General features: G+C 71.5%; 56 protein-coding genes and 3 pseudogenes (1 of these 59 running past the window's edge). 30 read left to right on the top strand and 29 right to left on the bottom strand.

Translation table 11 applies throughout. The features are described 5' to 3' along the window. Together JF597_RS20805 and JF597_RS20800 are read right to left on the bottom strand one after the other, a co-directional pair. A protein-coding gene (locus JF597_RS20805; protein ID WP_293996800.1) for an alpha-2,8-polysialyltransferase family protein crosses the window boundary here: on the bottom strand, window positions 1-191 show its beginning. It extends 1144 nt beyond the left edge of the window; the window shows 191 of its 1335 coding nt (coding positions 1-191); it begins with the start codon at window positions 189-191; its stop codon lies off the left edge, out of view. Next, window positions 188-1165: a glycosyltransferase family 2 protein gene (locus JF597_RS20800; protein ID WP_293996798.1), complete on the bottom strand. Its 978-nt coding sequence runs from the start codon at window positions 1163-1165 to the stop codon at window positions 188-190. Before JF597_RS20800 ends, JF597_RS20805 begins: the two co-directional genes overlap by 4 nt. A 198-nt stretch (window positions 1166-1363) precedes the next feature. Between JF597_RS20800 and JF597_RS20795 the strand changes: the two genes are divergently transcribed. The 4 genes from JF597_RS20795 to JF597_RS20780 are packed head-to-tail and all read left to right on the top strand — an operon-like array spanning window position 1364 to window position 6122. After that, window positions 1364-2686 carry a DUF6716 putative glycosyltransferase gene (locus JF597_RS20795; protein ID WP_293996796.1) on the top strand — a complete coding sequence of 441 codons (1323 nt, stop codon included), beginning with the start codon at window positions 1364-1366 and terminating at the stop codon, window positions 2684-2686. A 47-nt stretch (window positions 2687-2733) separates the two neighbouring features. After that, window positions 2734-3984, top strand: coding sequence for an acylneuraminate cytidylyltransferase (locus JF597_RS20790; RefSeq protein ID WP_293996794.1), 1251 nt, complete (start codon window positions 2734-2736; stop codon window positions 3982-3984). A 15-nt stretch (window positions 3985-3999) separates the two neighbouring features. Then, a complete protein-coding gene (locus JF597_RS20785; RefSeq protein WP_293996792.1) occupies window positions 4000-4935 on the top strand; it encodes an N-acetylneuraminate synthase family protein in 936 nt (311 codons plus the stop codon). 47 nt (window positions 4936-4982) lie between these two features. After that, window positions 4983-6122: a hypothetical protein gene (locus JF597_RS20780; RefSeq protein ID WP_293996790.1), complete on the top strand. Its 1140-nt coding sequence runs from the start codon at window positions 4983-4985 to the stop codon at window positions 6120-6122. Between the two features lie 43 nt (window positions 6123-6165). Here JF597_RS20780 and JF597_RS20775 read toward each other — a convergent pair whose 3' ends face one another. After that, window positions 6166-7179, bottom strand: a complete 1014-nt coding sequence (locus tag JF597_RS20775) for an aldo/keto reductase (protein WP_293996788.1) — start codon at window positions 7177-7179, stop codon at window positions 6166-6168. A gap of 87 nt (window positions 7180-7266) precedes the next feature. Between JF597_RS20775 and JF597_RS20770 the strand changes: the two genes are divergently transcribed. Continuing rightward, a complete protein-coding gene (locus JF597_RS20770; protein ID WP_293996786.1) occupies window positions 7267-8154 on the top strand; it encodes an AraC family transcriptional regulator in 888 nt (295 codons plus the stop codon). A gap of 59 nt (window positions 8155-8213) precedes the next feature. Here JF597_RS20770 and JF597_RS20765 read toward each other — a convergent pair whose 3' ends face one another. Further along, the gene (locus JF597_RS20765) at window positions 8214-8312 is read right to left on the bottom strand and encodes a zinc-binding dehydrogenase (protein ID WP_366916429.1); all 99 of its coding nucleotides are present in this window, start codon (window positions 8310-8312) and stop codon (window positions 8214-8216) included. A 48-nt stretch (window positions 8313-8360) separates the two neighbouring features. On the opposite strand from JF597_RS20765, the gene JF597_RS55610 reads away from it, so the two are divergent. Continuing rightward, the gene (locus JF597_RS55610; RefSeq protein ID WP_366916428.1) at window positions 8361-8483 is read left to right on the top strand and encodes a hypothetical protein; all 123 of its coding nucleotides are present in this window, start codon (window positions 8361-8363) and stop codon (window positions 8481-8483) included. 705 nt (window positions 8484-9188) lie between these two features. After that, complete coding sequence (locus JF597_RS20760) at window positions 9189-10277, top strand: glutamate--cysteine ligase (protein WP_293996784.1); 1089 nt, start codon at window positions 9189-9191, stop codon at window positions 10275-10277. 72 nt (window positions 10278-10349) lie between these two features. On the opposite strand, the gene JF597_RS20755 is transcribed toward JF597_RS20760, so the two are convergent. Beyond that, complete coding sequence (locus tag JF597_RS20755; RefSeq protein ID WP_293996782.1) at window positions 10350-11006, bottom strand: class I SAM-dependent methyltransferase; 657 nt, start codon at window positions 11004-11006, stop codon at window positions 10350-10352. 260 nt (window positions 11007-11266) lie between these two features. Between JF597_RS20755 and JF597_RS20750 the strand changes: the two genes are divergently transcribed. From JF597_RS20750 to JF597_RS20710, 9 genes are all read left to right on the top strand, one after another. Then, window positions 11267-12484: a M20 family metallopeptidase gene (locus tag JF597_RS20750; RefSeq protein ID WP_293996780.1), complete on the top strand. Its 1218-nt coding sequence runs from the start codon at window positions 11267-11269 to the stop codon at window positions 12482-12484. A 345-nt stretch (window positions 12485-12829) separates the two neighbouring features. Further along, window positions 12830-13861 (top strand): BMP family ABC transporter substrate-binding protein, encoded by a 1032-nt coding sequence (locus JF597_RS20745; protein WP_293996778.1) that lies wholly within the window; start codon window positions 12830-12832, stop codon window positions 13859-13861. Between the two features lie 244 nt (window positions 13862-14105). Beyond that, window positions 14106-15164, top strand: a complete 1059-nt coding sequence (locus JF597_RS20740) for a BMP family ABC transporter substrate-binding protein (RefSeq protein WP_293996776.1) — start codon at window positions 14106-14108, stop codon at window positions 15162-15164. A 521-nt stretch (window positions 15165-15685) separates the two neighbouring features. Continuing rightward, the gene (locus JF597_RS20735; RefSeq protein ID WP_293996836.1) at window positions 15686-17398 is read left to right on the top strand and encodes an ABC transporter ATP-binding protein; all 1713 of its coding nucleotides are present in this window, start codon (window positions 15686-15688) and stop codon (window positions 17396-17398) included. After that, window positions 17395-18516: an ABC transporter permease gene (locus tag JF597_RS20730; RefSeq protein WP_293996774.1), complete on the top strand. Its 1122-nt coding sequence runs from the start codon at window positions 17395-17397 to the stop codon at window positions 18514-18516. The genes JF597_RS20735 and JF597_RS20730 overlap by 4 nt, the downstream gene beginning before the upstream one ends. After that, window positions 18516-19778 (top strand): ABC transporter permease, encoded by a 1263-nt coding sequence (locus JF597_RS20725; protein WP_293996772.1) that lies wholly within the window; start codon window positions 18516-18518, stop codon window positions 19776-19778. The genes JF597_RS20730 and JF597_RS20725 overlap by 1 nt, the downstream gene beginning before the upstream one ends. Then, window positions 19775-20179 (top strand): cytidine deaminase, encoded by a 405-nt coding sequence (locus tag JF597_RS20720; RefSeq protein WP_293996770.1) that lies wholly within the window; start codon window positions 19775-19777, stop codon window positions 20177-20179. The genes JF597_RS20725 and JF597_RS20720 overlap by 4 nt, the downstream gene beginning before the upstream one ends. Window positions 20180-20251: 72 nt before the next feature. Continuing rightward, window positions 20252-21529 (top strand): thymidine phosphorylase, encoded by a 1278-nt coding sequence (locus tag JF597_RS20715; RefSeq protein ID WP_293996834.1) that lies wholly within the window; start codon window positions 20252-20254, stop codon window positions 21527-21529. 95 nt (window positions 21530-21624) lie between these two features. Next, window positions 21625-22209: a Uma2 family endonuclease gene (locus JF597_RS20710; protein WP_293996768.1), complete on the top strand. Its 585-nt coding sequence runs from the start codon at window positions 21625-21627 to the stop codon at window positions 22207-22209. An 8-nt stretch (window positions 22210-22217) separates the two neighbouring features. Here the strand turns inward: JF597_RS20710 and JF597_RS20705 are convergent, their stop codons facing one another. Beyond that, complete coding sequence (locus JF597_RS20705; RefSeq protein ID WP_293996766.1) at window positions 22218-23138, bottom strand: AEC family transporter; 921 nt, start codon at window positions 23136-23138, stop codon at window positions 22218-22220. Between the two features lie 161 nt (window positions 23139-23299). On the opposite strand from JF597_RS20705, the gene JF597_RS20700 reads away from it, so the two are divergent. Next, window positions 23300-23686 carry an STAS domain-containing protein gene (locus JF597_RS20700; protein WP_293996764.1) on the top strand — a complete coding sequence of 129 codons (387 nt, stop codon included), beginning with the start codon at window positions 23300-23302 and terminating at the stop codon, window positions 23684-23686. On the opposite strand, the gene JF597_RS20695 is transcribed toward JF597_RS20700, so the two are convergent. Together JF597_RS20695 and JF597_RS20690 are read right to left on the bottom strand one after the other, a co-directional pair. Further along, the gene (locus JF597_RS20695) at window positions 23570-24583 is read right to left on the bottom strand and encodes a sigma-70 family RNA polymerase sigma factor (protein WP_293996762.1); all 1014 of its coding nucleotides are present in this window, start codon (window positions 24581-24583) and stop codon (window positions 23570-23572) included. The genes JF597_RS20700 and JF597_RS20695 overlap by 117 nt on opposite strands. A 237-nt stretch (window positions 24584-24820) precedes the next feature. Next, window positions 24821-26095, bottom strand: coding sequence for an MFS transporter (locus JF597_RS20690; protein WP_293996760.1), 1275 nt, complete (start codon window positions 26093-26095; stop codon window positions 24821-24823). 62 nt (window positions 26096-26157) lie between these two features. Between JF597_RS20690 and JF597_RS20685 the strand changes: the two genes are divergently transcribed. After that, window positions 26158-27111, top strand: coding sequence for a LysR family transcriptional regulator (locus JF597_RS20685; RefSeq protein ID WP_293996758.1), 954 nt, complete (start codon window positions 26158-26160; stop codon window positions 27109-27111). A 114-nt stretch (window positions 27112-27225) separates the two neighbouring features. Here JF597_RS20685 and JF597_RS20680 read toward each other — a convergent pair whose 3' ends face one another. Beyond that, window positions 27226-27987: an alpha/beta hydrolase gene (locus tag JF597_RS20680; RefSeq protein WP_293996757.1), complete on the bottom strand. Its 762-nt coding sequence runs from the start codon at window positions 27985-27987 to the stop codon at window positions 27226-27228. Window positions 27988-28110: 123 nt separating this feature from the next. Here JF597_RS20680 and JF597_RS20675 point away from each other — a divergent pair, with 123 nt between their 5' ends. Beyond that, window positions 28111-29268: an adenosine deaminase gene (locus tag JF597_RS20675; protein ID WP_293996755.1), complete on the top strand. Its 1158-nt coding sequence runs from the start codon at window positions 28111-28113 to the stop codon at window positions 29266-29268. 151 nt (window positions 29269-29419) lie between these two features. Further along, entirely contained in the window at window positions 29420-29773 is a 354-nt protein-coding gene (locus tag JF597_RS20670) for an ATP-binding protein (RefSeq protein ID WP_293996753.1), read from the top strand. Window positions 29774-29855: 82 nt separating this feature from the next. Here the strand turns inward: JF597_RS20670 and JF597_RS20665 are convergent, their stop codons facing one another. From JF597_RS20665 to afsQ1, 5 genes are all read right to left on the bottom strand, one after another. Further along, window positions 29856-30056: a PspC domain-containing protein gene (locus tag JF597_RS20665; protein WP_293996751.1), complete on the bottom strand. Its 201-nt coding sequence runs from the start codon at window positions 30054-30056 to the stop codon at window positions 29856-29858. A gap of 95 nt (window positions 30057-30151) precedes the next feature. After that, window positions 30152-30703 carry a VanZ family protein gene (locus JF597_RS20660; protein ID WP_293996749.1) on the bottom strand — a complete coding sequence of 184 codons (552 nt, stop codon included), beginning with the start codon at window positions 30701-30703 and terminating at the stop codon, window positions 30152-30154. Between the two features lie 230 nt (window positions 30704-30933). After that, the gene (locus JF597_RS20655; protein ID WP_293996747.1) at window positions 30934-31563 is read right to left on the bottom strand and encodes a hypothetical protein; all 630 of its coding nucleotides are present in this window, start codon (window positions 31561-31563) and stop codon (window positions 30934-30936) included. Next, on the bottom strand, window positions 31563-33110 hold the full coding sequence (locus tag JF597_RS20650) for a HAMP domain-containing sensor histidine kinase (protein WP_293996745.1): 1548 nt from the start codon (window positions 33108-33110) through the stop codon (window positions 31563-31565). The genes JF597_RS20655 and JF597_RS20650 overlap by 1 nt, the downstream gene beginning before the upstream one ends. Before the next feature lie 50 nt (window positions 33111-33160). Beyond that, window positions 33161-33838: a two-component system response regulator AfsQ1 gene (afsQ1, locus tag JF597_RS20645; protein WP_293996743.1), complete on the bottom strand. Its 678-nt coding sequence runs from the start codon at window positions 33836-33838 to the stop codon at window positions 33161-33163. 253 nt (window positions 33839-34091) lie between these two features. Between afsQ1 and JF597_RS20640 the strand changes: the two genes are divergently transcribed. Next, window positions 34092-34829: a SigE family RNA polymerase sigma factor gene (locus JF597_RS20640; protein WP_293996741.1), complete on the top strand. Its 738-nt coding sequence runs from the start codon at window positions 34092-34094 to the stop codon at window positions 34827-34829. A gap of 224 nt (window positions 34830-35053) precedes the next feature. On the opposite strand, the gene JF597_RS20635 is transcribed toward JF597_RS20640, so the two are convergent. Beyond that, window positions 35054-35695: a uridine kinase gene (locus JF597_RS20635; RefSeq protein WP_293996739.1), complete on the bottom strand. Its 642-nt coding sequence runs from the start codon at window positions 35693-35695 to the stop codon at window positions 35054-35056. Between the two features lie 127 nt (window positions 35696-35822). Between JF597_RS20635 and JF597_RS20630 the strand changes: the two genes are divergently transcribed. Then, on the top strand, window positions 35823-36227 hold the full coding sequence (locus tag JF597_RS20630) for a hypothetical protein (RefSeq protein ID WP_293996737.1): 405 nt from the start codon (window positions 35823-35825) through the stop codon (window positions 36225-36227). A gap of 80 nt (window positions 36228-36307) precedes the next feature. Here JF597_RS20630 and JF597_RS20625 read toward each other — a convergent pair whose 3' ends face one another. Genes JF597_RS20625 through deoC form a run of 3 tightly spaced genes read right to left on the bottom strand, consistent with a single transcriptional unit; the run spans window position 36308 to window position 39587 of the window. Continuing rightward, window positions 36308-37204 carry an aldehyde dehydrogenase family protein gene (locus JF597_RS20625; protein ID WP_293996735.1) on the bottom strand — a complete coding sequence of 299 codons (897 nt, stop codon included), beginning with the start codon at window positions 37202-37204 and terminating at the stop codon, window positions 36308-36310. After that, the gene (locus JF597_RS20620; RefSeq protein WP_293996733.1) at window positions 37197-38627 is read right to left on the bottom strand and encodes an aldehyde dehydrogenase family protein; all 1431 of its coding nucleotides are present in this window, start codon (window positions 38625-38627) and stop codon (window positions 37197-37199) included. The genes JF597_RS20625 and JF597_RS20620 overlap by 8 nt, the downstream gene beginning before the upstream one ends. Window positions 38628-38633: 6 nt before the next feature. Beyond that, window positions 38634-39587 carry a deoxyribose-phosphate aldolase gene (deoC, locus tag JF597_RS20615; RefSeq protein ID WP_293996832.1) on the bottom strand — a complete coding sequence of 318 codons (954 nt, stop codon included), beginning with the start codon at window positions 39585-39587 and terminating at the stop codon, window positions 38634-38636. A gap of 190 nt (window positions 39588-39777) precedes the next feature. Here deoC and JF597_RS20610 point away from each other — a divergent pair, with 190 nt between their 5' ends. The 3 genes from JF597_RS20610 to JF597_RS20600 all read left to right on the top strand — a co-directional run bounded on the left by JF597_RS20610 (window position 39778) and on the right by JF597_RS20600 (window position 41787). Further along, on the top strand, window positions 39778-40470 hold the full coding sequence (locus tag JF597_RS20610; RefSeq protein ID WP_293996731.1) for a PH domain-containing protein: 693 nt from the start codon (window positions 39778-39780) through the stop codon (window positions 40468-40470). A gap of 192 nt (window positions 40471-40662) precedes the next feature. Further along, on the top strand, window positions 40663-41118 hold the full coding sequence (locus tag JF597_RS20605; RefSeq protein WP_293996830.1) for an AzlD domain-containing protein: 456 nt from the start codon (window positions 40663-40665) through the stop codon (window positions 41116-41118). A gap of 42 nt (window positions 41119-41160) precedes the next feature. Continuing rightward, window positions 41161-41787: a TetR/AcrR family transcriptional regulator gene (locus JF597_RS20600; RefSeq protein ID WP_293996729.1), complete on the top strand. Its 627-nt coding sequence runs from the start codon at window positions 41161-41163 to the stop codon at window positions 41785-41787. Here JF597_RS20600 and JF597_RS20595 read toward each other — a convergent pair. From JF597_RS20595 to JF597_RS20585, 3 genes are all read right to left on the bottom strand, one after another. After that, on the bottom strand, window positions 41774-42538 hold the full coding sequence (locus JF597_RS20595) for an SDR family oxidoreductase (RefSeq protein ID WP_293996727.1): 765 nt from the start codon (window positions 42536-42538) through the stop codon (window positions 41774-41776). The genes JF597_RS20600 and JF597_RS20595 overlap by 14 nt on opposite strands. Before the next feature lie 104 nt (window positions 42539-42642). Further along, on the bottom strand, window positions 42643-42846 hold the full coding sequence (locus JF597_RS20590; RefSeq protein WP_293996724.1) for a hypothetical protein: 204 nt from the start codon (window positions 42844-42846) through the stop codon (window positions 42643-42645). Continuing rightward, a complete protein-coding gene (locus tag JF597_RS20585) occupies window positions 42843-43322 on the bottom strand; it encodes a hypothetical protein (RefSeq protein WP_293996722.1) in 480 nt (159 codons plus the stop codon). Before JF597_RS20585 ends, JF597_RS20590 begins: the two co-directional genes overlap by 4 nt. 75 nt (window positions 43323-43397) lie before the next feature. Here JF597_RS20585 and JF597_RS20580 point away from each other — a divergent pair, with 75 nt between their 5' ends. Further along, entirely contained in the window at window positions 43398-44039 is a 642-nt protein-coding gene (locus JF597_RS20580; RefSeq protein WP_293996720.1) for a hypothetical protein, read from the top strand. Window positions 44040-44066: 27 nt separating this feature from the next. On the opposite strand, the gene JF597_RS20575 is transcribed toward JF597_RS20580, so the two are convergent. Continuing rightward, entirely contained in the window at window positions 44067-44408 is a 342-nt protein-coding gene (locus JF597_RS20575; protein WP_293996718.1) for a helix-turn-helix transcriptional regulator, read from the bottom strand. A gap of 103 nt (window positions 44409-44511) precedes the next feature. Between JF597_RS20575 and JF597_RS20570 the strand changes: the two genes are divergently transcribed. Continuing rightward, window positions 44512-45486: a zinc-binding dehydrogenase gene (locus tag JF597_RS20570; RefSeq protein ID WP_293996716.1), complete on the top strand. Its 975-nt coding sequence runs from the start codon at window positions 44512-44514 to the stop codon at window positions 45484-45486. Window positions 45487-45638: 152 nt separating this feature from the next. Further along, a pseudogene (locus JF597_RS20565) lies at window positions 45639-46088 on the top strand (ATP-binding cassette domain-containing protein); the annotation flags it as partial. A 116-nt stretch (window positions 46089-46204) separates the two neighbouring features. On the opposite strand, the gene JF597_RS20560 reads toward JF597_RS20565, so the two are convergent. The 5 genes from JF597_RS20560 to JF597_RS20540 all read right to left on the bottom strand — a co-directional run bounded on the left by JF597_RS20560 (window position 46205) and on the right by JF597_RS20540 (window position 51264). Continuing rightward, window positions 46205-47389, bottom strand: a complete 1185-nt coding sequence (locus JF597_RS20560) for a hypothetical protein (RefSeq protein WP_293996714.1) — start codon at window positions 47387-47389, stop codon at window positions 46205-46207. 170 nt (window positions 47390-47559) lie between these two features. Further along, on the bottom strand, window positions 47560-49197 hold the full coding sequence (locus tag JF597_RS20555; RefSeq protein ID WP_293996712.1) for a phospho-sugar mutase: 1638 nt from the start codon (window positions 49195-49197) through the stop codon (window positions 47560-47562). Between the two features lie 325 nt (window positions 49198-49522). Then, window positions 49523-50347: a purine-nucleoside phosphorylase gene (locus JF597_RS20550; RefSeq protein WP_293996710.1), complete on the bottom strand. Its 825-nt coding sequence runs from the start codon at window positions 50345-50347 to the stop codon at window positions 49523-49525. A gap of 148 nt (window positions 50348-50495) precedes the next feature. Next, window positions 50496-50774, bottom strand: a complete 279-nt coding sequence (locus tag JF597_RS20545) for a hypothetical protein (RefSeq protein WP_293996708.1) — start codon at window positions 50772-50774, stop codon at window positions 50496-50498. A gap of 49 nt (window positions 50775-50823) precedes the next feature. After that, the gene (locus JF597_RS20540; protein WP_293996706.1) at window positions 50824-51264 is read right to left on the bottom strand and encodes a gamma-glutamylcyclotransferase; all 441 of its coding nucleotides are present in this window, start codon (window positions 51262-51264) and stop codon (window positions 50824-50826) included. A gap of 96 nt (window positions 51265-51360) precedes the next feature. On the opposite strand from JF597_RS20540, the gene JF597_RS20535 reads away from it, so the two are divergent. Next, entirely contained in the window at window positions 51361-52809 is a 1449-nt protein-coding gene (locus JF597_RS20535; protein WP_293996704.1) for an NAD(P)H-quinone dehydrogenase, read from the top strand. A 166-nt stretch (window positions 52810-52975) separates the two neighbouring features. Further along, window positions 52976-53944 (top strand): DeoR/GlpR family DNA-binding transcription regulator, encoded by a 969-nt coding sequence (locus JF597_RS20530; RefSeq protein WP_293996702.1) that lies wholly within the window; start codon window positions 52976-52978, stop codon window positions 53942-53944. Window positions 53945-54060: 116 nt separating this feature from the next. Here JF597_RS20530 and JF597_RS20525 read toward each other — a convergent pair. Continuing rightward, a pseudogene (locus JF597_RS20525) lies at window positions 54061-54337 on the bottom strand (TetR/AcrR family transcriptional regulator); the annotation flags it as partial. 40 nt (window positions 54338-54377) lie between these two features. Then, window positions 54378-55739: pseudogene (locus tag JF597_RS20520) on the bottom strand (biotin/lipoyl-containing protein); the annotation flags it as partial.

Raw genomic sequence — 55739 nt, 5'->3', positions numbered from 1 at the left:
TCGTCGAAGCGGTCGCGCAGCCGCTCGAAGCCGGGCGCCTCGTCCAGGCCCGGGGTGGTCTCGGGGGTCGCCGCGTTGTTGCAGACCAGCAGGATGCGCCGGTCGGCCGGGCGGAAGGCGCCGGAGTCCAGGGCGGCGGCGAGGGTGGCCGTGCCGTAGAGGGTGGACGCCTGGAAGATCTGGGTGGTCACGCGGCGGCTCCCGCGGGGGCGGGACGGCGGCGCAGCCGGCGCAGCTTGGTGGCGCGCTGGAGGTCCATGGAGTCCAGGGCCTCGTCCAGCACGTCCTGCGGCATGCGCCGCAGTGCGGCCGCACTCATGGATTTCAGCTTCTTCGCCACCGCGGGCTCGAACCTTTCGATGGATCCCAGGTGATGGGAAATGATGGCGCAATACGTGCGGACGGCCTTCGGCAGGAGTTCCTTCGCGTCGGCGTCCTGTGCCGTTTCCTCGATCACCTGGTCGAACGCGCGAATGAAATCGAGCTGACGGACGTCGCCGATCTGTGTGAGTGAAGAGGCTACGCCACGCCGGTAGAAGACGCCGAGCAGGTTCACCGCCGCGAAGGACCCGGCTTCCCGGTGCAGCTTCCAGATCCACGGCCGGTCCTCGGCCGTGCGCAGTCCGTCCGTGAAATGCACGAGCCCCTTGTCCACCAGACGGCGGTGGTAGACGCCCGCCCATGCGTACGCGTAGTCGACGGATGTGGACCGGTCGGCGGGCAGGATGGCGTCCCGCGGGTTCATCACGACGTTCCGGCGGCCGACCGGCACCCGCGTCACGATCCGGGCGCGCGCGGTGCACTGGACATGGTCGGTACGGACGAAGTCGCAGCCCAGCGACTCGATCGCGTCCACCAGTTGCGGGTAGTAGCCCGGCGCCAGCCAGTCGTCGCCGTCCAGGAAGGTCACGTACTCGCCGCGCGCTCTGTCGATGCCGGTGTTGCGCGCGGTGGCCAGCCCTCCGTTCAGCTCGTGTCTGACATGGACCGCACCGGGGAGCTCGCGCTCGGCCCGCGCGAGAATCTCTGGTGTCCCGTCGGTCGAGCAGTCGTCGACGAGAATGAATTCGAAGTCCTCACGCGCGTTCGCGCGCAGGCTCCTCAGGGTGTCGGGCGCGTATTGCTGCACGTTGTAGAACGGCACGATGACGGAGAGCTTGACCACGTGGAGGACGTTAGGCGGACGCCCGTCATCCGTCTTGACTGTCGCCTTGAATCGAGGTGAACGACACGTGGCGAAGCTGTGAACCGGCCGATTTTGAGGGCTTATCCCGAGCTGATTCCCCATCCGGAGACGTGTTGTTAACCTTTTGTTGGATTCGGGTTCGGGAGTTCCTCGGAATGGCTTCCTAGCGTCTTCGATGTGCCAGCAAGTGCAACGAAGTCCCTGCGGGTGGCCGTCCTGGCGGATTCCGACACCCGGTGGAAGTGGGGGGCGCTCACCGCGAAGCGCCTGATTCCCAACGAAACCGACAGTTCGGACGTCCGGCTCGACGGCTACCTCCTGCGCGGCCGTGCCACCCCGACCGCCCGCCAGCTCCAGGAGGTCGGCGTCCACGCGGACTCGCTCCGCGAGGTCACGGCCGTCGAGTTCCTGAGAGAGATGGACCAGCAGTCGTACGACATACTCGTCCTCTCCCTCGTCGGCGGCGGCACGCAGGCCATGCTGCACGGGCTGCGCAGCGCCTGGGCCGGCCGGGAGAAGCGGCCCGTGGTCGTCACCGGCTATGTCGGGGTCGTCTACGAGAAGCTCGCCGACGGTCTGCTGCTGCGGCACGGCGCGGACCTCGTCCTCGCCAACTCCCGCCAGGACGCCGAGCGGTTCCGGGCCGTGTACGACGGGGTCGGCGCCGACTCCTCGTCGGTGACCGAGGTCGCGCTGCCCTTCCTCGGCGGTGAGCCGTACGAAGGTGAACACGACCCCTACACCGTCGTGTTCGCCGCCCAGCCCTCGGTCCCGGACAGCCGCAAGGACCGTACCTACCTGCTCAACCGGCTGATCGAGCACGCCCGCCGGCACCCCGAGCGGGAGGTGCTGCTCAAGCTGCGCTCCAAGCCCGGCGAGCACACCACCCACATCGAGGAACTGCCGTACCAGAAGCTGGTCCAGGGCAAGGACGTGCCCGCCAACTTCCGCCTCGTCTACGGGCACATGGGCGAGGTGCTCGACCGCACCGACCTCCTGGTCACGATGAGCTCGACGGCCGCCCTGGAGTCCCTGCACCGCCGGATCCCCACCGTGGTCCTCACCGACCTCGGCATCCGCGAGGCGCTCGGCAACCACCACTTCGTCGGCTCCGGCTGCCTCGCCTCCTGGGACCAACTCGACGCCGGACACCGCCCGGTGCCCGACGCCGAGTGGGTCTCACGGCAGGGCGTAGCTGCCGACGGCAGCTACGCCACCGCCTTCGACGCGGCCCGCGAGCGCATCGCGAAGCTGCTGGCACGGCCGGGCGGCCTGCCGCCGCTGAACCCGTACTACACACCCGAGACCGCGTCCGGTTACCTGCCCGGCATCCTCGCCCGCCACCACCTCGGCCCCGACGGCGTCCCGCTCCCGGGCGCGCCCGCCGCCGACAGGGCCCCGGGCCCCGTCCGCCAGATCGTGCGCCGGGCCGCACGCGGCGCCTACCGCCACGGCGTCCAGCGGGTGGCCCCCGTGATCCGACGAATGGGAGAGCTGTGAGCGACCGGATCCCGCGCCAAGCTTCAGTTGCCGAAGGAACAGAGCCGATGTCTCACCCCGAAGGGGCCGTAGTGCCCCGCGTCCTCGCCGTGATCCCCGCCCGGGGCGGCTCCAAGGGCGTGCCCGCGAAGAACCTCGCCCCGGTCGGCGGTGTCCCGCTGGTCGCCCGCGCGGTCCGCGAGTGCGTCGCCTCCCGCCTGGTCACCGACGTGGTCGTCTCCACCGACGACCAGGCGATCGCCGCCGCCGCCCGCTCCGCCGGCGCCGAGGTCGTGCTGCGCCCCGCCGCCATCGCCGGTGACACCGCCACCTCCGAGGCCGCCGTCCTGCACGCCATGGACGCCCACGAGGCGCTGCACGGCGCCCCGGTCGACGTCGTCCTCCTCGTGCAGTGCACCAGCCCGTTCATCGTCCGCGAGGACATCGACGGGGTGGCCGGCGCGATCGTCGACAACGGCGCCGACACGGCCCTGACCGTCGCCCCCTTCCACGGCTTCGTCTGGCGCGACGAGGTGCACGCCCCGGTGCCGGTGGGCGCCGACGAGGCCTCGGCCAGCGGCGGCTTCGGCGTCAACCACGACAAGTCGTTCCGCCCGCGCCGCCAGGACCGCCCCCAGGACTTCCTGGAGACCGGCGCCGCCTACGCGATGCGCGCCGACGGCTTCCGAGAGCACCAGCACCGCTTCTTCGGCCACACCGAACTGGTGCGGACCGACCCCGCGCGCGTCCTGGAGATCGACGACCCGCACGAGCTCGCGCGCGCCCGCGCCCTGGCCCCGCTCTTCGACGCGGACCGCCCCGGCGCGCTGCCGACCGCCGACGACGTCGACGCGGTCGTACTGGACTTCGACGGCACCCAGACCGACGACCGGGTGCTGATCGACGCCGATGGAAAGGAGTTCGTCTCCGTGCACCGCGGCGACGGACTCGGCATCGCCGCCCTGCGCAAGAGCGGGCTGAAGATGCTGATCCTCTCCACGGAGCAGAACCCGGTCGTCGCCGCCCGGGCCCGGAAGCTACAGATTCCGGTCCTGCACGGCATCGACCGCAAGGACCTCGCACTCAAGCAGTGGTGCGAGGAGCAGGGCATCGCCCCCGAGCGCGTGCTCTACGTCGGCAACGACGTCAATGACCTCCCGTGCTTCGCCGTAGCCGGCTGGCCCGTGGCGGTCGCGAGCGCCCACGACGTCGTACGCGGCGCCGCACGCGCGGTCACCACCCTCCCCGGCGGTGACGGCGCGATCCGAGAGATCGCCAGCTGGATCCTCGGCCCCTCTCTCGATTCCCTCCCGAAGTAAGGACACCCCACAGTCATGAGCAACTCCCGCCTGCGCACGTTCGGTTCCCGTGAGGTCGGTCCGGGCAAGCCCGTCTACATCTGCGGCGAGATCGGCATCAACCACAACGGTGAGCTGGAGAACGCCTTCAAGCTGATCGACGTCGCCGCCGAGGCCGGCTGTGACGCCGTCAAGTTCCAGAAGCGCACCCCGGAGATCTGCACCCCGCGCGACCAGTGGGACATCGAGCGCGACACCCCCTGGGGCCGCATGACCTACATCGACTACCGCCACCGCGTGGAGTTCGGTGAGGACGAGTACCGTCAGATCGACGAGTACTGCAGGACCAAGGGCATCGACTGGTTCGCCTCCCCGTGGGACACCGAGGCCGTCGCCTTCCTGGAGAAGTTCGACGTCCCCGCCCACAAGGTGGCCTCCGCCTCCCTCACGGACGACGAGCTGCTGAAGGCGCTGCGCGCGACCGGCCGTTCGATCATCCTCTCCACGGGCATGTCGACGCCGAAGCAGATCCGCCACGCGGTCGAGGTCCTCGGCTCCGAGAACATCCTCATGTGCCACGCCACCTCCACCTACCCGGCGAAGGCCGAGGAGCTGAACCTCCGCGTGATCAACACGCTGGAGAAGGAGTACCCGAACGTGCCGATCGGCTACTCCGGCCACGAGACGGGCCTGCAGACCACCCTCGCCGCGGTCGCGCTCGGCGCCACCTTCGTCGAGCGTCACATCACCCTCGACCGCGCCATGTGGGGCTCCGACCAGGCCGCCTCCGTGGAGCCGCAGGGCCTCGTCCGCCTGGTCCGCGACATCCGCACCATCTCGGCCTCCCTCGGTGACGGCGTCAAGAAGGTCTACGACTCCGAGCTCGGCCCGATGAAGAAGCTGCGCCGCGTCACCGGTGTCGTCGCCGAGGCGGAGATCGCCGCGGCCGCCGGCGAGCCGGTCCAGGTCTGAGTCCGAGCCTGATTGATGTGTTACGACGACGGGACGGTCGTACGTCGATGAGCCCCCGCGCCGGGAAGCCCGGCCCCCACACCCTCGCCTTCGTCGAGAGTCCGGTGCAGCTGCTGAACGTGCTGGAGTGGGCGCATGTCCACGCCCTGCGCGGGGCGGCGGACCCCGGGCCGGCCGTACCCAGCCAGGTACGGCGCCCGGCGTCCGGCATATCTGCACCCGGCGCGGAACTCACGATCGTCGTCCTGTCCCCGACGGACCCCATGACCCGGGGCCAGCTGCGCCGCATGGCGGACCTGGCCCGGGACGAGGGACACCGGGTCCGCTGGGAGGAAGCGCGGGGCGGCACCGCCGCCCCCTTCCAGACGATCGGCGGCCTGGCGGGCTCCCTCCGCCGGGCCGACCGCATCGTCATGGGAGACCCGTTCTCCCGCTACGTACAACTGCTGCTGACCATCACCCGCGCCCGTGACCTGGTCGTGGTCGACGACGGCACGGCCACGATGGAGTTCGTCGCCCAGCTGGCGCGCGGCGAACGCCTGGTCCGCTGGCACCGCAAGGGCGGCCGGCCCGGCGCCCGGGACCTGCTCTTCGCCCCGGTCTCCTCCTCCGCCCGCCGCCGCCTCACCCCGAGCGCCCACCGCCGGGTGGAGGTCTTCTCCTCCATGCCGATGACGGAGACGCCGGCCGGCGTGACGGTCACCGCGAACGACTTCGGCTGGACCCGCGCCCGCTTCGGCCCGCCGCGCATCACCAAGGGCGCCGACATGGTCGGCACCTCCCTGGTGGAGACGGGCGTCGTGGACGGCGACCGCTACCTGGAGGCCGTCCAGACCCTCGCCAAGGCGCACGGCGCGACCCGCTACTTCGCGCACCGCCGCGAGAGCACCGAGAAACTCCACCGCCTGGCCGCCGAGACCGGCCTGGAGATAGTCCGCCCGGACCTCCCCCTGGAGCTCATCGCCCGCCGCGGCCCCATCGGCCGGACGATCCTCAGCTTCCCCTCGACGGTCGTGCACACCCTCCCCCTCGCCCTGGTCGGCACGGGCGTCCGCGTGGCCGTCTGCGACATCGACCCCGCCTGGCTGACGGCGAACGCCTCCCCGCGCGCCCAGGGCTTCCTCTCCGGGGTCACCGGGACGGCGAAGGACGTCCACCGGCTGGCGGCGGTGACGAGCCCCGCCTAGGACTCCGGGCGCGCCGGGCTCTCGCGCCCCGACGGCTGCGGGACTACTGCCAGGTCGGCATGACCGCCGCGGGATAGCGGGAGCCGGCCGCCCCGTGCGGGAGGATCTCCTGGACGCGGGCGAGGTCCTCGGGCGTGAGGGCGACCTGGGCTGCCGCCACGTTCTCCGCCAGGCGGCGCGGGCTGCGCGTGCCCGGGATGGGCACGATGTCCTCGCCCTGCGCGAGCAGCCAGGCCAGCGCGAGCTGGGTGACCGTGCAGCCCCTGCCCTCGGCGAGGGCGGTCAGCTCGCGCACCGCGGCGACGTTCTTCTCGTAGTTGCCCGGCTTCCAGCGCTCGTCCATGGTGTGCCGCATGTCGTCCGCCTCGTACTCGGCGGCGGGCTTGACCGCTCCGGTGAGGAAGCCGCGCCCCAGCGGGGAGTACGGCACGAAGCCGATGCCCAGTTCCCGGAGCACGGGCAGGATCTCGGCCTCCACGGCCCGTTCGAACACCGAGTACTCGGTCTGGAGCACCGACACCGGGTGCACGGCGTGGGCGCGGCGGATGGTCTCCGGTCCGGCCTCGCTCAGCCCGAGGAACCGGACCTTGCCTTCGGCGATCAGCTCGCCGACCGTACCCGCGACCTCCTCGATGGGCACGTCGGGGTCCACGCGGTGCTGGTACAGCACGTCGATGCGGTCGGTGCCGAGGTGGCGCAGGCTGTTCTCGGTGACCTCGCGGATGTGCTCGGGCCGGCTGTCCAGGCCCTGCCCGATCCGGGTGGGGTCGGAGAGGTCGAAGCCGAACTTCGTCGCGATCAGGATGTCGTCCCGGAAGCCCTTCACGGCCCGCCCGAGGAGCTGCTCGTTGCTGCCGGTGCCCAGGCCGTACAGCTCGGCCGTGTCGAAGAGGGTGACCCCGAGCTCGTGGGCCCGGTGGAGGGTCTCGATGCTGCTCCGTTCGTCCGGGGCGCCGTACGCCATCGTCATGCCCATGGTGCCCAGGCCGATCGCGCCGGCCGTGAGGCCCTGGGTGCCGAGGGTGCGCTGCGGGAGGTGTGTGGTGTGCTCTGCCATGCCGTCAACGCTAGGGAGACGGCGCCCGGCAGGCATGGGCCGCCGCCCGCATAGAATTGCCTGATCCTCTCAGGGACGGAGTGCGCTGTGCTGGACCGACTCGTCGCGGCCGTCGACCGGCACTGCGTGGGACAGGGCACGGACACCGCGGTTCCCCGGCTCTCCCTGGCCTCGGTGGACGAGCCGGTCGAGCCCGCCCACCTGCTGTACGAACCGATGATCTGTTTCGTCGGCAGCGGCACGAAACGCACCACCGCGGGTGAGCTGATCCGGGTCGCCCGCCCCGGCGAGATGCTCCTCACCACCATCGACCTGCCCGTCACCGCCGACCTGGAGCAGGTGCCGTACCGGTCCGCCTCCCTGCATCTCGACGGTGAGCCGCTCACGGAACTGCTGCTGGAGCTGGACGAGACCGGCCAGGGCGCCCCGTCGACCCCGGCCGCGCACGTCGCCGCGCCGATGCCGCCCGAACTCGCCGACGCGGTCACCCGCTGGGTCGAACTCCTCGACGCCCCCGAGGACATCCGCCCGCTCGCCGCCCGCATCGAGGGCGAGATCCTCTACCGGCTGCTGCGCAGTTCCCTCGGCCCCGTCCTGCGCCAGTGGTCGCTGGCCGACTCGACCGCGACCCGGGTGCGCGAGGTGGCCCGCTGGATCCGTGCCCGCTTCACCGAGCCGCTCGGCATCGACGAGATCGCGGCGGTGGCGCACATGAGCCCGGCCGGCCTGCACCGGCACTTCAAGTCGGCCACCGGCATGAGCCCGCTGCGCTACCAGAAGCACCTGCGGCTCCAGGAGGCCCGGCGCCGCCTGCTCGCCGGCGACGCCTCGGCGGCCCAGATCGCCCAGGCCGTCGGCTACGTCAGCGCCACCCAGTTCAACCGCGAGTACCGCGCCGCCTACGGCCTCCCACCCGTCCAGGACGCCGCCCGCCTCCGCGCCCGCCTCACCCGGACGGCGACCACCGGGCCGTGACCGCGGCCGCGGGCGGAGACGGGCGCGCCCGGCCGCACCGGTTCCGGGACCACCTCGGATCACGCGACGGAGACCACGGCCTTGCCGCGGGCGTGCCCCTGCTCCATGTGCCGGACGCCCGCGGCCGCGTCGGCCAGCGGGTACGCCCGGTCGACCACCGGAGCGAGCCGGCCGGCCCCGACGAGCTGTACGCGCAGGCGGCCGAGGTGTACGAGCTGAAGGCCCTCGCCACCCTGATGTTCGTGATCGGCCAGGTCAGCTTCTTCGTCCCGATCGCCCTGATCGCCAAGCCGGTACCGGGGCGGGCGTTCAACGCGCCGTGGAAGTGAGGCCGCTTCGGGCGGCGGTCATCCGGGCCGGAGCGACCAGACGCTCGGCCGTGTCCGGCTAGGCGTCGAGGTAGTGGTAGTCCCCATCCGGGCGGCCGATCACCAGACCGCCGTTGTGGACCCTCGCTCATGCCGTCGACGTCATGGCTGACCAGAAACAGCCCCCGGGGCCTCTCGTCGTACTCGTCATCAGGGTGGGAGGCCGGGATCCGGGCGATCTGACGCAACCTCTCCTCGAACCAGCCGAGGGACACCGCGCGGATGTCGCCCCCGTAGAAGGCCCACCTGATGCAGTTGTACTGCCGAGCGGGGAAGGCCCAGCCCCCGCTGTAGGTGCGCTCCGGATCGTCTGCTTCCACGATCTCCTTGATCCGGGCCAGCTGCTCGTCGTCACACTCCAGCCAGCCCCTCACCGAGACCATGGTCCCCATGGCGACTGCTCCTCGTCCGTGTGGCACGCCGCCCTGGCGCACGGTTCCTGGGCACTTGCACGCTAGGGGCGATCTGCTCGGTGGTGCAAAGGGATTGAACGTGGTCTGAGGGAGATCGAGCCGGTCGGGCGCCGCGTGGACACGTTGTCGCGGACGGAGACGGAATCGCGGGGGCGGGGCGCGTGCAGTGGCAGGTGTCCCCTCGCTCCGCCTGGGAAGTCGGGGGGTACAGCCTGCCGCGTACGGGCGCGGCGCGGATGGAGGGCGGCCTCACGTGCGTACCGTCGGAGTGGAGGAAGAGCTCCTTCTCGTGGACCCGGAGACGGGTGAGCCCAAGGCGTCGGCCGCGGCCGTGCTGGCGCGGGCCTCGCTGGTGGATCCGGGGCAGGACGTGTTCGAGAAGGAGCTCTACGGGCAGATGCTGGAGTTCGCCACCCATCCGCAGTCGGACATGGCGGAGCTGGGGGAGGAGATCAGCCGGTGTCGCAAGGAGGCCGCCCGGCTCGCCGGGGACCTCGGGTGTGCCGTGGTCGCGCTCGCCACTTCGCCGCTGCCCGTCAGCCCCTCCATCAGTGTGAACCCGCGCTACCAGTGGCTGGCCGAGCAGTACGGCATCGCCACCCGGGAGCAGCTGGTGTGCGGATGCCACGTGCACGTTGCCGTGGAGTCCGACGAGGAGGGGGTGGAGGTGCTCGACCGGGTACGGCCGTGGCTGCCGGTGCTCGTCGCGATCAGCGGGAACTCACCCTTCTGGCAGGGCACCGACACCGGCTACGCCAGCTACCGCAGCCGGGTGTGGGCGCGCTGGCCGTCCTCCGGTCCCACCGAGCTGTTCCGCTCCGCCGAGCGCTACCACCGGCTGGTGGCGGACATGGTCGCCACCGGCGTCATCCTCGACGAGGGGATGGTCTACTTCGACGCCCGGCTGGCCCGGCGCTATCCGACCGTGGAGATCCGGGTCGCGGACGTCTGCCTGCGCGCCGAGATCGCCGTACTCGTGGCCACCCTCGCCCGCGCGCTGGTGGAGACGGCCGCGCGGGAGTGGCGGGCCGGGCGGGAACCCGTCGACCACGGGGTGGGGCTGCAGCGGCTGGCCGGCTGGCGGGCCGCACGGTCGGGGCTCGGCGGTGAACTGCTCGACCCCGCCACCCTGCGGCCCCGGGCGGCCCCCGCCGTACTGGAGGCACTGCTCGCGCACACCCGGGACGCCCTCGTCGACAGCGGCGACCTGACGGCGGTGGAAGAGGCCGTCGGGCTGCTGCTGCGGCGCGGCAACGGTGCCGACGAGCAGCGGGAGCTCCTGGAGGGCAGCGGGAACCTGCGGGACGTCGTCACCGGGTGCGTGCAACGTACCCAGGAGTGACGCCCCGCGCGCCCGTCCCGGCGCCCCGCGTCCCCGTGCGTTCGTCCTCGCGCCCCGCGCCGCGGTGCCCGCTCAGCCCGGCTTGCGGGCCAGGACGAACGCCCGGGGCATCTTCTCCGACCCCACCGGCTCCCGGATCAGGGTCGCCGCCACGTCCAGGCCCGCCTTGGCGAGCATGTCGCCCACGGCGTACGCGGGGCGCCAGTAGTAGCGCAGGTCGATCTCGTGGCCGAAGCGCTCCGTGAGGTGCAGACCGGGCGTCTCGCCCTTCTGGAAGCCCAGCAGGACGTGGCCGCCGGGGACCAGGACGCGGTGGAAGCCGGCGAAGGTCGCCGGGAGGTGGTCGTCGGGGATGTGGATGATCGAGTACAGGGCGAGGATCCCGCCGAGGGTCTCGTCGGGCAGGTCCAGGGAGGTCATGGAGCCCCGGTGGAAGCGCACGGCGGGGTGGGCCTCGCGGGCCAGGGTGACCATGGCGGGCGAGAGGTCGATGCCGAAGGTCTGGACACCCAGGTCGTTCAGGTGGGCCGTGATGTCGCCGGGGCCGCTGCCCAGGTCGGCCACGGGGGCGGTGCCGTTCGCCTTCACCAGCGCGGCGAAGGCGGCGATCATGGACATGTCTACAGGGAGGTCGGGTACCCCGGGGAAGGCGGCGGAGTAGTCCTTGGCGATCGTGTCGTAGGACGTACGGGTGGTCTGTATGAAGTCGGTCGTGTCCGAGTCCGTCACGGTCGCGCACGCTACCGGGCGGGCGCGGCCCGCGTGGCGAAGTCGCGGTTGCGGCTCGATCCCGTTTCGGTGGGTGGACAGGACGGGCGTGATCGTCGCCAGGCGTGGTATGCGTGGAAGAGGAAACATACGTGTTACCCAGCCACGTCCGAGGTCATGCGTCCGCGGTCAGATATTCTTCCCCTAACGGGCTGAACTTTTGTTGATCTCGGGTCAGTTGACCCTTCGGGCGTCCTACCCTTCAGAGGGTGAACCATTTGATGTCCCTAGAGACCGAGGCCGACCTCCCCGGGGATGTGCTCCCCGGCGTGCTCAGCGAGGAACTGCACGCCGAACTCGTCGCCTTCCGCCGCGACCTGCACATGCACCCCGAGCTAGGAAACCAGGAGTTCCGCACCACGGCCGCCATCAAGGAGCGGCTGGAGAAGGCCGGTCTCCGGCCGCGCGTCCTCCCGGCGGGGACCGGACTCGTCTGTGACATCGGGCCGGTCGGGGACGGGCTTCCGGTGCTCGCCCTGCGGGCCGACATCGACGCCCTGCCCATCCCGGACATGAAGACCGAGTGCTCGTACCGGTCCACCGTGCCGGACCGGGCGCACGCCTGCGGGCACGACGTGCACACGGCAGTGGTGCTGGGCGCCGGACTGGTTCTCGCCGAGCTGCACGAGCGGGGGCAGCTGCCGCGGCCGGTGCGGCTGCTCTTCCAGCCCGCCGAGGAGGTGCTGCCCGGCGGCGCCGCCGACGCCATCGAGGCCGGGGTGCTGGACGGGGTGGGGCGGATCATCGCCGTGCACTGCGACCCGCGGGTGGACGTGGGGCGGATCGGGCTCAGGACCGGCGCCATCACCAGCGCCTGCGACCGGGTCGAGGTGGCGCTGGACGGCCCCGGCGGGCACACCGCACGGCCGCACCTGACGACCGACCTGGTCACCGCCGCCGCCCGGGTGGCCGTCGACGTGCCGGCGCTCATCGGGCGGCGCGTGGACAGCCGGAGCGGGCTCGCCGTGACCTGGGGCCGGATCGAGTGCGGGCACGCGCCCAACGTGATCCCGCAGCACGCCGAGCTGTCCGGGACCGTGCGCTGCCTGGACCTGGAGGGCTGGCGGCAGGCTCCGGACGTCGTGCACGCGGCGATCGACGAGGTCGCCACCATGCACCGCGCCAAGTCCGAGATCAACTACGTACGCGGGGTGCCGCCGGTCGTCAACGACCCGGTGATCACCGAACTGCTGCGGGACGCCATGACCGCCCGGCGCGGCACCGACTCCATCGAGACCACCGAGCAGAGCCTCGGCGGCGAGGACTTCTCCTGGTACCTGGAGCACGTGCCGGGCGCCCTGGCGCGGCTCGGGGTGCGCACGCCGGGCGAGCGGACCGTGCGCGACCTGCACCAGGGTGACTTCGACGCCGACGAGCGGGCCATCACCGTCGGGGTCGAGCTGTTCACGGCCGCCGCCCTGATCGACGCGACCATGTAGTAGTACCGACGGCGATCGTATGAGACGGCGGGAGAAACGGTCAGCTTCCCCGCACGTCACGCAAGTCCCCCAGGGGGCGAGAGGGTGCCCGTTCGATACCCCTTCGCCCCCTTGTGTCACCCCGCCGTAACCGGCGGCCGCCGGTTGTAACCCGGAGTCGGCACGGTTCGATAACGGCCCGGAGAAACCCCGTTCCCCTCCCCTTCTACGCGCGTTACTGTGCGCCGAAATCGCCACCGAGGGTGGACGGTTGGGGAAGCGGGCCGGGGACGGTGCCGTGGGGACGAAGGGGTGCTTGCTGTGCGTACTATCTCGGGTCGGAGGACTCGGTTCTCCCAAGCTGCGGTGACCGTTGCCGTCATCGCCCTCGCGGCCGCCGGGTGCGGCAAGTCCAGCTCGGACAGCGGTGCCTCCGGCGCCAGCCCGTCCGGCAAGTACAACGGCAAGGGCATCGGCCTCGCCTACGACATCGGCGGCAAGGGCGACCAGTCCTTCAACGACGCCGCGTACGCCGGCTTCCAGAAGGCCGAGAAGGATTTCGGCATCGGCGGCCGGGACGTCGAGCCCGCCGACAACGAGACCGACGCCGACAAGGTGCAGCGGCTCGACCAGCTGGCCAAGGCCGGCTACAACCCGATCATCGGTGTCGGCTTCGTGTACGCGCCGGCGGTCAAGGAGGTCGCGGCCAAGTACCCCAAGATCACCTTTGGCATCATCGACGACAACGAAGTGACGGCCAAGAACGTCGTCGACATGGTCTTCGCGGCGGAGCAGTCGTCGTACCTCGCGGGTGTGGCCGCGGCCTCGGCCACCAAGAAGGACCACATCGGCTTCATCGGCGGCGTGGACATCCCGCTGATCCACACCTTCGAGGCGGGCTTCGACCAGGGTGCCAAGTCGGTCAACCCGAAGATCAAGATCGAGTCGCAGTACCTGACCCAGACGCCCGCTGAGGGCGGCTTCTCCAGCCCCGACAAGGGCAAGGCCGCGGCGCAGGGCCAGATCGACGCCGGTGCCGACGTCATCTACCACGCGGCCGGTCTCTCCGGGCAGGGTGTGATCCAGGCCGCCGCCACCGCCAAGATCTGGGCGATCGGTGTCGACTCCGACCAGTACGGCCAGAGCGCTCTCGCCAAGTACAAGGACTACATCCTGGGCTCCGCCCTGAAGAACGTCGGCGGCGCGGTGTACGACCTCGTGAAGTCCGTCTACCAGGGCAAGCCGGAGAGCGGTGTCATCGAGGGCACCCTCAAGACCGACGGCGTCGGCTTCGCCGACTCCAACCCGAAGTACAAGGCCATGACCAAGGTCGTCGCCGCGGTCGACAAGGCCAAGCAGGACATCATCGACGGCAAGGTCACCGTCAACACGAAGTAATGCGACATATATGAGTCGCCGGGTGAGCGGCCGTACCGATGTGTACGGCCGCTCGCACGTCGTTGCAGCACGTACGCCCCTTGCCTCCTGCAAGGGGCGTATTGCTGTCCGTAGCCTTGGCCGTGACTGTGGCCACAGGTAGATAACGGACCGGACATTGGGGGTTTTCCGTCTGGTCTACGCGCGTTACGCTGCCGCGGAACCAGCGCCTGGTTTGGGCGCTTGCACGAAGGAGTCTCGTTCCATGCGCCGGGTGTCCCGAATCGCCGTTGCGGGCGTTGCAACCGCAGCTCTTGCCGTCACCGTCTCAGCGTGCGGCAGCTCGTCCAGCTCGTCCAGCTCTTCCACCGGTAAGTCCGGGGCGTCCAAGGGTGTCGGTCTCGCGTACGACGTCGGCGGCAAGGGCGACCAGTCCTTCAACGACGCCGCGTACGCCGGCTTCCAGAAGGCCAACCAGGAGTTCGGCGTCACCGGCCGGGACATCGAGCCGCAGGACGGCGAGTCGGACGCGGACAAGGTCCAGCGGCTGGAGACCCTGGCCAAGTCCGGCTACAACCCCGTGATCGGCGTCGGCTTCGCCTACGCGCCCGCGGTCAAGGAAGCCGCCGCGAAGTTCCCGAAGGTCACCTTCGGCATCATCGACGACAACCAGGACCAGGCGAGCAACATCGCCGACATGGTCTTCCACGAGGAGCAGTCCTCGTACCTGGCCGGTGTCACCGCCGCGCTGACCACCAAGTCGAACACCGTCGGCTTCATCGGCGGCGTGGACGTCCCGCTGATCCACAAGTTCGAGGCGGGCTTCGAGCAGGGCGTCAAGGCCACCAAGAAGAACGTCACGGTCAAGGCCCAGTACCTGACCCAGACCGCCCAGGAGGGCGGCTTCTCCAGCCCCGACAAGGGCGAGGCCGCCGCCGAGGGCCAGATCGGCGCGGGCGCCGACGTGGTCTACGCCGCCGCCGGCCTCTCCGGCCAGGGCGTCATCAAGGCCGCCGCCGCGCACAAGGTGTGGGCGATCGGCGTCGACTCCGACCAGTACAACCAGGCCGCGCTGTCGAAGTACAAGAACTACATCCTGACCTCGGCCCTCAAGAACGTCGAGGGTGCGGTCTACGACCTCGCCAAGTCGGTCATCAAGGACAAGAAGCCGCTGTCCGGCGAGATCCGCGGCTCCCTGACCAACGGTGGCGTCGGCCTGGCCGACTCGAACCCGGTCTTCAAGAACAACGCCGCCCTGCAGGCCGCGCTCAAGAAGGCCGAGGCCGGCATCAAGGACGGTTCGATCACGGTCAAGACCTCCTGACCCAGGGGGCATGACCTTGTCGTAGGCATGGTCAAAAGAACGCTGTAATGGCAGCGTTACGGCCACGGAACGGGGTGCGGGAAGGATGTCCTTCCCGTGCCTCTGCCGTAGGCCCAGGACTCCGGGGATCCGGGCGGGATCCCGGGCGCGGGTCCGGGGGATCGGTCGGTGGTCCCGGGTGTGAGCCCGGGGTGTCGGCCGGTGGACCCGGGCGCGGGTCCGGGAGGCCGGCCGGTGGTTCCGGGCCGTGGTGCAGGGGGATCCGGCGGGATCCCGGACGCGGGTCCGAGAGTTCGGTCAGGAATCTCGGGTGCGGGTCGGGGAGACCGGTCGGTGAGCCAGGTGCGCGGGCCGGGAGATCCTCGGGAGATCCCGGGGATCGGCGGCGGGGGCAACCCTCGTTCGCGCGGCAGAATGCTCGGAACGGATCGAGAGTCGAAAAAGCTCGGTCAGGTCCGGGCACTATTTAAAGCAGGGGCGCTACGCGCGTAGAGCGACCCCTTTTCCGAGGAGAGTGCGCCATCGACGCGTCCAGCAGCCCTCCGCTCACCGCAGAGACGACAGCCGCGGTCGAGCTGGCGGGGATCACCAAGCGATTCCCCGGTGTCGTAGCCAACCACGACATCCACCTGTCCGTCCGCAAGGGCACCGTGCATGCCCTGGTGGGCGAGAACGGGGCCGGCAAGTCGACCCTGATGAAGATTCTCTACGGCATGCAGAAGCCGGACGAGGGCACCATCGCGATCGACGGCGAGCAGGTCTCCTTCTCGTCCCCCGCCGACGCCATCGCGCGCGGCATCGGCATGGTCCACCAGCACTTCATGCTGGCGGACAACCTGACGGTCCTCGAGAACGTCGTGCTCGGCAGCGAGAAGCTGTACGGCATCGGCGGCAGCGCCCGGAAGAAGATCAAGGAGATCTCCGACCGGTACGGCCTCGGCATCCGCCCGGACGCCCTCGTCGAGGACCTCGGCGTCGCCGACCGGCAGCGCGTGGAGATCCTCAAGGTCCTCTTCCGCGGCGCCAGGACCCTGATCCTCGACGAGCCCACCGCGGTCCTCGTCCCGCAGGAGGTCGACGCGCTCTTCGACAACCTGCGCGAGCTGAAGTCCGAGGGCCTCTCGGTCATCTTCATCTCCCACAAGCTCGGCGAGGTGCTCTCCGTCGCCGACGACATCACCGTCATCCGGCGCGGCACCACGGTCGGCACCGCGATCCCGTCCGAGACCACCCCGCGCCAGCTCGCCGAGCTGATGGTCGGCAGCGAGCTGCCCACCCCGGAGACCGCCGAGTCCACCGTCACCGACCAGGCCGTCGTCACGGTGCAGAACCTCACCGTCTACGCCAGCGGCCCCTCCCTCGGAGAGACCGGCGCGCAGCCCGAGACCGCCACGGTGGGCTCTTCCGGCGCCACCGCCCGCGGCGACGTCCTCGACGAGGCGACCACCCCCGGCGCCGCCAAGCGCGTCCTCGACGACGTCACCTTCACCATCCACGCCGGCGAGGTCATGGGCATCGCCGGCGTCGAGGGCAACGGCCAGACCGAGCTGATCGACGCGCTCATCGGCACCCGGCACGCCGACTCCGGCACGATCGAGTTCCTCGGCGAGGACATCACCGGCTGGCAGACCCGCAAGCGGCGCGAGTCCGGCGTCGGCTACATCCCCGAGGACCGCCACCGCCAGGGCCTGCTCCTGGAGTCCCCGCTCTGGGAGAACCGCATCCTCGGCCACGTCACCGAGAAGCCCAACGCCAAGGGCTTCTGGCTGGACATCAAGGGCGCCCAGGCCGACACCCGCCGGATCGTCGAGGAGTACGACGTCCGCACCCCCGGCATCGACGTCACCGCCGCCTCCCTCTCCGGCGGCAACCAGCAGAAGCTGATCGTCGGCCGCGAGATGAGCCACCACCCGAAGTTCCTGATCGCCGCCCACCCCACCCGCGGTGTGGACGTCGGCGCCCAGGCGCAGATCTGGGACCGCATCCGGGAGGCCCGCCGCGAGGGCCTGGCCGTGCTGCTGATCTCCGCCGACCTGGACGAGCTGATCGGCCTGTCGGACACCCTGCGGGTGATCTTCGACGGAAGGCTGGTCGCGGACGCCGACCCGGCCACCATCACCCCGGAGGAGCTGGGCTCCGCCATGACGGGTGCCGCGTCCGGCCACCTGGAACACGTAGACACCGCCCCAGAAGGACACGAAGGCGCCGACGGTCCGGAGGACGAGGCCCGATGAAGAAGTTCGACAAGGAGCGGGTGCTCCTCGCGCTGGCCGGCCCGGCCATCGCGCTCGTCCTGGCGATCGCCCTCACCTCGATCGTGCTGCTCGCCTCGAACCGCAACCCGTTCGAGCCGTACGTGCTGATGCTCCAGCAGCTGCCGTACTCCGACATCCAGGTCCTGATCATCAACCAGGCGGCGATGTACTACATCGCGGCCATCGCGGTCGCCCTCGGCTTCCGGATGAACCTGTTCAACATCGGCGTCGACGGCCAGTACCGCCTCGCCGCCGTGATGACGGCCGTGGTCGGCGCCAACGTCGGCCTGCCCGCCTTCCTCCAGATCCCGATGCTGCTCCTGGTCGCCATGCTCACCGGCGCCTTCTGGGCCGGTATCGCGGGCGTCCTCAAGGTCACCCGGGGAGTCAGCGAGGTCGTCGCCACGATCATGCTGAACGCCATCGCCACCAGCGTCATCGGCTACGTCACCCTCTCCGATGTGTGGGGCGTCCAGGTCGGCAACAACATGACGACCGGCGTGATGAAGAAGTCCGGCTGGTTCCCCGGCATCAACCTGGGCGCCGACGTCGGCGAGATCTACGGCATGGTCTTCGTCGCCATCGCCCTCGGCATCGGCTACTGGATCGTCCTCAACCGCACCCGCTTCGGCTTCGACCTGCGCGCCACCGGCGCCTCCGAGTCCGCCGCGGCCGCCTCCGGCGTCGACGCCAAGCGCATGGTCCTGATCTCCATGCTGATCTCCGGCGCCGTCTCCGGCCTCGCGGGCCTCCCGCTGCTGCTCGGCGACAGCCACACCTACAGCCTGGACTTCCCGGCCGGACTCGGCTTCACCGCCATCGGCATCGCCCTGCTCGGCCGCAACAACCCCGGCGGCATCGCCTTCGCCGCCCTGCTGTGGGCCTTCCTCGACAAGGCCTCGCCCGCCCTCGACTACGCGACCCCGGTGGCGTACGAGAAGGAGATCGCCACGATCATGCAGGGCCTGATCGTCTTCTCCGTCGTCATCTCCTACGAAGCCGTACGCCAGTGGGGTCTGCGCCGCCAGCAGCGCCAGGTCGGCGCGGAGCTCGCCGCGGCCGCCGCCAAGAACACCAAGAAGGAGGTGGCGGCCTGATGTCCACCGCGACCATCGCCAAGCCGCAGGCGAAGCAGCCCGGCAAGGGCGGCCGCCGAATGTCGCTCCCGGTACTCCTGCTGGTCATCGCCGGCGTACTGGTCCTCACCTCGGCCGTGCGCATCATCACCGGCGCCGAGGGCATCACCTCGACCGGCCAGATGTCCACCGCGCTGCGCCTCGCCGTCCCGATCGGCCTCGCCGGCCTCGGCGGTCTGTGGGCCGAGCGCGCGGGCGTCGTCAACATCGGCCTCGAAGGCATGATGATCCTCGGCACCTGGTTCGGCGCCTGGGCCGGCTACCAGTGGGGCCCCTGGGTCGGCGTCGTCTTCGGCATCGTCGGCGGCGCGCTCGGCGCCCTGCTGCACGCCGTCGCCACCGTCACCTTCAACGTCAACCACATCGTCTCCGGTGTGGCCCTCAACATCCTCGCCCTGGGCGCCACCCGCTACCTCTCGAAGTTCACCTTCGAGAACGCCGAGGGCGGCTCCTCCAAGCAGTCCCCGCCGATCGACTCGCTCGGCACGTTCAGCGTCCCGGGCCTGTCCGACTGGCTGGACACGCTCAACCAGAAGCACTGGTTCTTCATCTCCGACGTCGCGGGCCTGGTCGGCGGTCTGCTCACCGACCTCTCGCCGCTGACGGTGATCGCGGTGGCCCTCGTACCGATCACGTGGTGGGTCCTGTGGCGCACCGCGTTCGGCCTGCGCCTGCGCTCCTGCGGCGAGAACCCGGTCGCGGCCGAGTCCCTCGGTGTCAACGTCTACAAGTACAAGTACATCGCCGTGATCATCAGCGGCGGCTTCGCGGGCCTCGGCGGTGCGTTCCTGTCCATCGTCGCCTCGAACGTCTACCTGGACGGCCAGACCGCCGGCCGCGGTTACATCGGTCTCGCCGCGATGATCTTCGGCAACTGGATGCCGGGCGGCCTCGCCCTCGGCGCCGGCCTGTTCGGCTACACCGACAGCCTGAACCTGCGCGGCGGCACGGTGAACGTCCACGCGCTGATCCTGCTGCTCGCGATCCTGCTGGTCTTCGGCGCCGCCTACCTGGCCTGGAAGAAGAAGTACGTCGCCGCGGTGATCACCATCGTGATCTCGGTCCTGATGTTCGTCTGGTACGCCTCCACCGACGACGTCCCGCGCCAGCTCGTGACCGCGACCCCGTACATCGTCACCCTGCTGGTGCTCTCGCTGTCCGCGCAGTCCCTGCGGATGCCGAAGGCGGACGGCCTGCCGTACCGGAAGGGGCAGGGCAAGTGAGCACCGAGGCCGCCGGCTTCGACTGGGAGGCCCTGCGGGCCGAGGCACGGGAGGCCATGTCCCACGCCTACGCCCCGTACTCCGGCTTCCCGGTCGGGGTCGCCGCCCTGGTGGACGACGGCCGTACGGTCTCCGGCTGCAACGTGGAGAACGCGTCGTACGGCCTCGGCCTGTGCGCCGAGTGCGGACTGGTCTCCGAGCTCCAGCGCACGGGCGGCGGCCGCCTCACGCACTTCACCTGCGTGGACGGCACGGGCGGCCTTCTCGTCCCGTGCGGCCGCTGCCGCCAGCTGCTCTACGAGTTCGGCGGCCCGGACCTCCTCCTGGACACGCCGGAGGGCGTCCTGCCCCTCTCCGAGATGCTGCCCCAGGCCTTCGGCCCGGCCCATCTCACCAAGTAATCCCGTACGGCCCCTTCCGGTTGGGAGGGGCCGTACGCATCGCACTTCTCCGAAGGGAACGCCATGGCCACCATGGACGCCGTCTCCGTCATCCGCACCAAGCGCGACCGCGGTGAGCTCAGCGACCAGCAGATCGACTGGGTCATCGACGCGTACACGCGCGGCGAGGTCGCCGACGAGCAGATGTCGTCGCTCGCGATGGCCGTCCTCCTCAACGGCATGAACCGCCGCGAGATCGCCCGCTGGACCGCCGCGATGATCGCGTCCGGTGAGCGCATGGACTTCTCCTCCCTGTCCCGTCCGACGGCCGACAAGCACTCGACCGGCGGTGTCGGCGACAAGATCACCCTCCCGCTGGCCCCCCTCGTGGCGGCCTGCGGCGCGGCCGTCCCCCAGCTCTCCGGCCGGGGCCTCGGCCACACCGGCGGCACCCTGGACAAGCTGGAGTCGATCCCCGGCTGGCGCGCCCTGCTCTCCAACGAGGAGATGCTGTCGGTGCTGGACGGCACCGGCGCGGTGATCTGCGCGGCGGGCGACGGCCTGGCCCCCGCCGACAAGAAGCTGTACGCGCTGCGCGACGTCACCGGCACGGTCGAGGCGATCCCGCTGATCGCCTCCTCGATCATGTCGAAGAAGATCGCCGAGGGCACCGGCTCCCTGGTCCTGGACGTGAAGGTCGGCACCGGCGCCTTTATGAAGACCATCGAGGACGCCCGCGAGCTGGCCTCGACCATGGTCGGCCTCGGCACCGACCACGGCGTGAAGACGGTCGCGCTCCTCACCGACATGTCCACCCCGCTGGGCCTGACGGCCGGCAACGCCCTGGAGGTCCGCGAGTCGGTGGAGGTGCTGGCCGGCGGCGGCCCCGCCGACGTCGTCGAACTGACCCTCGCGCTCGCCCGCGAGATGCTCGACGCGGCCGGCGTCCGCGACGCCGACCCGGCCAAGGCACTGGCCGACGGCTCGGCGATGGACGTCTGGCGCCGGATGATCGCGGCCCAGGGCGGCGACCCGGACGCGGCGCTCCCGGTGGCCCGCGAGCAGCACGTGATCACGGCCCCGTCGTCCGGTGTCCTGACCCGCCTCGACGCCTACGACATCGGCGTCGCCGCCTGGCGCCTGGGCGCCGGCCGGGCCCGCAAGGAGGACCCGGTGCAGGCGGGCGCGGGCGTCGAACTCCACGCCAAGCCCGGCGACACCGTCACCGCCGGCCAGCCCCTCCTCACCCTCCACACGGACACCCCGGAACGCTTCGAGTACGCGCTCCAGGCAATCGAGGGTTCGTACGACATCGCGACGGCCGGTACGGCCTTCACGGCGTCGCCCGTCGTGCTGGAACGTATCGCCTGACCAGGTGTTTCTTCTTTCGGGTGAACGGGACCGGTGGACCTCCGCCGGTCCCGTTCGGCATGCTGGGATCGGTGACGCAACCGAAGGAGACCGCCATGAGCGCACTCACCGTGGGCCAGGACCCCGACCAGAGCTGGGACGAACTCGTCCGGTACTGGGAGGAGATGGAATGGCCCGAGGGCAGCAAGGTGGAGATCATCGAGGGGATCATCACCGTGTCACCTGCTCCCGCCTCCCGCCACAACGTGATCGCGGAGCGCGTCCAGCGCCGCCTCTACAGCGTGGTTCCCGACGACTTGGGGATCTACCAGACACTGGCCATCGCGGTGCCGTCGCGTCTGGGCATGCTCATCCCGGACCTGGTGGTGGCTCCTGTGCAGGACTGCATGGAGGCGGACTCCCACATCCCCGCCGCCCTCGCCGAACTCGTCGTCGAAGTGACCTCCAAGTCCAACGCCCGGCACGACCGCGTCAGCAAGCCCGCTGCGTACGCCACCGCGGGCATCCCCCTCTACCTCCTGATCGACCGCTGGGCCCCCGGCGGTCCCACCGCAACGCTCTACGGTGAGCCCAAGGGCGATGTCTACCGGGTGCTCAGCGCCGTCAAGTTCGGCGACCCCATCAGGCTGCCGGAGCCCTTCGACCTCACCATCGACACCGGCGAGTTCCCCGTCGACTGACCGGCACGTCACCCCAGCAGCGCCGCCACCACCACCAGCACCGGCACCGACAGCACCGTCGACAGCAGGATCGAGTCCCGGGCGAGTTCCTCGCCGACCCGGTAGGTGCTCGCGTACGTGTACAGGTTCTGCGCCGCCGGTAGTGCCGAGGTCACCGTCACGTCCAGCAGCGGCGCGCCGTGCAGGTCGAAGACGGCCGACGCCAGGGCCCAGGCGGCCAGCGGCTGGCCCACCGACTTCAGGGCGACGGACAGGAGAACCGGGTGGCGTTCGCGGCCCCGGCCGGGGAGTCTGCTGCCGCGCAGGGAGATGCCGAAGGCCAGCAGCACCGCCGGGACGGACATGTTGCCGATCAGGGTCAGGGGGTCCATGACCGGGCCGGGGACGTGGATCCCGAGACCCGAGACCGCGACGCCGGACAGGGAGCCCACGGCTATCGGGTTGCGGAGCGGGGTCAGCAGACGGCGCCACCAGGGGCCCTTCTCGCCCGCGCCCGACAGGTCGAGGACCGTCAGGGCGACCGGGGTGAGGAGCACCACCTGGAACAGCAGCACCGGCGCCACCAGGGACGCGTCGCCCAGCACGTACACCGCGATCGGGATGCCGAGGTTGCCCGAGTTGACGTAGCTGGAGCACAGCGCGCCGATGGTCGTACGGCCCACGCCCCAGCCCCGTGCGGCACCCACCGCCACGAACACGCCCGCCGCCGCGGCCGTGCTCAGGGCCGTCACCAGGAGACGGCTGGAGAAGATCACCGCCAGGTCGGCCTGCGCGAGGGTGGTGAAGAGCAGGGCGGGGGACGCCACGTGGAAGGCGAGCTTGGTGAGGACCTCGCGGCCGTTCTCCCCCAGGTGTCCGCCGCGGCCGAGGGCGTAGCCGACGGCGATGACGATCGCGATCACCGCGAAACCGCTCAGCACCCCTTGCACGGGACCCCCATGGCGCGCGCGGAGCCGTCGAGGCCGTCGGGTATCCGGGAGGGCGCTGGTCTGTGGGGCATACACCCAACCCTCTGGTGCGGGTCAGGTGCAGGTCAACTTTGTGATCCTTGTGATCTGCGCGGCGGCGCGGGGGCGCACCGCGCCTACCGATGAGTTGTCAGGCCCGGTCCGGTCTACCGCTCGTGGATGCCGTGACCCCCGCCGTGCTCGTGCTGTCGGGCCCCGTCGCCAGGGACGAGGTGCCGGGGCTCTGCGACGACGTGCGGGCACGGCTGCCTACCGGTGGGGCCGGGGTCGTCGTCTGCGACGTCGGCGGCCTCGGGCCGCCGGGCCTCGCCGCCGTCGACCTGCTGGCACGGCTGGAGCTGACGGCCCGGCGGGCCGGAGGGCGGATCCGGCTCCGCGACCCCGACCCGGCCCTACGCGCCCTCCTCCGATTCGTCGGCCTTCGCCTCCAGATGGAGGGGGAGGCCGAAGAGCGGGAACCAGCGCTTGGTGTCGAGGAAGAAGTGGAACCCGGTCAGCCGGCCGTCTGAGATCTCCAGGACCTGGATGGACCAGGGGCTCCAGCCGCCGGTGTCCGGGTCGGGCTTGTACTGGGCGAAGCCGGGCAGGCCGTTGACCCGGACCGGGAACAGCCGCGAGCCCTCGCAGGCGGAGCCGAGGGTGGTCATGAAGCCGGTGATGTCGTCGTGGCCGGTGAGCCACAGGTCGAACGGCGGCATCGTCATGATGGCGTCCTCGTGGAGGAGGGCCGTCAGCGCCGTCATGTCGTAGCCCTCGAAGGCCGCGACGTAGCGCTCCAGGAGCTTCTGCTGCTCCTCGTCGAGCGGGTCGGAGACCTCGGCGGCGGCGCCCGACTGCCGCTGCTCGGCCAGGGTGGCCCGAGCCCGCTGCAATGCGCTGTTGACCGACGCGACGGTGGTGCCGAGCAGCTCGGCCACCTCGGTGGCCCGCCAGGCCAGCACCTCGCGCAGGATCAGCACCGCCCGCTGCTTGGGCGGCAGTTGCTGGAGCGCGGCCATGAAGGCCAGCCGGATCGACTCCTTGGCCACGGCCGCCTCCGCCGGGTCGTCCACGGTCGGCAGCACGCGCGCGTCCGGCACCGGCTCCAGCCAGGTGTTGTCGGGCCGGGGCGAGAGCGCCGCCTGCGCCAGCGGCGTCGACTCGCTGAGATCCATCGGCCGGGCCCGCTTGTTGCCCGCGTTGAGCATGTCCAGGCACACGTTCGTCGCGATCCGGTACAGCCACGACCGCAGGCTGGAGCGGCCCTCGAACTTCTCGTAGCTCCGCCAGGCCCGCACCAGGGTGTCCTGCACCGCGTCCTCGGCCTCGAACGACGAGCCGAGCATGCGGTAGCAGTAGCCGGTCAGCTCGGTCCGGTGCTTCTCCAGTGCGACGTCCAGCTCCGCCGTCGCCGTGCCGTCGGTCATCTTCCGTCCACCCACCCCTGTGGCCGTTCCTGTTCGCGCGACGTTGCGCTCCAGCACTTGAAGCTAGCGCAGGGGACTGACAATGGCCCCCGGAGTGGGGAAACGTGCAGGTGAGATGGGGTGCGCCCAAGGGGGGCGGTGATGCGCGGCCGCGTGCGGGTGCGGCGCCGTCGTGGCTTGTCGCGCAGTTCCTCCCCCAGCCTTCGGCCGGGGGTACCCCCAGTGCCCCTGGGGAATTCAGTGAGCGTTGGCCAGGATCTGGCGGTGGGCGGCCACGGAGCCCAGGACCGTGATGGTCACGACGCCGAGGATCGCGAGGAGGCCCACGCCGACCGTTCCTGCCCAGCCGCTCGTGTGGAAGGCCAGCGCGCCCACCGTGCTGCCGGCGCTGGAGCCGACGTAGTACGCGGACTGGTAGAGGGCCGAGGCCTGGGCCCTGCCGTGGGTGGCCGTCTTGCTGACCGCGGAGGAGGCGACCGCGTGGCCCGCGAAGAAGCCCGCGGTGATCAGGACCAGGCCCAGCAGGACCAGGGGGAGCGAGCCGGCCAGGGAGAGCAGGAGACCGCCGGCCGTCGTGCCGCCGGCCAGGTAGAGGGCCCCGCGGCGGCCCAGGCGGCCGACCAGGCGGCCCGCCGTCGACGCGGACACCGTACCGACCAGGTACACCAGGAAGATCGAGCCGATGATGCCCTGGGGGAGCGAGAACGGCTCCTGGGTCAGGCGGTAGCCGATCACCGTGTAGACGCCGCCGAAGACGGTCATGAAGAGCGCGCCGATCGCGTACAGGCGGCGCAGCAGCGGGTCGGCCAGGTGGTCGCGGACCGTGCCGAGCAGCCGGCGCGGGTGCAGAGAGCCCGCCGTGAAGTGCCGCGGTGCGGGGAGCAGCAGCCGGAAGGCGACGGCGCAGCCGACCGCGATCACGCCGATCGTGCCCACGGCCACCCGCCAGCCCCACTCCTGCGCGACCCAGCCGGTGATGACCCGGCCGCTCATCCCGCCGACGCTGTTCCCCGCGACGAACAGGCCGATGGCCGTGACCAGCGCCTTCGGCCGGACCTCCTCGGCCAGATAGGCCTGCGCGGACGCCGGCAGACCCGCCAGCGCCGCGCCCTGGACGCCACGGAGCACGATCAGCGCGCCCAGGGAGGGCGCGAAGGGCACCAGCAGCCCTACGGTCACCGCGACCGCCAGCGAGGCCGTCATGACCGTACGGCGCCCGAACCGCTCGGAGAGGGCGCTCATCGGGATGACGAACAGCGCCAGACCGCCGGTCGCCGCCGCCACCGTCCAGCTCGCGTCGCTCGCGGAGACGCCGTAGCCGTCCGAGATCAGCGGGAGCAGGGCCTGCGTGGAGTAGAGGAGGGCGAAGGTCGCGACACCGGCGAGGAAGAGCGCGAAGCTCATCCGGCGGTAGCCGGGACCGCCCGGGGTCAGACGGGAGTCGGAGACGGCGGCGGGGACGGACGGGACGGCGCCCACGGTGATGGACGCCCCGGTACTGGCGGGAGACATGCTTCGAACGTACGGAGCCCTCGTTCATCCGTCCAATGCACGGAATCGCCATAATCGTTCCCATGGAGCATCAGCAGAGGTCAGCGAAGCGGCTGTCACCGGACAGTGACACAGGAGACATGACGATGTTGCTGGCACCACGCCTCGCGTACTTCGCCGGCGTGGCCCGCACGGAGCATGTCACCAGGGCTGCCCAGGAGCTGAACGTCCCCCAGTCCACCCTCTCCCGCGCGATGGCCCGCCTGGAACAGGACCTCGGCGTCGACCTGTTCACCCGGCACGGCCGCACCGTCTCCCTCACCCCCGCCGGCCGCACCTTCCTCACCTCGGTCGAGCGCGCCCTCGCGGAGGTCCGGCGCGCCGCCGACGAGGTGCGCGCCGACGCCGACCCCACGACGGGCAAGGTCGCCTTCGGATTCCTGCACACCATGGGCGCGGAGACCGTCCCCGGCCTCCTCCAGGCCTTCCGTGCCGACCATCCCCGCATCCGCTTCAGCCTCGTCCAGAACTACGGCGAGGCGATGATCGAGAAGCTGCGCGCGGGCGAGCTGGACCTGTGCCTGACCTCCCCGGTCCCGGATGCGCCCGACCTGGTCGGCCGCCGCCTGGACGAACAGAAACTCCGGCTGGTCGTGCCTGCCGACCACCCGCTGGCCACCCGCAAGCGCATCCGCCTCGCCGAAGCGGCCGACGAGACCTTCGTGACCCTGGAACCGGGCTACGGCCTCCGCCGCATCACCGACGACCTCTGCAAGGAGGCGGGCTTCAAGCCGAGGACCGCCTTCGAGGGCGAGGAGGCGGAGACCCTGAGGGGCCTGGTGGCCGCCGGGTTGGGGGTGGCGCTCCTCCCCCCACCCGCCTTCCCCCGCCCGGGAGTCGTCGAACTGACGGTCACGGCCCCGAGAGCGGCGAGAGAGATCGGGGTGGCCTGGCTGGAGGGCCACCCGGACACCCCGCCGGTGGCGGCTTTCAAGAAGTTCCTGCTGTCGAGAAGGGGCAACCTGCTGCCGACCTGAGGAACAGCGCCCCGTAAGGGGCGCTGGGGGTACCCCCGGCCGAAGGCTGGGGGAGGAACTGTGCGATCAACCACAATGTGCCCGCACCCCGAACACGACCGAACCTCCCAACCCCTACCGTCTCAACGACTTACCGAACCCCGCAGCCAACGGCATCCGCAACCCGATCGGCGGCGGCGCAGCAAGGGCGTCCTCCACCGGCCGCGACACCGCATGCCCGTACAGCGCCCCCATCACGAAGTCCGAAGCGAGAGCGAGGACTTCGTCCCGGTGCTGATGCAACCCGTGGCCGTCCGAGTGCACCTCGAACCGGCACACCTCCCGGTTCGCCTTCTTCGCCCGCGCCGAGAGCCGGAACGACAGCTCCGGATCGCTCTGTTCGTCGTTCGTGCCGTGCACGATCAGCACCCGCCGCCCCACCAGCTGCCGAACCGGTTCCTCGGGCACCGCCACGTCCGTCTCCGGCAGCCAGGGGGCGATGGAGACCACGGAGTTGACGGCCTCGTGCCCGCCGGCGTGCAGTGCGGCCCGGCCGCCCATCCCCACGCCCAGCAGGCACACCGGGACGTCGCCGTACCGCCGTACCACCTCGTCGGCCGCCCAGCCGGCGTCCCCGGCGAGATGCGCCTCGCTGCCGTTCCACCCGCGATAGCGGTAGTGGACGACGTGCGCGGCCAGCCCCTCGTCCCGGCCGTCCCGGGCGAGCCGGCGGCCGAGCGCGCGCACGAAGGCCGTCGCCCATACGAGGGACGGCCGTCGCGCGGAGACCTCCTCCCCGTCGGGGAGGAGCAGGACCGCGCCGCTCACCGTCGTCGGCTCCTGGCCGACTGCCCTGCTCAGGCTGGCCGTTCGCACCGGCGTCGCTTGCTGTGCCATGACAGAACAGTGTCAGAAGAGGCGGTGTACGCGACCCGTCCGTGCGGTCACCATTGCGTATCGACGGAATCGGAATTCTCCGAGTACCGAGCGATCTACGCGCGTAGGAGTTACAGTGCGGAAATGACGAGCCAGAGCACCGCGAACACCCCGACGCCGGAGCAGATCCGCCGGGCGCCGAAGGTTCTGCTGCACGACCACCTCGACGGCGGCCTGCGTCCGGGCACCGTCGCCGACCTCGCCCAGGAGGCCGGGTACCCGGGCCTCCCCGAGACCGACCCGGACAAGCTCGGCATCTGGTTCCGCGAGGCCGCCGACTCCGGTTCGCTGGAGCGGTACCTGGAGACGTTCTCGCACACCGTCGGCGTCATGCAGACCCGCGACGCCCTGGTCCGGGTCGCCCGCGAGTGCGCCGAGGACCTCGCCGAGGACGGCGTCGTCTACGCCGAGGTGCGGTACGCCCCCGAGCAGCACCTGGAGCAGGGGCTCTCCCTCGAAGAGGTCGTCGAGGCCGTCAACGAGGGGTTCCGGCAGGGCGAGGCCCTCGCCCGCGAGAACGGCCGGCGGATCCGGGTCGGCGCCCTGCTCACCGCCATGCGGCACGCGGCCCGCTCCCTGGAGATCGCCGAGCTCGCCAACCGCTACCGGGACCTGGGCGTCGTCGGCTTCGACATCGCCGGCGCCGAGGCCGGCTACCCGCCCACCCGGCACCTCGACGCCTTCGAGTACCTCAAGCGCGAGAACAACCACTTCACCATCCACGCCGGCGAGGCCTTCGGACTGCCGTCCATCTGGCAGGCGTTGCAGTGGTGCGGCGCCGACCGGCTCGGGCACGGGGTGCGGATCATCGACGACATCCAGGTCCACGAGGACTGCACGGTCAAGCTCGGCCGGCTGGCGTCGTACGTCCGCGACAAGCGGATCCCGCTGGAGCTGTGCCCCAGCTCCAACCTCCAGACCGGCGCCGCCGACTCCTACACCGGGCACCCGATCGGGCTGCTGCGCCGGCTCCACTTCCGGGCCACCGTGAACACCGACAACCGGCTGATGTCCGGGACCAGCATGAGCCGGGAATTCGAGCATCTCGTCGAGGCGTTCGGCTACACGCTCGACGACATGCAGTGGTTCTCCGTCAATGCGATGAAATCAGCGTTCATTCCTTTCGATGAACGACTCGCCATGATCAATGACGTCGTGAAGCCCGGCTATGCGGAGCTGAAATCCGAATGGCTGTTCCGGCAGACCGCCTCCACCAGCGGTTCCGCGGATCCGGAGGACTGATCGACGCTCCCGGCGGGGCACGGAATGCGGACGGGCCTTCACCGGCCGTCCGCATTTCGGTGTTTGCGGCGGGCCACTCGGCATGTTTACGGTCGGGGACCGCTCAGCGTGTTATCGAACCCCGTCTCCGCATTCCAAGGACGCATTGACGATGAAGCAGTCTGCTGCCAAGACCCTCGGTGTCGCCGCCCTCGGTGCCGCCTTCGCCGCTGTCGGCGCGGGCGCGGCCAACGCGGCCCCGGCCGTCCCGGACTCCTCCCAGGCCCTGGACACCGTCACCAAGACGCTGCCGGCCGAGAACGTCTCCAAGGCGCTGCCGGGCGCCGGTGAGGCCGTGGCGCAGGGGCAGAGCGCCCTCGGTGCGGGACTGACCGCCGTCCAGCCGGCCGTCAAGCAGGTGCTCGCCGGCGGCCCGACCAAGCCCGTCGCCGGCCTCCTCGGCGGACTGCCCGTCCAGGGCCTGCCCACGCACGGCCTGCCGGTGAACGGGATTCCGCTCGGCTGACCTCTCCCCGGCCGATCGGCAACGCCGTTGGGGCGCCCCGGAAACGTCCGGAGCGCCCCAACGGCGTTGCCATACCGCCCGATCACCAGGCGGTGGAGGCCTTCTCCTCCGAGGGGAGGAGGATCCACAGCGCGAGGTAGAGCAGGAACTGCGGGCCCGGCAGCAGGCAGGACAGCAGGAAGACCACCCGCATCGTGGTCGCGGAGGTGCCGAAGCGCCGGGCCAGCGCGGCGCACACTCCGCCGATCATGCGGCCATGGGTGGGGCGGGCGAGGCTGGACATCTGCGGCTCCTTCGTGAGCGTCCGGTGCGAGGCGGCCCTTCCGGCCCCTCGTCCACCCCCAACGCTACGGAGACGAACCGGGTCGAAGCGTCGCTCTACGGGGCGATCCCGACCCTGGGAATCGTCGGGGTACGGCCCTGAGCCGCTTCCTCCTGGGGGAGGGCGGCGGGCCGCTGCCGCTCACCCCGCCGGCGGAGCCGGGCGCGGGCCGCGGGCACCACCGCCAGATGCGCGATCACCACGCCCGCCGTGTTGAGCAGTATCGAGTCGACGTCCACCACCCGGCCCGGCACCCCGGTCTGCAGCAGGGCTATGCCCGTCGAGATCAGCGCGCCCGCGGCGGCCGAACTGATCAGGGAGGCGAGCGGGGAGACCCGGAGCTTCCCGTGCGTCATCGGCAGCAGCACACCCAGCGGCGCGAGCAGCGCGAGCCCCTCGCCGATCCGGTGCGCCGCCTCGCGCCAGCCGAGCGCCAGGTCGGCTCGGATACCGGCGAGCGGGTGCAGGTTGGCGGGCATCACCCAGGGCACGTCCAGCGGCCGCAGCATCAGCCAGGCGACGAACACGAGGTGTGCGGCAAGGAGGACACCCCCTGCCACACGGACGCGGATCGCGGCGCTGCCGCCGATGGAGCCTTGACGCTGCACGCCCCCGTAGACGCGCCCGCGCACACGATCGGTTCCGGATACGACGGTGAGGCCTCGGACACACGGCACCGACAGCGCCCCGTCAGAGGCACGGCACCGACAGCGCCCCGTCAGAGGCGCGGTGCCAACAGCGCCCCGTCAGGGGCGCGGGGAACTGCGCGACCAGCCCCCACCGGCGCGCACCCGCCGTGCGACCCGCCCCGGCACCCCGTGCGGCGCCCGAACGCCCCTCAGCCGGAAGCCACCTCCGTGGACGGCGGCCGATTCCCACTCGGCGCATTCCTTACGGAGTCCGTGCACTCGTACCGCCGCAACGGCTCCCTCCCCGGCCCGCCCAGGATCACCGACCCGTCCCCTTCCGCGGCCGCCGAGTCGGACAGCGTGCACACGATCTGGGCGAGCGCGTACGACGTCAGCTGCGGCGGCGACGTGCTCAGCCGCAGCGTGTCGTCCGGGTCCCCGGCCCGTGGCCCCCCGACGCTCATCCCGCCCCGCACGTACGTCGTGTAGCCCGCCTCCTTCTCGGCGGCCGACGGCGTCTCGGCGAGCTGGTCGAGGAGCCCCTGGGCGACGATCACCCGCCGCTTGGCGTCCGCCGACCCGTCCGGCACCCGCACCTGGCGGTCCACGGTCACCAGCGACGAACCGCACAGCAGGAACACCTGCACCGGCACCCCGTGCTCGTCCTGCGCGGACAGGTCCGGCTGGTTCATCGAGCAAGGCACCCGCGAGGGCGCCCCGCCGAAGTCGGTCGGCACCTCGGTGGCCCGGATCCCGCACCCGGAGAGCGCCAGTGCCAGCCCGGCGACGGCCAGCAGCGGCCCGCCGTGCCGTCGTACCGCCAGTCTTCGTACGTGCATCAGGCGTCCTTCTCCCCGGCATCGCCGGCATCCCCGGCCTTGCCGGTGTCCCCGGCTTCCTTGCTCTCCTCCGCCAGCCGTGAGGCGTCCCGGGGCAGCCGGAGCGTGAACACCGCGCCGCCCTCGGGGGAGTTCGCGGCGGTGATCGAGCCGCCGTGGATGCGGGCGTTCTCCGTCGCGATGGACAGGCCCAGGCCGCTGCCCTCGGAGCGCGGCCGGGAGGCGCTGGCCTTGTAGAACCGGTCGAAGACGTGCGGCAGGACGTCCTCGGGGATGCCCGGTCCGTGGTCGCGTACGGCGATGACCAGGTCGCCGCCCTCTTCCTGTTCCATCCGCACCGACACCCGCACCGGCGAACCGCCGTGCTTGAGCGCGTTGCCGATCAGGTTGGCGAGGATGACGTCGAGGCGGCGCGGGTCGAGGCGGGCGTGGATGCCGCGCTCGGCGTCCAGTTCCACCGCGTCCAGCCAGGCGCGGGCGTCGATGCAGGCGGTGATCTGGTCGGCGATGTCGACGTCGTCGAGGACGAGGCGGGCCGTACCCGCGTCGAAGCGGGTGACCTCCATCAGGTTCTCGACGAGGTCGTTGAGGCGGCGCGTCTCGCTGACGACCAGGCGGACGGCGGGCTCGATCATCGGGTCCATCGACCCGGACTCCGCCTCCAGCTCCTCCTCCAGGATCTCCGTCACGGCGGTGATCGCGGTGAGCGGGGTACGCAGTTCGTGGCTCATGTCCGCGACGAACCGGCGCGACGCGTCGTCCCGCGCGGCCATGTCATCGACCCGCTTCTCCAGCGCCTCGGCCGCGTCGTTGAACGTCCGGGAGAGGTCCGCGAGTTCGTCCGTCCCCGACACCCGCAGCCGGGTGTCCAGCTTGCCCTCGCCGAGCCGCCGCGCGGCGACCCCGAGCCGGTGCACGGGCTTGAGCACGGTCGTGGCGGCGGCCTGTGCCAGCAGCGCCGAGCCGATCAGCGCCAGCCCGGTCGCGATGCCCAGCGACCACGCCAGCGAGTTGAGGTCCTTCGCCTCCGGCTCCAGCGACTTCATCATGTAGCCGGTCGGCCCGCCGCCGATCAGCCGCGTCCCGGCGACGAGATACGGCGTGCCGTGGTCCACGACCCGCTGCCAGTACAGGTGGTACGCCGACTTGTTGGAGCCGGTCACCTTCTGCTGCTTGTCGACGGCCTTGCGCAGCGACGCCGGCACGTCGTCCAGCGCGAACGCGCTGAGCCCGTCCGAACTGCCGTACACCGTCTTGCCGCCGGTGTCCTCGCCGACCAGCAGCACGCTGAACCGCTGGCTGCTGCCCGCCATCTGCCCGGCCGTGCGCTGCAGTTCGTCCTGCGTCGGGTGCGCGGGCAGCGCACCGGCCCGGTTCTGCATCTCCTGCTGGAAGTCGCGCAGCACCGCGTCCTGGGTACGGGTGAGCACGGCCTCGCGGTTGAGCCAGTACGCGATGCCGGACGCGGACACGGCGGCGGTCAGCGCGACGAGCCCGAAGACGACGACGAGCCGCAGCCGCAGACTGGTGAAGCGCAGCCGGGACATGGCTCCCTTGCGATCCGCGGCCCAGCCGCGGAAACCCCCCTGCACGGCCGTCACTGAGGGGCGTCCAGGCGGTAGCCGACACCCCGCACGGTACGGATCAGGGTCGGGGACGAGGGCACGTCCTCCACCTTGGCGCGCAGCCGCTGCACACACGCGTCCACCAGCCGGGAGTCACCGAGGTAGTCGTGCTCCCAGACCAGCCGCAGCAGCTGCTGCCGGGACAGCGCCTGCCCCGGCCGCCGGCTCAGTTCGAGCAGCAGCCGCAGCTCGGTCGGCGTCAACTGGAGATCCTCGCCGTTCTTCGTCACGGTCATCGCGTTGCGGTCGATGACGACGTTGCCGAAGGTCGCCGAGTCGGTGGACTCGCGCTCCCCGCGCCGCAGCACGGCCCGGATCCGGGCGTCGAGCACCCGCCCCTGGACCGGCTTGACGACGTAGTCGTCGGCACCGGACTCCAGCCCGACCACCACGTCGATGTCATCGCTGCGCGCGGTCAGCAGGATGATCGGCAGCTGGTCCGTGCGCCGGATCCGCCGGCACACCTCGAAACCGTCGATGCCGGGCAGCATGACATCGAGGACGATCAGATCGGGCCGCTGCTCACGCAACAGCTTCAGACCGTCCTCACCGGTCGCAGCGGTGGCCACCCGGTGACCCTGGCGCGTCAGAGAGAGCTCCAGGGCCGTACGGATGGCGTCGTCGTCCTCGATCAGCAACAGGGAAGGCACGGGCTCATTCTGGCCCATGCGGGCCCTGTCGTACGACCTGTGCGGCGCGCAGCTCCCCGCGAACCTCCGTACCGCCACCACCTGTGCACCTTCTGTGGACGCTCTGTGCCGGACCCCTGTGACAGGTCTGTGACAGTCGGCGGATACGGCCGTGAAGGTGGCCCGGCAGTCTTTTCGGCACGGGCAAGCGAGTGAACGCGGCGAGCGGCCCGAGCAAGCCGAACTACCGGAAGTCCACGACGGGGGGCGCGAGATGAACACGCTGATCAGCCACAGCACCAGCGCAGTGATCACGCGTCTGCACGACGTGAACCGGGGTTCCGAGAAGTCCGGTGCCGTGAGCGGGCGGGGGTGCGCTCGCGGCACCGGGCGTCAGCACACCGGTTTCATGACGGTGGTTGACGGCTTCACGGGGGAAGCACACGGGGGATCCGCCTGCAGGGAGGACGCGGGGGAGCGCCGCTCGCTGACCGAGGCGGAGTTCACTGCCTACGTCCAGGAGCGCCGCGCCTCCCTGTACGCGACCGCCTACCACCTGACCGGCGACCGCTACGAGGCCGAGGACCTGCTGCAGAGCGCGCTGTTCTCGACGTACCGGGCGTGGGACCGGATCAGCGACAAGGCGGCCGTGGGCGGCTACCTGCGCCGCACCATGACCAACCTGCACATCAGTGCCTGGCGGCGCCGCAAGCTCAACGAGTACCCGACCGAGGAACTGCCGGAGACGCCCGGCGACACGGACGCGATGAGCGGCACCGAGCTGCGCGCGGTCCTGTGGCAGGCGCTGTCCCGGCTCCCCGAACTCCAGCGCACCATGCTGGTCCTGCGCTACTACGAGGGCCGCACGGACCCGGAGATCGCGGAGATCCTCGACATCAGTGTCGGCACGGTGAAGTCCAGCATCTGGCGGTCGCTCCGCCGGCTGCGCGAGGACGAGGTCCTCAGCTTCGGCCGTGACGAGGAAGACGCCTTCGGGGAGCTCGTCGCCTGAAGGTATGGGGATCCGGGGGGATCCTGACGGGGGAGAACCGGGGGAACGGGGCCTGGGGGAGGGCCCGGGGGACCACGGGGAACACGGGGGAAGACGGGTCCGGGGGGACCCGGGGGGAAGCACGGGGGAGCTCCGCCACGGGGGACACGGGGGTGTTCGGCGGAGCGACGGGGAAGCGGGACTGGAGGGCCGGGGGGTCCATCCAGTCCCGCTTTTTTCTGCCGTTACGCCGGTGCCTGTGTCCGGTCCCGGCTCTGCCGGCCCACCGCTGCCGCCGCCATCCGGCCCAGTGCCTCGTCCCGGTCGCAGGGGTGGGCGCCCAGTGCCACCTGGCGGGCGACGATCGTGCGCTCCGCCCGCATCAGCCGCCAGCCGCGCCGCAGCAGGAACGGGACCGACTTGCGGCCCTCCTTGAGATCGCGCAGGAACCGACGGCGGAACGTCTTCACCGGGCCCCGGCTCAGGCAGAGCGCGTCGGCCAGCAGGCCCAGTTCGCGGCAGCGCTCCACGATCTCGGCGGCGAAGATGCCCTCGGCGATGAAGAGCGGGGTGCGGCCGATGTCCAGCGTCTCGGCGCCGGTGCGGGCGCTCCGTGCTATGTCGTAGACCGGTACGGGCGCCGTCCCCGTGGCACACAGCCGGCCGATCGCCTCGACCGCGACCTCCGCGTCCCAGGACTCCGGGTGGTCCCAGTCGATGTCCGAACTCCCCGCCACCAGCGGCAGAGTGGGGTCGTCGCCCTCCTTGTAGAAGTCGTCGAGGCGCAGCACGGGAAGCCCGGAACGGGCGGCGACCAGTGACTTGCCCGAACCGGAGGGGCCGCACAGCAGCACGACGCGGGCGGGGGACGGGGGATGAATGCTCACGGAACACCAGTTTGACGCATGGGGGGCCTCCTGCCGACCCCGCGGGTCGGCTTTGGAACGTGACTCACACCTCAACTACCCTGTGTGGCGACACGATTACTTCGCGTACCAGAAGGTGGCACCAGTGATGTCCCGACACGCGTCCTCCCCGACCCCGACCGCCAGGCGTGCCCTGACCGCCCTCGCCACGGCAGGTGTGGCGCTCGGCGCGGGCGCCGCGACGGCCGCCGCGGACACCCGGCCCGCGGTGGACGTGGTCCACACCCGCCCCACCTCGCTCGGCCACGTCGACCCGCAGGCGGGCGTGCGGGCGCTGGGCGCCGTGCTGCCGTACGTCACGGGGCCGGTGGCGGCCCTGAAGCCCAACCCCCTCGCGGGCACGGGTGTCGACCCGCTGGACAACGGGGTGGGCACGCAGCTCGCCGACTTCAAGCCACTGACGTCGAAGACGGTGACGGGCCCGGTGGCACAGGCGCCGTCGGTCGGGGCGATTCCGGTGGTGGGGCGGATCCTCGGAGGCGCCCGGAGCTGAGCGCCCCGTCAGGGGCGCTGGGGGTAGGAACTGCGCGACCAGCCACGGACGGCCCGCAGTTCCCCACCGGCAGGGGCGAATCAGTACGAAGAACCAGACGCTCCCAGCGCCCCGGTCGGGTGCCACACCGTCTTCGTCTCCAGGAACGCCGTCAGCCGCTCGGTCCCCGGGATCTCGGAGTAATCCACAGCCTGTGGACGCAACACGCGCTTGAGGTTGTCGGCCGCCGCGATCTCCAGCTCCTTGGCCAGCACCTCGTCGGCGCCCGCGAGGTCGATCGCGTTGACGTCCTGGTGCGCGGCCAGCGGCGCGGCGATCTCCGCCGTACGGCCGGAGAGGACGTTGACGACTCCGCCGGGGACGTCGGAGGTGGCGAGCACCTCGGCGAGGGAGAGGGCCGGGAGCGGCGCCTTCTCGCTGGCGACGACGACCGCCGTGTTGCCGGTCGCGATCACGGGCGCGACCACCGACACCAGGCCCAGGAACGACGACTCCTGCGGGGCCAGCACGGCGACCACGCCCGTCGGCTCGGGGGAGGAGAGGTTGAAGAAGGGGCCCGCGACCGGGTTGCCGCCGCCGGCCACCTGGGCGATCTTGTCGGTCCAGCCCGCGTACCAGACCCAGCGGTCGACGGTCGCGTCCACGACCGCGGCCGCCTTGGACTTGCCGAGGCCCTCCGCGTCGGCGACCTCGCGCACGAACTGGTCCCGGCGGCCCTCCAGCATCTCCGCGACGCGGTAGAGGACCTGGCCCCGGTTGTAGGCGGTGGCGCCCGCCCAGCCGCCGAACGCCTTGCGGGCGGCGACGACCGCGTCCCGGGCGTCCTTACGGCTGGACTGCGGTGCGTTGGCCAGCCAGTTGCCCTTCGAGTCCGTCACCTCGTACACCCGGCCGCTCTCGGAACGCGGGAACTTCCCGCCGACGTACAGCTTGTAGGTCTTGAAGACGCTCAGACGCTCATTGGTGCGGTCAGACATCGAGGTACGCCTCCAGGCCGTGGCGGCCGCCCTCGCGGCCGAAGCCCGACTCCTTGTACCCGCCGAACGGCGAGGTCGGGTCGAACTTGTTGAACGTGTTGGACCAGACGACGCCGGCGCGCAGCTTGTTCGCGACGGCCAGGATCCGCGACCCCTTCTCGGTCCAGATGCCGGCGGAGAGGCCGTACTGCGTGTTGTTGGCCTTCGCCACCGCCTCGTCCGGGGTGCGGAAGGTGAGGACCGACAGCACCGGGCCGAAGATCTCGTCGCGGGCGATGGTGTGGGCCTGGGTGACGTTCGTGAAGAGCGTCGGGGCGAACCAGTAGCCGGAGGAGGGGAGTTCGCAGGCCGGGGACCAGCGCTCGGCGCCCTCCGCCTCGCCCTGGTCGGCGAGGGCGGTGATGCGGGCCAGCTGCTCGGCGGAGTTGATCGCGCCGATGTCGGTGTTCTTGTCCAGCGGGTCGCCGAGGCGGAGCGTGGACAGGCGGCGCTTGAGGGAGTCGAGCAGCTCGTCGTGGATCGACTCCTGGACGAGGAGGCGGGAGCCCGCGCAGCAGACCTGGCCCTGGTTGAAGAAGATCCCGGTGACGATGCCCTCGACGGCCTGGTCGATCGGGGCGTCGTCGAAGACGATGTTGGCGCCCTTGCCGCCCAGCTCCAGGGTGAGCTTCTTGCGGGTGCCCGCGACGGTGCGCGCGATCTCCTTGCCGACGGCGGTGGAGCCGGTGAAGGCGACCTTGTTGACGTCGGGGTGGGCGACGAGCGCGGCGCCCGCGTCGCCGTAGCCGGGCAGGATGTTGACGACGCCCCTGGGCAGGCCCGCCTGGCGGCAGATGTCCGCGAAGAAGAGCGCGGAGAGCGGGGTGGTCTCGGCGGGCTTGAGGACCACCGTGTTGCCGGTGGCGAGTGCCGGGGCGATCTTCCAGGCCAGCATCAGCAGCGGGAAGTTCCAGGGGATGACCTGGCCGGCCACGCCGAGCGGCTGCGGGTTCGCGCCGTAGCCCGCGTGGTCGAGCTTGTCGGCCCAGCCCGCGTAGTAGAAGAAGTGCGCGGCGACCAGGGGGAGGTCGGCGTCGCGCGTCTCCTTGATGGGCTTGCCGTTGTCCAGTGTCTCCAGGACGGCGAGCTCACGGCTGCGCTCCTGGATGATCCGGGCGATGCGGAACAGGTACTTCGCGCGCTCGGAGCCCGGCAGCGCGGACCACTTCTCGAACGCCTTGCGGGCGGCCTTCACGGCCCGGTCCACGTCCTCGGCGCCGGCCCGCGCGACCTCGGACAGCACCTCCTCGGTGCTGGGGCTGACGGTCTTGAAGACCTTGCCGTCGGCCGCGTCCGTGAACTCGCCGTCGATGAAGAGACCGTAGGAGGGTGCGATGTCGACGACGGAGCGGGACTCGGGCGCCGGTGCGTACTCGAAAGTCATGGGGGATCAGTCCACCGTCACGTAGTCGGGGCCGGAGTAGCGGCCGGTGGCCAGCTTCTGACGCTGCATCAGCAGGTCGTTCAGGAGCGAGGAGGCGCCGAAGCGGAACCAGTGGTTGTCCAGCCAGTCCTCGCCCACGGTCTCGTTCACCAGGACGAGGAACTTGATCGCGTCCTTGCTGGTCCGGATCCCGCCGGCGGGCTTGACCCCGACCTGGACGCCGGTCTGCGCCCGGAAGTCGCGCACGGCCTCCAGCATGAGGAGGGTGTTGGCCGGGGTGGCGTTGACGGCGACCTTGCCGGTGGACGTCTTGATGAAGTCGGCGCCCGCGAGCATGCCCAGCCAGGAGGCCCGTCGGATGTTGTCGTACGTCGACAGTTCGCCGGTCTCGAAGATGACCTTGAGGCGGGCCGAGGTGCCGCAGGCCTCGCGTACGGCGGTGATCTCGTCGTACACCTTCAGGTAGTGCCCCGCGAGGAACGCGCCGCGGTCGATGACCATGTCGATCTCGTCGGCGCCCGCGGCCACGGCGTCCCGCACGTCGGCGAGCTTGACGTCGAGCGCGGCGCGGCCGGCCGGGAAGGCGGTGGCGACGGAGGCGACCTTGACGGACGAGCCGGCGACGGCCTCCTTCGCGGTGGCCACCATGTCGGGGTAGACGCAGACGGCGGCCGTGGCGGGGGTCGTACGGTCCGTGGGGTCCGGATGGACCGCCTTGGCGCCGAGCGCCCGGACCTTGCCCGGGGTGTCCGCGCCTTCCAGCGTCGTCAGGTCGACCATCGAGATGGCGAGGTCGATGGCGTACGCCTTCGCGGTGGTCTTGATCGAACGGGTGCCGAGCGAGGCGGCACGCGCCTCCAGGCCGACCGCGTCGACGCCGGGCAGCCCGTGGAGGAAGCGGCGCAGCGTGCTGTCGGACGCGGTGACGTCAGCAAGTGCGTGGGGTGCGGTGGTGGGCATGGTCACCAGCCGAGCATATCTACGCGCGTAGCGGCTGTACACCCCGTCGGAACGGTTCTTCTTGAGGTGGAACGCGTCCGCGCCCTGAAAGGGTGCCGGGATGCGCGAGCAACCGCATACGACACACACTCCCATACGGCGATGCCGCCCCCACGGCGCCCCCGCGCACGCCTGAGGCAGAATCGGCGCTATGACCACGCCCCTCGTCAAGGACCGCATCTACCGCTCGCCCCAGGCGCTCGTCGGCGGCGTACTGCTCCTCGTCATCGTCGGCTGGCTCGGCATCGACGCACTGTTCCGGGGCCACGGCCACACCCCGTGGCTGGCCCTCGCCGCGCTCATCCTCATCGTGCCCCTGATCGTGGCCTTCACCCTGCGCCCCGCGGTGTTCGCGGGCGAGGACCGGCTGCGCGTGCGGAACCCGTTCCGGGCGGTCACGCTGCCGTGGGGAGAGATCGCCTCCCTGCGGTCCGGCTACTCGAACGAGGTGGTCGTCAAGTCCGGCGCGAAGTACCAGCTGTGGGCGATCCCGGTGTCCCTGCGGGGCCGCAAGAAGGCGGCGCGGCGACAGGTGAAGTCGGAGGCGGACGCCCGGCGCGGGCGCACGGCGGGCGGGACGCGGTTCGGCGCTGGGCGCGGGCTCGGTGGTTTCGACGGGTTCGGCGGCTTCGGCGGTGCCGGGGGGCGGGTCGAGCCCGATCACGAGGCCGGGCCGATGCGCGCCGAGACCGACAAGGTCATGGACGACCTGCGGGAGATGCTGGAGAGCAGGGGCCCGGCGGAGTCCGCGCAGGGTGAGGTCACGGTGCGATGGGCGTACGAGGTGGTCGCGCCGGCGGTGGCAGGGGCGGTACTGCTGGCCATCCTGCTGGCGATGGGCTGAGCCCGGCCCGGCCGGCCCACGCGTCGGCCTGCGGCTTGTGTGGCGGCGCGTCGATGCCTGAGGTCCGTGGTGGCTGCGTCGCGCCTCCTCGTCCGGCAAGGCCGACGGCTGCCGCCGGGCGTGGGCTGAGCTCTACCCGGCCGGCCCACGCGGCGGCATGTGGCTCGCGCCGGGGCCTGCGGCCCGCGTGGGATGCGGCGCCGGATCGTCGAACAGCTTCACGAGGGTGCTCGGCCCCGCCGAGGCCGCATCGCAGGCGATGACTGGCGCGGAACGGAACGCGGCCGAGCGCTCGCCGACGAGCCGCAGGGGTGCGGGCAACCCACGTGTCCCGCACGCTGGCTCTCCTCACCGGCCCCGGGCTACCGCCGCCGATGCCGACGGGTTCTCTTTCCGTGGCCTCTGTTCCGTGTGCGGCGTCCAGGGGTGTGTGCGCAGCCTCGGCACCCGGATGCGGCCGGCGTGATGGTGATCCTGTTCGTCCACTGCCTGCGCGATCTGCCGCTGACCCAGCCCCGCGGCACCGCACCCCTCGCCGCGCTCGCGGTCACCGTCGGACTGCACCTGTGGCGCCGCAACGCCCTGCTGAGCATCATCGGCGGCACCGCCGTCAGCGTGGCCCTGGCCAGCACCCTCTTCGCGGCCTGAGCCCTACAGTGGACTGGACGGTCCACAGTGCGGAGGCGGGCGATGCGGCGCAAGGAACTGACGGCCAAGGGGAAGGCCACCCGGCGCCGGATCGTCGAGGGGGCCGCCGAGGTGCTGCGGGAACAGGGCGTCGGCTCGGTGACCCTCGAGGACGTCATGGCGCGGACGGGCACCAGCAAGAGCCAGCTCTTCCACTACTTCCCGGACGGCAAGGACGAACTGCTGCTCGCTGTCGCGCGGTTCGAGGCGGAGCAGGTGCTGGAGGACCAGCAGCCGTATCTGGGCCGCCTCGACTCCTGGGAGGACTGGCGGCGATGGCGGGACGTGGTGATCGACCGCTACGAGGCACAGGGTGACACCTGCCCGCTCGGGTCGCTGTTCCTCCAGGTCGGGCGCTCGACGCCGGGTGCGCGGGCGATCGTGGTCGAGCTGATGCGGCAGTGGCAGGAGAGCCTGGCGGCGGGCATCCGCGCGGTCCGGGCGGACTACGGCCCCGGGGCCGACGTGGATGTCGACGCGCGGGCCGCCGCCCTGCTCGCCGCGATCCAGGGCGGCGTGTCCATCCTCCTGGCGACGGGACGGTCCGCCCATCTGCGGGCCGCCCTCGACCAGGGGATCGCGGACCTGCGGCGCGACCTGGACCCCGCCGCGGCGGCTACGCCGCGATGACCGCCGCGGTCGTACGGCCGCCGTCCACGTCGAGCACGATCCCGTGCACGAACGACGACTCGTCGGCCGCCAGGTACACGGCCGCGCTCGCGATCTCCTCCGGCGTGCCCATCCGGCCCGCCGGCGTCCCCCTCATCATGACCTCGGCGACACCGGCGTCCGCGGCGTCCGCCGCCAGCACCACACCCGGCGAGATCGCGTTCACCCGCACCCCCTGCGGCCCGAACTCGGCCGCCCAGGCCCGGGTCAGCGTCTCCATGGCCCCCTTCGTGGAGCTGTACAGCGCACCGACGGGCACGCCGAGCCGCACGATCCAGGACCCCAGGTTGACGATCGCCCCGCCCCCGGCCGCCGTCATCGCGGGCGCGACGGCCGCCGTCAGGAAGAACGGGGCCTTGACGTTGACCGCGTAGACCTGGTCGAAGGTCTTCTCGTCGGTGGCCTGGGTGGTGTCGCCGGGGTAGATGCCCGCGTTGTTGACGAGCACGTCGATGCGGCCGCCCAGAACCCGCGTCGCCTCCTCGGCGAGCGCCCGCGAGGCAGCGGCGCTGCCGTCCAGGTCGGCCCGCACGAAGTCGGCACGTCCGCCGAGGGCGCGGATCCCGTCCACCACCTCGGCCCCACGCCCGGCGCTCCGCCCCGAGACGACGACATGCGCCCCCTCGCCGGCGAACGCCTCCGCGATCGCCCGCCCGATGTTGCTGGTCGCGCCCGTCACGAGCGCGGTCTTTCCCGCCAGTCGCATCCCCATGATCAACCCTCCGTGCCACTCGGTTCCCCGTCAGGTGCGGACCACTGTGCGCCGACAAAAATGGACCAGCAAGTCCAGAAAGCGCCCGCCGGGCACGCCGGGAGTTACGGCCTGTCGTGTCGCCGTCCTGCCGCCGTCGGCGTCGGTCCGGGGCCGGTGCGCAAGGTGATCCAGGTGCGGTGGGCGTTCTCTCGTGCTTGCCGGGCGAGGTCTTCCCAGCCCTTGGCCGAGGCGGCATCGGCGAAGCGGACCTCCCGGTGGCCGTCCGGCGCCGGTGGCGCGGCGCGGTAGCCGCGGCCCGCGGTCACGTGACGTCCCGAGGACCGGGGGCGGGGCCGTAGTTTTCGCCGTGATCCCTGGTCAGTGCCGCCAGCAGGTCGGCGTCGGAGTGGACCTCGGCGGTGTGCTGCCAGGCGATGAGCAACCGGGCGACGGAGGCGCTGTTGCCGACCGAGTCGGCGGCGCGCATGGTGTCGACCAGTTCGACGGCGAAGGCGTGGAGATCGGGCTCCGGCAGGAATCTGACCCAGGGGAAGGCGTCCGGCAGGATGCCGAGGAGCAACTCCATGCTGCCGGGTTCCCGGCGCGCCATCGCGGCCAGTATCCGGGTGGCCGCCGACACCACGGTCTGGTCCTGCTCGGCTCGCGCGGCGGTGGTGAGGACCAGGTCCTCGCCGTCTCTGCGGTGCAGGAGCAGTCTCGGCGACTCCTGGAGCCGGGCAAGCGTCTGCTTGTTCTTGTTCACCAGCTCGGAGAAGTTCACGGCTGCCCTCTCGGCACTCATGACTTTGAAATTACTTCGAAACTCCCTCCCGTGCCATCACGCCTACGGGTGATCGCGCGGCGGTACGTTGTGGCGATGACCGATTCCCTGCCGCCCGGCGGCGTGGTTCTCGATGCGGCCGAACTGGCCGCCCGCTGGGCGGACGCCTGGCGGCCGGAACAGGTCGCGGAGCGGTTGGGCGGGGTCGGCGTGCCCTGGTGTGTTGCGGCGGGGTGGGCGCTGGACCTGTTCCGCGGCGGCCAGTCGCGGCCCCACGGGGATCTGGAGATCGCGGTGCCCGTGGCGGGGTTCGCGGAGGTGCGCGAACGCTTCCGCGAGTACGCGTTCGACGCGGTGGGCTCGGGACGCGTCTGGGCGGCGGCAGGGGACGAGGCGCTCGCGGCGACGCACCAGACATGGGTGCGGGATCCGGCGAGCGGCCGGTTCCTCTTCGACGTCTTCCGTGAGCCGCACGAGGGCGGGACCTGGATCTGCCGACGGGACGAGAGCCTGCGGCTGCCGTACGACGTGGTCATCGGCAGGACTGCGGACGGCATCCCCTACCTGGTGCCGGAACTGGTGCTGTTGTTCAAGGCGAAGGAGCCGCGGCCCAAGGATCAGGAGGACTTCGACGGGGTTCTGCCGCTGCTGAGTCGGGAGCGGCGGGACGTTCTCGGCGCCTGGCTGACGCACATACATCCCGGACACCCGTGGCTGGCGAGACTGACGAGGCGGTGACGCGGACCGCGAACTCGTCACCGACGCCTACCTGTGCAGCGGCGGCTCCGTCTCCCGCAGGACGAGGTCGAGCAGCCCCGGGAAGCGGGCCTCGAACTCCGTTCGCCGTAGGCGGTTGACCCGGCGTGGGCCCTCGTCGCGCTGTTCGACGAGGCCGGCTGCCCGTAGTACGGAGAAGTGGTGGCTGAGGGCGGCCTTGCCGACGGGGACGTCGAAGCTGCCGCAGGTGCGGGACCACTCGGTGCTGGCGGCCAACTCCCTGACAAGGGTGAGGCGTACGGGGTCGGCGAGGGCGGCGAGCGCGGTGAGGACGGGTACCTCGTCGGGGTGGGTGTGCCCGGGGGCGGCCCGGTGGCTCGTGCCGGTCATGCCGTCCTCCTCGGCGCCGTGTTCCGCTTGCTGAGTGTTCGATGAAAACCATACACTCCCGAGTGTTCGATCCATGTTGAACACTCGCTGAGGGGTGTGTGCCATGCGCGCGGTCGAGTTGCAGGAGTACGGCGGTCCGGAGGTCCTGAAGGTGGTGGAGGCGGAGGTCCCCGAGCCGGGCCCCGGCGAGGTGAGCATCGACGTGGTCTACGCGGGCGTGAACTTCGCCGACCTCAAGGCGCGTTCGGAGGGCTACCGCGTGCCGGGGCTGCCGTTCCGTCCGGGGCTGGAGGTCTCGGGCCGGGTCAGGGCCCTCGGCGCCGGTGTCACGGACCTCGTCGTCGGCCAGGAGGTGGCCGCACTGACGCAGGGCGGCGCCTACGCGGACGTGGTCGTGACGGAGGCGGCGACCGTCTTCCCGCTGCCGGCGGGGGCGGACCTGCGCACCGGAGCCACGCTCCCGTCCGTCCTGCCCACGGCGTACGCCCTCCTGCACACCGTCGGGCGCCTCCAGCCCGGCGAGACCGTCCTCGTGCAGGGCGCCGCGGGCGGGGTAGGCACGGCGGCCGGGCAACTGGCGAAGGCGGCGGGCGCGGCCGCGGTGTACGGGGTGGTGTCGAGCGCGGCCAAGGCGGCGTATGCGCGGGACCACGGCTACGACGCGGTCTTCGTCGGCGACTTCGAGGAGCAGGTCGGGGAGGCCACCGGCGGCCGGGGCGTCGACCTGGCCCTCGATCCCGTCGGCGGCAGGACGCTGCGCGCGAGCCTGGCGTCGCTGGCCCGCTTCGGCCGCCTGGTCTCCTACGGCAACGCGAGCGGCGAACCGGCCTGGACGGCGGGCCAGCCGGAGCTGTATCCCCGGGGCCTGTCGGTCGCCGGTTTCTCCGTCCTGACGCTGGCGCAGACGGCGCCCGACGTGCTGCGGGAGCTGGCCGCCCGGGCCTTCGCGAAGGCGGCGGACGGCACGGTGACCCTGCCGGTCACGGCCGAGTTCGACCTGGAGGAGGCGGCGGAGGCGCACCGTCTGATGGGCGCCCGGACGAGCACGGGGAAGCTTCTGTTGCGGGTCGCGGGCTGACGGCGCCATCGGCCGTCGAAGGCCGGAACGGAACCGCGCGACCGAGGGGTCTGCCGGGGGCGGCGGTTCGGCCGCCGGTGAACGCCGGTCCGGGGCAGGGCCCGTCCGCATACCCTCTGGACCTGACTGATCAACGCGCGGTCGACGTCGGCGGCATGGTCCTGCTCGACGAGGCCGACATCTACGACCGCGGGCGCCGCATCACCCACGCCCGCCGCGAGATCGGCATGGTCTTCCAGAAGCCCCACCCCTTCCCCGCGATGTCGATCTACGACAACGTCGTCGCCGGCCTCAGGCTCAACGCCGTCAAGGTCGGCCGCGACGGCAAGGACGACCTGGTCGAGGAGTGCCTCACCAAGGCGGGCCTGCGAAAGGAGGTCAGGGACCGGCTCCGGCAGCCCGGCGGGGCGCTCTCGGGCGGCCAGCAGCAGCGGCTGTGCATCGCGCGCTCGCTCGCGGTACGGCCGCGGGTGCTGCTGATGGACGAGCCCTGCTCGGCGCTCGATCCGACGTCCACCCGCCATATCGAGGAGACCGTCCACGACCTCAAGGACGAGGTGACGGTCGTCATCGTCACCCACAACATGCAGCAGGCCGCCCGCGCCAGGACGAGAGGACCTCGGACTACGTGAACGGACGTTTCGGGCGACGGGGTGGCCGGGGGCGGGGGGCGGCGGCCGCCGCGGCGGCTCCGGCGGTGAGGGGCGGGACCGGCCGCTCACGGTGCGCTCGGCCACACCAGCAGCATGTACGCCCCGCAGTACGCCGAGCCCGCGACGGCCGCCGTCAGGGCGAGCACGCGTACGCGTGCCGAGGCGCGGGCGAGATACCCGGCCACCGGCAGCAGCAGCGGGAAGCCGGGGAGGAGGAAGCGGGCGCGCGGGAAGTAGACGCCGCCGCTGGCCACCACGATCAGCAGCAGGATCCCGGCGAAGACGAGCAGCGGGAGCGGTTGCCTGTCCCACACCGCGAGCCCGAACAGGACGACGGAGGCCAGCATCGTCAGGCTCACCACGACCAGGAACAGCTCCGGGCGCGAGACCTGCCCGAACAGGTGCCGCAGCCAGCGCACGGTCTCCGCGCCGCCGTCCAGCTCGTTGTGCCACATCCGCTGCACGGCGAAGTAGCCGTCCCAGCGCCGGAGTCTGACGCCCACCCAGCCGACGTACGCGCACCAGCCGAGGGGGGCCACCAGGGCCGCCGTCAGGGCGCGCGGGGAGAAGCGGGTGCGCAGGGAGAGCAGGGCGGCGACGGTGACGGCGGCGGCCACGGCGATGCCGGTCGGCCGGGTCAGGCCGGCCAGGACCGAGCCGGCCGCCGCGTACAGCCAGCGCTCGGCGAGTACCGCGTACAGCGTCCACGCGGCGAACGCCGTGAACAGGGACTCGGTGTAGCCCATCCACTGGACGAGTCCGACCGGGTACGCCGCCCAGAGGACCGTGAGCAGGACGCCGACCCGGCGGCCGGCCAGCCGGTCGCCCACCGCGAACACGCCCCAGGCCGCGAAGAGCGAGGCCAGCCACGACAGGGCCAGGCCGGTGCTGGCCCGGGTGCCCGGGGTCAGCACCGCGACGGCCTTGACCAGGAGCGGGTACAGCGGGAAGAACGCCAGGTTGTTGTGGTCGTACGCGATGCCGAGCGTGTGGGTGTACCCGTGGTCCGCGATGCCCAGGTACCAGCGGGAGTCCCACTGCGTCGCCAGCATCGGCCACACCCCGTGGTGGCGCCGGTGCGCCCAGACGGCGAACACCACCAGGCCGGTGAGGCGTACGGCGAGGTACGCGGTGAGTGCGGGAGCCGCCCGGCGCAGGGCGTGCCGGGGCACCGCCGCGGTGGGGAGGTGGGGTCGTCGGGTGCCCGGGATGTGCCCGTGGGGGGCGGTGTCGGGGGCGGTCGAGGACACGACGGCGGCTCCAGTACGACGGCTGCGGCGGGCGGTACCGGACGGGCGGTACCGGATCACCGTTCCCCGGGAGCCGGGGCGGGGCGCGGTGGGTGGGTCGGTCGCCGTGGCGAAATCACCCGTAGGGGTGCCCCTGGGGGAGGGGCACGAGGAGGGACACCCCTACGGGGTCAGATGCCTGCTGCCGTGGAGAGGTCCCGCTTGAGCGCGGCCAGGGTCCGGGCGGCCTGCGCGCGGGCCGACGGGAGGTCGGTGTGCGTGGCCACCGGGACCACCACCTCCAGGTAGCACTTCAGCTTCGGCTCGGTGCCGCTCGGGCGGACGACGACCCGGGCGCCGGTGAGGGTGTAGCGGAGGCCGTCGGTGGGGGGCAGCTTGTCCGTGCCACGGGTGAGGTCCTCGGCCCCGGTGACGGGGAGGCCGGCGAGTTCGGCCGGGGGGTGCTCGCGGAGGCGTCGCATCGCGTCGGCGATGACGGAGAGGTCCTCGACGCGGACCGAGAGCTGGTCGGTGGCGTGCAGGCCGTGTTCCACGGCGAGGTCGTCGAGGAGGTCGAGGAGGGTGCGGCCCTCCTCTTTGAGGACCGAGGCCAGTTCGGTGATCAGGAGGGCCGCGGTGATGCCGTCCTTGTCGCGGACGCCGTCGGGGTCGACGCAGTAGCCGAGGGCCTCCTCGTAGCCGTAGCGCAGGCCGTCGACGCGGGCGATCCACTTGAAGCCGGTGAGGGTCTCCTCGTAGGGGAGGTGCGCCTTCTCGGCGATGCGGCCGAGGAGGGAGGAGGAGACGATCGACTCGGCGAAGACGCCGGTGGCGCCGCGGCGGACCAGGTGGGCGGCGAGGAGGGCGCCGACCTCGTCGCCGCGGAGCATGCGCCATGCGCCGTCGTCCTTGACGGCGGCGGCGCAGCGGTCGGCGTCGGGGTCGTTGGCGATGATCAGGTCGGGGTCGGTCTCGCGGGCCTTCGCGAAGGCGAGGTCCATCGCGCCGGGCTCTTCCGGGTTGGGGAAGGCGACGGTCGGGAAGTCCGGGTCCGGGTCGGCCTGCTCGGTGACGAGGGTGGGGGCGGGGAAGCCGGCGCGGGCGAAGGCGGCGAGGAGGGTGTCCTTGCCGACGCCGTGCATGGCCGTGTAGACCGTGCGGGCGGTGCGGGGGGACGTCGGGGACAGGACGGCGTCCGTGCGGGCCAGGTAGGCCTCCAGGACCGTGTCGTCGAGGGTTTCCCAGCCGGTGTCGGGGCGGGGGACGTCGTGCAGGGTCGTGATCGCCTCGATCTCGGCGGCGATCTCGGCGTCGGCGGGCGGGACGATCTGGGAGCCGTCGCCGAGGTAGACCTTGTAGCCGTTGTCGCGGGGCGGGTTGTGGCTGGCGGTGACCTCCACGCCGGCGACCGCGCCGAGGTGCCGTATGGCGAACGCGAGGACGGGGGTGGGGAGGGGGCGGGGGAGTACGACGGCCTTGAGGCCGGCGCCGGTCATGACGGCCGCGGTGTCGCGGGCGAAGTCGGCGGACTTGTGGCGGGCGTCGTAGCCGATGACGACGGTGCCGGTGTCGGTGCCGTGGCCGTGGCTCTTCAGGTACGCGGCGAGGCCGGCGGCGGCGCGGATGACGACGGAGCGGTTCATGCGCATCGGGCCGGCGCCGAGTTCGCCGCGGAGGCCCGCGGTGCCGAACTGGAGGGTGCCGCTGAAGCGGGCGGACAGTTCGGTGAGGTCGCCGGAGTCGATGAGCTTGCCGAGCTCGTCGCGGGTCTCCGGGTCGGGGTCCTCGGTCTGCCAGGCTCGGGCCCGGGCGATGAGATCGTCGTGCACGGTCGTCGTCCAACCTCTCGTGGTGTGCCTGCGGCGCATCCGCGGCTTCGGTGGGGGTGCGCGTAGCGCCTACGGGTGGTGGTGGGTCGGGGCCGGGGCGGGGAGTCCCCGTCCTCGGACCGGCGGTGCTGTCTCTCGTGCCGTACGGGCCGACCGACGCCGGCCACTGCGGGCGGGAACTCCCCACCCCGTCCCCTTCCGACCGCGGGCGGCTTCAGCGCTGCGGGGGCGGGGGCCAGGTCTGTCTGTCGACGGTGGCTGCAGTGCCCCGTAAGGGGCGCTGGGGGCACCCCCGGCCGGAGGCTGGGGGAGGAACTGCGCGACCTCAGAGCCTGCCCAGCACCTGGGCCAGCAGCTGGCCCATGCGTGCCGCCGAGTCGCGGCCCGCCTGGAGGACCTCCTCGTGGTTGAGGGGCTCGCCGGTCATGCCCGCGGCGAGGTTGGTGACGAGGGAGATGCCGAGGACCTCGGCGCCCGCCTCGCGCGCAGCGATCGCCTCGAGGACCGTCGACATGCCCACCAGGTCCGCCCCGATCACGCGGGCCATGCGGATCTCGGCCGGCGTCTCGTAGTGCGGGCCGGGGAACTGCGCGTAGACGCCCTCTTCGAGGCTGGGGTCGATCTCCTTGCACAGGGCGCGCAGGCGGGGGGAGTAGAGGTCGGTGAGGTCGACGAAGTTGGCGCCGATGATGGGGGAGGTCGCCGTCAGGTTGATGTGGTCGCTGATGAGGACCGGCTGGCCGGGACGCATGCCCTCGCGCAGGCCGCCGCAGCCGTTGGTGAGGATGATCGTCTTGCAGCCGGCGGCCACGGCGGTGCGGACGCCGTGGGCGACGGCGGCGACCCCCCGGCCCTCGTAGTAGTGCGTGCGGCCCAGAAAGACCAGCGCGCGCTTGTCGCCGGAGGCGTACGAGCGGATCTTGCCGCCGTGTCCCGCTACGGCCGGCGGCGGGAAGCCGGGCAGCTCGGTGACCTGGAACTCGGCGTCGGGAGCGCCCAGGGCGTCGACGGCCGGCGCCCAGCCGGAGCCCATCACGAGGGCGACGTCGTGGGTGTCGGCGCCCGTGAGCTCGCGCAGGCGGGCGGCGGCCGCGTCGGCGGCGGCGTGGGGGTCGCCCTGGATGTCGTCCGGAAGGAGAGATGCGTTCACGCGGATGAGAGTAGCCGGTCCTGGCCTACGCGCGTAGATGACGGAGCTCATGGGATTGCGATCGTTGTCTTGTCGTTTCCGACGAGGGACGGTGGCGCCGGCAACCTTTGTGGTTGCTGTGAGAGGTCTTGCTGCTTTCGGAGTGCGGTCACTCCTCGGTGACGAGGACGTCCTTGTCGTTGAAGACCTCGACGATGAAGATCAGCAGGCGGCCACGGCTGACCGTGTACTCAACGAGGACGTTCTGGGTGAGGCGGATGGTCCGGTCGTCGCCCGTGGAGCTTATGGGGCGGGACACGGAGAGGAAGGGGTCGCGGGCGAGGAGGGCGATGCCCTTGTCGAACGCGATGCGCTGACGGTCCTCCAGCCGGTCGCGGGCGGCCGCGGCCTGCACGGTGTAGTAGACGTCGTACGTGGTGGGGGACATCTGCTCTCCCGTTGGTGCGTCGGTCACACAAGTGTAGGGACGCGGCGTCTCAGCAGGGCCGCTTGCGCAGCTCCATCACGTAATCGTGTGGTGCACCCGCGGACTCCGCCGCGTCCGCGATCTCGCCCAGGTAGCGGGCCGAGGGCAGGCCGCCCTCGTAGCCGTCGAGGACGTAGAGCCAGGCCGTCTCCTCGCCCTCCAGGGTGTGCACGCGCACGCGTGCGCGGCGGTAGATGCCCAGGCCGACGCCTTCCCAGCGGTCCATGGACTCCTCGTCCATCGGCGCGATGTCGTAGAGACCGACGAAGACCTGGGACATCGGGTCCTCGACGATCGTCGCCAGGGCGCCCTCCCAGCCCATCTGCTCGCCGCCGAAGGTCAGCCGCCATCCGTTCAGCCACCCGGTGGCGCGCAGGGGCGAGTGCGGGGCGCGGCGGGACATCAGCCGCGCGTCGAGATTGCCGGCGTACGCGGCGTAGAGCGACGACATGGGGAGAGGGTACGGCAGCCGTCCCGGGTGCCACTCCCGTCCCAGGCGGCGCCGGGTGGCGGCCCCGGGCAGTGGCACCTTGAAGCGTGCGGGACAATGGAGTACGTGACTCGGATCGTGATCATCGGTGGCGGACCCGGCGGCTATGAAGCGGCGCTGGTGGCCGCGCAGCTCGGCGCGGAGGTGACCGTCGTCGACTGCGACGGTCTGGGCGGAGCGTCGGTACTGACCGACTGCGTGCCGTCGAAGACCCTTATCGCTACGGCCGAGGTCATGACGACCTTCGATTCGTCGTACGAGGAATTGGGGATCATCGTCGCCGATGACACCCCGCCGCTGGAGCAGGCGGCCCGGGTGGTGGGTGTTGATCTGGGGAAGGTCAACCGGCGTGTGAAGCGGCTGGCGCTGGCGCAGTCGCACGACATCACGGCTTCGGTGACGCGTGCGGGTGCGCGGGTCATGCGGGGGCGGGGGCGGCTGGAGGGCATGCAGGCCCTGGACGGGTCGCGGAAGGTCGTCGTCGCGGCCGCCGACGGGAGCGAGGAGACGCTCGTCGCCGATGCGGTGCTGATCGCGACCGGCGGGCATCCGCGGGAGGTGCCCGACGCGCAGCCCGACGGCGAGCGCATCCTGAACTGGACCCAGGTCTACGACCTCACCGAGCTGCCCGAAGAACTGATCGTGGTCGGGTCGGGTGTGACCGGTGCCGAGTTCGCCGGTGCCTACCAGGCGCTGGGGTCCAGGGTCACTCTGGTGTCGTCCCGGGACCGGGTGCTGCCGGGTGAGGACCCGGACGCGGCCGCCGTCCTGGAGGACGTGTTCCGGCGGCGCGGCATGAACGTCATGGCGCGTTCGCGGGCGGCCGCGGCCAAGCGGGTCGGGGGCCGGGTCGAGGTGACGCTCGCGGACGGGCGGGTCATCAGCGGGTCGCACTGCCTGATGGCCGTCGGTGCCATTCCGAACAGTGCGGGGCTGGGCCTGGAGGAGGCCGGCGTGAAGCTGCGCGACTCCGGGCACATCTGGACCGACAAGGTGTCGCGGACCACGGCTCCGGGGGTGTACGCCGCCGGTGACGTGACGGGTGTGTTCGCGCTGGCGTCGGTGGCCGCCATGCAGGGGCGGATCGCGATGTACCACTTCCTCGGTGACGCGGTGGCCCCGCTGAACCTGAAGACCGTGTCGTCGAACGTCTTCACCGACCCGGAGATCGCGACGGTGGGGTACACGCAGGCCGACGTGGACGCCGGCAAGATCGACGCCCGGGTCGTGAAGCTGCCGCTGCTGCGCAACCCGCGCGCGAAGATGCAGGGCATCCGGGACGGCTTCGTGAAGATGTTCTGCCGGCCGGGGACCGGCATCGTGGTGGGCGGCGTGGTCGTCTCGCCGCGGGCCTCGGAGCTGATCCATCCGATCTCGATCGCCGTCGACAACAATCTGACGGTCGAACAGATCGCGAACGCGTTCACCGTGTACCCCTCCCTTTCGGGGTCGATCGCCGAGGTGGCGCGGCAGTTGCACACCCGGAAGACCGGCAGCGAGGTCTGACGGCCGGAACCGACTCCCCGCTGGTCACGGGGAGTTGTCGGACATGCGTACGGCATAGTCGGGCGGGGTAGGCCCTATACCACTCCTGACCCTGCTGTGCGAACAACTTCTGCTATTCGGCGCAAACTGCTGAAAGCAGACGGTCGTTGGGGTTACTGTCAGTTTCGTGTTCGCTGCAGAACGTCGCCAATTGATCCTCGAAATGGTGCGAGCGAACGGGGCCGTGTCGCTCCGTGAGCTCGCCCGCGTCGTCCAGACCTCCGAAGTGACCGTACGGCGGGACGTGCGCGCACTGGAGGCAGAAGGACTCCTCGACCGCCGGCACGGCGGTGCGGTACTGCCGGGCGGGTTCACGCGGGAGTCCGGCTTTCCGCAGAAATCCCATCTCGCGACCGCCGAGAAGACGGCCATCGCCGATCTCGCCGCGGGCCTCGTCGAAGAGGGCGAGGCCATCGTGGTCGGTGCGGGTACCACCACGCAGGAACTCGCCCGCCGGCTGGCGAGAGTGCCCGGCCTGACCGTCGTCACCAACTCGCTGCTGGTGGCGCAGGCGCTGGCCCACGCCAACCGGGTCGAGGTCGTGATGACCGGCGGGACCCTCCGGGGCTCCAACTACGCGCTCGTCGGCTCCGGTGCGGAGCAGTCCCTGCAGGGCCTGCGCGTGTCGAAGGCCTTCCTGTCGGGGAGCGGCCTGACGGCCGAGCGGGGGCTGTCCACGTCCAACATGCTGTCGGCGTCCGTCGACCGCGCGCTGGTGCAGGCCGCCGCGGAGGTGGTCATCCTCGCCGACCACACCAAGCTCGGTACGGACACGATGTTCCAGACCGTGCCGACCGACGTCATCACCCGGCTGGTCACCGACGAGCCGCCACCCCACGACGACCGCGCGGGCACCGAGCTGCAGGCCCTGGCCGACCAGGGGGTGCAGATCGCCGTGGCCGGGGCGTCCGGAAACCCGGGGGGTGATCAGGTCCCGGCGCGCCAGCAGCATCAACAGCGTCGGGACGTCGCCCTGCCGGGGCCGCGGCGGAGTCAGGGGCCGGGGGCTGCGGGGCTGCGGTCGGCCTCGATGCTCCAGGGAGAGCCGCCGTCGGCGGCCGAGCGGGGGCGGGTCGCCGATATGCGGCGGCGGTGAGGGGGCCTGCGGGCCCAGGCGCCGTGGGGGTCCATGTGGATGGGTGGGTGCGGGTCGTGTGTGGTTGCTCGCGCCGTTCCCCACGCCCCTAAGGGGGCAGTGCTTCCGTCTGAGGCCGGGTCTCCCGGTGACTCCTCCGCTGCCAGGGCGATGGCGCGGGTGAGTCGGAGCAGGCCGGTCATCTGTACGTCGGCCCGTACCGTGCCCGCTTTCTGAGCTCACGCCGGCAGGGCCGCTCCCGCCTCCCGCATCGGGGTGCCGCAGCGGGACAGGGCGGCAACTCGCGGGCCCTGGACGGGATTTCACGCGCCGCGTCCTCGAAGACCGCGCTCATCAGGGCGGGCCGGTCGGGAAGTGGCGGTAGCGGGTGCCGATGCCCAGGCCCGCCCGGCGAACGGGTGATGTTCGCCGGGCGGTGTGGTGCGGGGTGGCGTCAGTCCTTGATCTCGCAGATCACGGCGCCGGAGGTGAGGGAGGCGCCGACCTCGGCGGCGAGGCCCTTGACGGTGCCGGACTTGTGGGCGTTGAGGGGCTGCTCCATCTTCATCGCCTCGAGTACGACGATCAGGTCGCCCTCCTTGACCTCCTGGCCCTCCTCGACCGCGACCTTCACGATCGTGCCCTGCATGGGCGAGGCGAGGGTGTCGCCGGAGGCGGCCGGGCCGGACTTCTTGGCGGCGCGGCGCTTGGGCTTGGCGCCGGCGGCGAGGCCGGTGCGGGCCAGGGTCATGCCCAGGGACGCCGGCAGGGAGACCTCCAGGCGCTTGCCGCCGACCTCGACGACGACCGTCTCGCGGCCGGTCTCCTCCTCGGCCTCGGCGTCGGCCGGGGCGGTGAAGGGCTTGATCTCGTTGACGAACTCGGTCTCGATCCAGCGGGTGTGGACCGTGAAGGGGTCCTCGGAGCCGGTCAGCTCGGGGGCGAACGCGGGGTCGCGGACGACGACGCGGTGGAACGGGATCGCCGTGGCCATGCCCTCGACCTGGAACTCGTCCAGGGCGCGGGCGGCCCGCTGCAGGGCCTCCGCGCGGGTGCGGCCGGTGACGATCAGCTTGGCCAGGAGGGAGTCCCAGGCGGGGCCGATGACCGAGCCGGCCTCCACGCCCGCGTCCAGGCGGACACCGGGGCCGGAGGGGGCGTCGAAGCGGGTGACGGTGCCGGGGGCGGGTCCGGAACATCTCGCGGACCAGGTCGATGCCGGCGACCTCCTCGGTCACCGGGTGCTCGACCTGGAGGCGGGTGTTGACCTCCAGGAAGGAGATCGTGCCGTCCTGGCCGACCAGGAACTCGCAGGTGCCCGCGCCGACGTACCCGGCCTCCTTGAGGATGGCCTTGGAGGCGCGGTACAGCTCGGCGAGCTGGGCCTCGGAGAGGAACGGCGCGGGGGCCTCCTCGACCAGCTTCTGGTGGCGGCGCTGCAGCGAGCAGTCGCGGGTGGAGACGACCACCACGTTGCCGTGGGTGTCGGCCAGGCACTGGGTCTCCACGTGCCGGGGGCGGTCCAGGTAGCGCTCCACGAAGCACTCGCCGCGTCCGAAGGCGGCCACCGCCTCACGGACGGCGGAGTCGTACAGCTCCGGGACCTCTTCGAGGGTGCGGGCGACCTTCAGGCCGCGCCCGCCGCCGCCGAAGGCCGCCTTGATGGCGATCGGCAGGCCGTGCTCCTCGGCGAAGGCCACGACCTCGTCCGCACCGCTCACCGGGTCCGGGGTGCCGGCCACCAGCGGGGCGCCGGCGCGCTGGGCGATGTGCCGGGCCGCGACCTTGTCGCCGAGGTCGCGGATCGCGGACGGCG

Source organism: Streptomyces sp., from assembly GCF_019510245.1.
Classification (GTDB): domain Bacteria; phylum Actinomycetota; class Actinomycetes; order Streptomycetales; family Streptomycetaceae; genus Streptomyces.
The sequence above is the reverse complement of the archived record's forward strand: the minus strand, read 5'-3'. Positions and strand labels throughout refer to the sequence as shown.

Excerpts from the sequence above, each read along its gene's own strand:
- JF597_RS20790 (WP_293996794.1), top strand. The coding sequence starts at position 2,734 with ATGTCTCACCCCGAAGGGGCCGTAGTGCCCCGCGTCCTCGCCGTGATC.
- JF597_RS20785 (WP_293996792.1), top strand. The coding sequence starts at position 4,000 with ATGAGCAACTCCCGCCTGCGCACGTTCGGTTCCCGTGAGGTCGGTCCG.
- JF597_RS20780 (WP_293996790.1), top strand. The coding sequence starts at position 4,983 with ATGAGCCCCCGCGCCGGGAAGCCCGGCCCCCACACCCTCGCCTTCGTC.
- JF597_RS20775 (WP_293996788.1), bottom strand. The coding sequence starts at position 7,179 with ATGGCAGAGCACACCACACACCTCCCGCAGCGCACCCTCGGCACCCAG.
- JF597_RS20750 (WP_293996780.1), top strand. The coding sequence starts at position 11,267 with ATGTCCCTAGAGACCGAGGCCGACCTCCCCGGGGATGTGCTCCCCGGC.
- JF597_RS20740 (WP_293996776.1), top strand. The coding sequence starts at position 14,106 with ATGCGCCGGGTGTCCCGAATCGCCGTTGCGGGCGTTGCAACCGCAGCT.
- JF597_RS20730 (WP_293996774.1), top strand. The coding sequence starts at position 17,395 with ATGAAGAAGTTCGACAAGGAGCGGGTGCTCCTCGCGCTGGCCGGCCCG.
- JF597_RS20725 (WP_293996772.1), top strand. The coding sequence starts at position 18,516 with ATGTCCACCGCGACCATCGCCAAGCCGCAGGCGAAGCAGCCCGGCAAG.
- JF597_RS20715 (WP_293996834.1), top strand. The coding sequence starts at position 20,252 with ATGGACGCCGTCTCCGTCATCCGCACCAAGCGCGACCGCGGTGAGCTC.
- JF597_RS20710 (WP_293996768.1), top strand. The coding sequence starts at position 21,625 with ATGAGCGCACTCACCGTGGGCCAGGACCCCGACCAGAGCTGGGACGAA.
- JF597_RS20700 (WP_293996764.1), top strand. The coding sequence starts at position 23,300 with ATGAGTTGTCAGGCCCGGTCCGGTCTACCGCTCGTGGATGCCGTGACC.
- JF597_RS20695 (WP_293996762.1), bottom strand. The coding sequence starts at position 24,583 with ATGACCGACGGCACGGCGACGGCGGAGCTGGACGTCGCACTGGAGAAG.
- JF597_RS20690 (WP_293996760.1), bottom strand. The coding sequence starts at position 26,095 with ATGTCTCCCGCCAGTACCGGGGCGTCCATCACCGTGGGCGCCGTCCCG.
- JF597_RS20685 (WP_293996758.1), top strand. The coding sequence starts at position 26,158 with ATGGAGCATCAGCAGAGGTCAGCGAAGCGGCTGTCACCGGACAGTGAC.
- JF597_RS20680 (WP_293996757.1), bottom strand. The coding sequence starts at position 27,987 with ATGGCACAGCAAGCGACGCCGGTGCGAACGGCCAGCCTGAGCAGGGCA.
- JF597_RS20675 (WP_293996755.1), top strand. The coding sequence starts at position 28,111 with ATGACGAGCCAGAGCACCGCGAACACCCCGACGCCGGAGCAGATCCGC.
- JF597_RS20670 (WP_293996753.1), top strand. The coding sequence starts at position 29,420 with ATGAAGCAGTCTGCTGCCAAGACCCTCGGTGTCGCCGCCCTCGGTGCC.
- JF597_RS20665 (WP_293996751.1), bottom strand. The coding sequence starts at position 30,056 with ATGTCCAGCCTCGCCCGCCCCACCCATGGCCGCATGATCGGCGGAGTG.
- JF597_RS20655 (WP_293996747.1), bottom strand. The coding sequence starts at position 31,563 with ATGCACGTACGAAGACTGGCGGTACGACGGCACGGCGGGCCGCTGCTG.
- JF597_RS20650 (WP_293996745.1), bottom strand. The coding sequence starts at position 33,110 with ATGTCCCGGCTGCGCTTCACCAGTCTGCGGCTGCGGCTCGTCGTCGTC.
- JF597_RS20640 (WP_293996741.1), top strand. The coding sequence starts at position 34,092 with ATGAACACGCTGATCAGCCACAGCACCAGCGCAGTGATCACGCGTCTG.
- JF597_RS20630 (WP_293996737.1), top strand. The coding sequence starts at position 35,823 with ATGTCCCGACACGCGTCCTCCCCGACCCCGACCGCCAGGCGTGCCCTG.
- JF597_RS20625 (WP_293996735.1), bottom strand. The coding sequence starts at position 37,204 with ATGTCTGACCGCACCAATGAGCGTCTGAGCGTCTTCAAGACCTACAAG.
- JF597_RS20620 (WP_293996733.1), bottom strand. The coding sequence starts at position 38,627 with ATGACTTTCGAGTACGCACCGGCGCCCGAGTCCCGCTCCGTCGTCGAC.
- deoC (WP_293996832.1), bottom strand. The coding sequence starts at position 39,587 with ATGCCCACCACCGCACCCCACGCACTTGCTGACGTCACCGCGTCCGAC.
- JF597_RS20610 (WP_293996731.1), top strand. The coding sequence starts at position 39,778 with ATGACCACGCCCCTCGTCAAGGACCGCATCTACCGCTCGCCCCAGGCG.
- JF597_RS20605 (WP_293996830.1), top strand. The coding sequence starts at position 40,663 with ATGCGGCGCCGGATCGTCGAACAGCTTCACGAGGGTGCTCGGCCCCGC.
- JF597_RS20600 (WP_293996729.1), top strand. The coding sequence starts at position 41,161 with ATGCGGCGCAAGGAACTGACGGCCAAGGGGAAGGCCACCCGGCGCCGG.
- JF597_RS20595 (WP_293996727.1), bottom strand. The coding sequence starts at position 42,538 with ATGGGGATGCGACTGGCGGGAAAGACCGCGCTCGTGACGGGCGCGACC.
- JF597_RS20585 (WP_293996722.1), bottom strand. The coding sequence starts at position 43,322 with ATGAGTGCCGAGAGGGCAGCCGTGAACTTCTCCGAGCTGGTGAACAAG.
- JF597_RS20580 (WP_293996720.1), top strand. The coding sequence starts at position 43,398 with ATGACCGATTCCCTGCCGCCCGGCGGCGTGGTTCTCGATGCGGCCGAA.
- JF597_RS20575 (WP_293996718.1), bottom strand. The coding sequence starts at position 44,408 with ATGACCGGCACGAGCCACCGGGCCGCCCCCGGGCACACCCACCCCGAC.
- JF597_RS20570 (WP_293996716.1), top strand. The coding sequence starts at position 44,512 with ATGCGCGCGGTCGAGTTGCAGGAGTACGGCGGTCCGGAGGTCCTGAAG.
- JF597_RS20545 (WP_293996708.1), bottom strand. The coding sequence starts at position 50,774 with ATGTCCCCCACCACGTACGACGTCTACTACACCGTGCAGGCCGCGGCC.
- JF597_RS20540 (WP_293996706.1), bottom strand. The coding sequence starts at position 51,264 with ATGTCGTCGCTCTACGCCGCGTACGCCGGCAATCTCGACGCGCGGCTG.
- JF597_RS20535 (WP_293996704.1), top strand. The coding sequence starts at position 51,361 with ATGGAGTACGTGACTCGGATCGTGATCATCGGTGGCGGACCCGGCGGC.